We start from the raw sequence: 56,347 nt of genomic DNA, 5'->3' as shown, positions 1-56,347 counted from the left end.
AAATAATATTGTAAAAAAGCACTAACACGCATGCGTGTTAGTGCTTTCGTTATGCATTGCTTAGATGTGGTGACCGTGACCACCTTGCATAACCCAATATGTTCCAATAACAATAACTAAAGTAATGATAATCGCAAAGAGTACTTTTGCAAGTTGAATACGACCATTTTTACCTTCAGTTAAGTGCATGAACATTAAGAGTTGTAAGAACGCTTGGATAAATGCAAAACCAAAAATAATAGTAACTTTGGCGTTAAAAGACAGTGATGTGTAAAGAGTCACGAAAACTGCAAGTAACGTTAAAATGATTGAGGCAATAAAGCCTATCGTATGTTTAACAATTGTATTCATCCGCTATACACCATCCCTATCATATATACGGCAGTAAAGATGAAGATCCAAACAACATCTAAGAAGTGCCAGTATAAACTTACTATAAATAATTTTGGTGCGTTGTATTTATTAAGCCCGCGCATTGCAACTTGGATTAATAAGCAGATAATCCAGAAAATACCTAAAGTTACGTGGGCACCGTGCGTTCCTAATAGAATAAAGAAACTAGACCAGTAGGAAGCAGTTTGTGGTGTTGCACCTTCATGAACGTAGTGCGAGAACTCGAAAATCTCGAATCCAACAAATCCGATCCCTAGTAACACTGTAATAATCATCCAAAGTAATAATAAATTCTTATTTTCTTTACGCATGTAATAAATCGCGATACCGCAAGTATAAGAACTTGCTAAAAGTAAGAAAGTCATGATTAATACAAGTGGTAATTCAAACAAATCAGTTGTAAGCATGCCACCATAACTACCACCATGTTGGAGGGTTAATAGTGTTGCGAAAAGCGTACCAAAAAGTGCAAATTCAGCTGTAAGGAAGATCCAAAAACCGAGTTTATTTATTTCGCCTTCATGTGTACGAGCATCAATAGTATCGACAACCTTATTACTCATGATTTAGAGCCTCCCTTTCTTTTTGACGTGCCTTTCTTAAGCGCGCTTCAGTTTCAGCGACTTCACTTGCAGGAATAATATAACCGTGATCTTCTTGGAAACTTCTCCAAATCATTAATCCGAAAATACCAGCAAGTGATAAAATCGCAGGTAATAATGTTTCGAATACTAAGAAGAAACCACCGATGAAGAACAAGACACCCATCCAGAAACCAATGTGTGTATTATTTGGCATGTGAATGTCACTATAATTATGATTGTCAAGATAGTGTCTACCTTGTCGTTTCATTTCAACAAATGTATCAAGATCGTCCCACTCTGGTGTGATGGCAAAGTTGTATTTAGGTGGAATTGCTGAAGCAGTTGACCACTCTAAACCACGTCCTAAACCATCCCAGTTATCGCCAGTTGCTTCACGTGGTGCTTTAATGTGACTGTAGATGATGTTACCAACGAAAACTAAGAAGCCGATAGACATCAACGCTGCACCAATTGAAGAAATAAAGTTCAACAAGAACCAGTGATCTTCAGGCATATAAGTGTAAAGACGACGTGGCATACCATCAAGACCTAAAATGAATTGTGGTAAGAATGTAACGTTGAAACCAATCATAAAGATCCAGAAGAACCATTTATTAGGTTTCTCAAATAATTTGTATCCCATTGCTTTTGGATACCAGAAAATCATAGCTGCGAAACATGCGAATACAACACCAGCAACAATTGTGTAGTGGAAGTGGGCCACTAAGAAATATGTGTTGTGGTATTGGAAGTCAGCGGATGCCATCGCAAGCATGACACCTGTAACCCCACCAATTGTAAAGTTAGGGATAAATGCTAATGAGAATAGCATAGGTGATTCAAAAGTAATTCGGCCTTTGTACAATGTGAATAACCAGTTAAAGATTTTCACACCTGTAGGAACAGCGATTAACATTGTTGTAATTGAGAAGAATGAGTTAACTAAAGCACCATTACCCATTGTGTAGAAATGGTGAACCCAAACTAAGAAACTCAAGAATGCGATACCAGCTGTTGCCCACACCATACTTTGGTGTCCGAATAAACGTTTACGTGCAAATGTTGGAATAATTTCTGAATAAATACCAAATGCCGGAAGGACAAGGATGTATACCTCAGGGTGCCCCCATACCCAGAAGAAGTTTGCCCATAGCATTGGCATACCGCCATTGGCTACTGTAAAGAATGCAGTGTCAAAGATTCTATCAGCAGTCATTAACGCAAGTGCGATTGTTAATGCAGGGAATGCCAAGATAATAATTAACATAGTAATAAATGTTGTTACAACAAACATTGGCATTTGCATAAATGTCATACTTGGTGTTTTTAGCTTAATAATAGTAACGAAGAAGTTAATACCTGTTGCTAAAGTACCAATACCTGAAATTTGAATCGCGATTAAGTAGTAGTTTACACCTGGTCCAGGACTAAATTCACCCGCAAGTGGTGCGTAGTTTGTCCAACCTGCTGCAGGTGAACCACCGACGATAAATGAAAGGTTGAATAATAGCATACCTGCTACGAACAACCAAAAACTAATGTTGTTAAGTAATGGGAATGCAACGTCACGTGCACCAATTTGTAATGGAATAATGATGTTCATTAAACCGATAACAAGTGGCATTGCCATGAAGATGATCATGATTACACCGTGCGTTGTAAAAATTTCGTTATAATGGTTTGATTCTAAGAATGGGTTATCTGGTACTGTTAATTGAATACGTAATAGGATTGCATCAATACCACCACGTACAAACATTAAAACAGCACAGATTAAGTACATTAAACCAATCTTTTTGTGGTCGACTGACATGAACCATTCCTTATATAAATATCCCCAGAGCTTAAAGTAAGTAATGGCAGCAACAACACCAATAACAAGAAACGGCGCTGCAATTTGAGCCAATGTAATCATCCAGTTACCGTTTACTAAAAGCTCATTCCACGGAAAGTTCAACATTAATGTCCACCTCCACTTTTATGATCTTTATGTGCCTCAGCATTTTTGGCACCTTCATGCATTGATTCCATTTCGTCCATAGTATGCTTTTCATTTTTCATGAATGCACGACTATATGGCTCGTCGTTTTTCAGAATGGCAGCTTTCATACCATGTCGTTCGTAGTTCGCATTTGTAATTTGTGGTTTACGTGCTGGCTTATTCGGTTCACTTAGTACGCCTTTAGTATCATCATAGAAGTTTGGATCTTTTGGTACGTAGTTGAATCGTTTATAAGCATAGAAAATGTATTCTGGATCAGCAGCAGGATCCACAAATGCCATATGTGTGCCACTAAAAGTAAGCTCTTTGTTTTTAGTGATAGGTAAAAGTTGTTTATCAAACGTATCTTGATCAATTTTTTTCTCAGATTGCGCTTCTTTTACCCATTTGTCATATTCACTTTGACTCACAGCTTCTACGTTAAATGTGTGACGAGAGAAGCCTTCACCGTTAAAGTTTGAGTTACGTCCACGATATGTACCTTCTTCGTGAGCTTGGTAAGTCCACTCCATTGTCATGGCAGTCATAGCATATTTTTGACCACCTAATTGAGGAACCCAGAAACTTGTCATTGTGTCCATTGCTTGAAGTTTGAAAGTAATTGGTCGGTTAGTAGGAATTTTAATGTGGTTAACCGTTTCAATTTTTTCATCCGGATAAGCAAAGAACCATTTGTATCCACCACTCACTGCGTAAATGACGATTGGGTCATCTTCAGCTTTAGGTGGCTCCTCATATTCATATAAGGCTCTAACAGTTGGAATCATTAATGCAATTAAAATGATCACAGGGATGATGAACCATACTGTCTCAAGAATAACGTTGTGGTGCATTTTTCCTGATTCGCTTGTGTTTTTGTAACGATACTTAAACGTAAATATCGCGAATAGGATAAGTACCACAGCTACAATGGCAACCATAAAGATGATTGAATAAATAATCAAAAACCTTTGGTCGCTGGCCATTGGCCCTTTTGCGTTTAGAACTTCTACATCAGAACAGCCCGCAAGCAAAAACAATGTTCCGAAAGCTAGAAGCAAAGACTTAAATTTTGACACTTTTTTTGACCTCCTAATACTACAATTGTAGGGCTTATACTAATTTTAAAATAATATATGATATTTACAAGTGCCATTTTGAAAAAACAATAAATGAAAAAACATGAAAGCCTTGATATTCAAGGCATGATAGGGCTTCAGGGCATTATTAAAATTATGTGTACATTTTGTGAAAAGTCTCTATTTCTACTTATTTAATTAAGATTTAATTAAGAAAAAGGTAATGTTTATTTTTTCACAAACTTTTCGAGCTATTTTTTATGGAATTAAAAAAGGGGGATTTGAAGAATAGATGTAGGGAAAGTGCTAATTAAAATTTGTGGAAAAAAGTTTAAAATACGAAGTAGTTGATATGAAAAAAAGAGAAAGATTTATAAATACAGTTTTTAAGTGTCTATTTTATCTCTCTCTTCTTTATGGGAATAGCATAGCGCATCAATATTATTTTTAGTGCATAATAAATTTCACATCAGGAAAAAGTATTGATGATCACTTTTCGTTGTTCGGAACTATGGATACAAATATTATTTTAAGGGTGCATCTACAACTTTGATTACTCTCGAAGAAGTTTCAATGGCACCGTTTGAATCGGCAACTTGGTATTGAAGTTCGTATGTACCTTGTTTAGTTGTATCGATATGACCATTTACTTTAATTTTATCTGTTAAGTCGCCGTCTTCTTTATCAAAAGCGGTCACACCTTCAAGAGGGTTGTATTTTTCGCCCACTTGAATGACCGAGTCTTTTATACCTTTAAAAGAGGGAATCGTGTTTGTTGTAGCCTCTGCATTAAGATGTGGTGTGACAAGTGTCGCTGATACACCGATAGCTGATAATGATTGAAGTAGTTTGTTCATAAGATTTTGGCCCTCCGTTCATTGAACTGTTATGGTATTCACATTAAGTATTATACATTCTTCAGAGAATTTTGCTATCCATCTATGGACCTAATTATCATCAATGAGAATATGTTATATTTTTCTAGAATGGCTGTATCAAAGTGTAAGATTGATTTACTTTTGACATAAGTCAAATGTTTGAGTAAGGAATCAATGCAAATATTAAACAGGAGTGAGGATTTATGTTAATACAAGAAGAAAAAGGAATTATTTTGCAAACTGTACCGATTTTAAAAGAGAGAGGAACAGAAATCACATCAAATTTCTATAATAGAATGTTTAACCAACACCCTGAATTGCGCAATATGTTTAATCAAACGAACCAAAAGAAAGGATTTCAATCGACAGCGCTTGCACAATCTGTCTTAGCAGCAGCGATGAACATTGAGGACTTCACACCGATTTTACCTATTGTTAAAGAAATCGCTTATAAACATTGTGCGTTACAAGTTTTTCCTGAGCATTATCCGATTGTAGGAGAAAATTTATTAGCTGCTATTCAAGAAATAGTTGGACTAGAAGAAGATGATCCAGTTATTCAAACTTGGGCAAAAGCTTATGGCGTGATTGCAGATGCTTTCATCGGAGTAGAAAAAGAAATCTATGAAAACATGGCTTGGGATGGCTTCAAACCTTTTAAAATTACGCATATTGAACAAGTAACACATAATATTAAAGCATTTACAGTGACTTCAGAGACACAAGATTTAAGCCAGTTCGTACCAGGACAATACATCACAGTAGATGTTGAAAGTGAAAGATTACCCTATAGAGCAAAACGTCACTATTCCATTGTAGATGGTGATAAAGACTTCATGACATTTGGGGTAAGACATGAAGTGAGTGATACACATGAGGGTGAAGTTTCGACTGTATTACATGAAGAATTTAAAGAAGGAGATACGATTTTATTATCTGCCCCGGTGGGAGGATTTAAAGTACATCATTCTGAAAAGCCTCAATTGTTTATCGGTTCAGGCGTAGGTGTGACGCCTTTAGTCTCCATGTATCGACAAGTGATTGAATCACAAGGTACAGCACAAATGATTCATGTCGCTGCGACAGAAAATGATGTTGCTTTTAAAGACACATTAGAAGCGTTAACAGCAAAATCGCCCCATGCACACCTTCATATTCATATTAAAGATAAAGAAGGTTATTTAGAAGCAGATGAACTTAAAACATATCTTTCAGATGAAATAGAAGTTTATGTATGTGGGGGAACACCATTTTTACAATCGATTATTAAAACATTAGATGATTTAGGCGTAGATCAAAATCAAGTTCACTTTGAAACATTTGTACCACGTTTAAGTGTTAATGTATAAAAAATAAATAATAAAAAGCGATGAAGAAGGGCTTAGTGGCTTGCTTCTTCATCGCTTTTTTAGAAAGAGCATAAATTAATCGTGAGTTAACGCGATTGAGGTATATTATTTTTTATAAGTATAGCCAAGAGAATTAAAAAGGGTTTTATAATTTTCAATGGCTGTAGATTGGTATAATCTACTTGTCAACTGCACATTTTGTAATGGTTGGTTAACAATATCTTCCATTCTAGAAGCAAATTCTTCTATATTTTGTGGTGTGACCAAATAACCGTTTGCCCCATGATCAATAATTTCTCTAGGTCCATATTTCACATCATATGAAACGACAGGACATCCTGTTTTGATACTTTCCATAATTGTAAGACCAAATCCCTCATGCAGGCTTGTCAGTAAAGAAGCTTTAGAACGTGAAAATACGTCTAATGGATTTGAAGTAAAGCCATTAATTTCGACACTTTTTTCTAAATTTAATTCTTTAATCAAAGCTTCAATCATTTTTAGCTGACCATCTTCATCTTTACCGTAAAGATGGAGTTTATCTTCGTATCCCTTATCTTTAAATAATTTGTAGGCACGAATGAGATGGGGCAATTGTTTCTGTACGCCAAATCTTCCGATAAAAACAAAGTCTTTACGTGCATGTTCAACGCTGTTAGAAACTGTGTGATCAATAGAGTGAGGGATGACTATGAATTTATCATTTGAAATGCCATATTTTGCTTGAATGTCTTCTTTTTGGTGATTTGTAAGGATTAAATATTTGAATACAGCGTTACTATTTTCTAATGCAAATTGATAAGATTTGAGTACGCTTGTATCATCATTTTGTAAATGCGTATTATGGAAAACGAGGATGTTTTTAGTCTTCTTTTTATTGAATAATAAAGGTCTGTCCAATAAACGCGCATCATTGAAAACAATGTCATCGTCTTGGAACTTACTTTCAAAATAATAACGAAATAATGCTTTTTCATTATCAAAAAAGCGATAAGGTCGACCTTCTTGATCAACAAGTTTGATGAGACTTAGCTTAGGTTTTTCATCTGAAGTATAGTATTTGACGCAATATGGGTAGCCTAAACCATCATAAAATGTTTCAACTTGCTTACCGAAAGTCTTAGGATGATAGACAATTTTTTGATGAATATAGCCGTACTGATTATACTTACGTCTTTCAATACGGCGCTTTGAGATATCATCCATAAAATCTTCTAATTCTAAGATGTTTGATTGTGCATAGTATTTTCTGTAAAGGACATAGCGTTCTTGATCATAGTATCGCACAATATCGTTATCTTTCTTAGGTACTTTAGAAGTCAGTCCTTCGATTTCTCTAGCTGTCTCATTTATGATTGGCTTTGATTTAAAACGGCTCCGTCTAACGGCATACAGACGGTAACCAGATAACCAATCATAGATGTTTTCGTGCGTAATAGACGGATCAAGTATGCCATTTTCAATAAACGTTTTTTGGATTTCTGGATATTCAATATTATAGTTTGTCGTCAAAATTACATTATTGATGTTTAATTGCTGTTTGAGTAGATCTATTCTTTGTAACAATGACTTAGTACGACCACCATGTTCTTTTGGTAGAGTAGAAGTAATTGTATAAATCATATTAGGAAATGCCCCTTTAGTTAAAATAATTATATTAATGCCCTTGAAAATATTCTAACTACAATTTGCTTTGATGTATACAGTTCTAGTAAATTGTAATAAATTAATTTGATATTTGAATGATTGACACTTTTAATAGACTATATTTCTATAGTAAATAACTAGTATTTAATCAACTATAAAATGAATTGGATTATTATAACAAAATATAATATGTATTTTAGCATACAAGAAAAAGAGGTTGAGCAACGTGCCCAACCTCTTTATATATATCAATACTTGATTTGTCCAAGCTTATTAAATAAGAAAAAATATACCGCTAACAAACAAATCTTTAGAATTCATCAATTATGATAGTTTATTCTAAGCCACGACGCATTTTTTCAGCAATTAAAGTATTATTTAAAACCATTGTGATTGTCATAGGCCCTACACCACCAGGAACAGGTGTGATTGCACCTGCAATTTCTTTTACTTCGTCATACTCTACATCGCCTTTAAGCTTGCCGTTTTCATCTGGTGTATTTCCGACATCAATCACTACAGCACCAGCTTTAACGTCATCACGTGTCACCATACCAGGACGTCCAACTGCGCTCACAATGACATCAGCTTGTTTTAAATGTTCACTAATATTTTGACTACGTGAATGTAAAACGGTGACAGTTGCATTTTGTTGGATTAATAATTTTGCTACAGGTTGACCCACAATATGACTACGGCCGATAACTACTGCGTTTTTACCTTCTAAATCAATGTCCGCATGTTTCAATAATTCCATCACGCCAAGTGGTGTACATGGGATTAATTTTGCTTCATCTAAATATAAACGACCAATGTTGATAGGGTGGAAACCATCAACATCTTTGGCTGGGTCAATGGCATCTAATACTTTTTGTTCATCCACTTGTTTCGGTAGCGGAACTTGCACTAAAATCCCACTTACGCTGTCGTCTTGATTTAAACGTTCTAACTCTTTCAACACATCCGCTTCAGAAGTATCTTCATTTAAATGAATGACTTCAGAAATCATGCCGATTTTTTCAGCTGCCTTCTTTTTTGAACGGACATAGCTTTGGCTTGCGCCGTCATTTCCAACTAAAATAACAGAAAGCTTAGGCGTATACCCTTGCGCCTTTAATTTTTCTACTTCATCTTGCAAACCTTGTCTATAATCTTTCGCGATTTGTTTCCCATCTAAAATTTTTGCACTCATAAAAATAGCCTCCTCATAATAATTCGAACAATGACGAATGATTTCAATGTAATTATACCAATAATCGAACAAAATACGAAATATAGATTTAAAAAAAGTATTAAAGTTCGATTTTTACGTTGAAAAAAGCATGTGAGCTTGTTATGCTATACCTGTAATATACAACTATTAAGATTAATATTTCAAATCTTTGAAAGGGTGTTCATAGTGAAGGTAGCAGTCATAATGGGGAGTTCTTCTGACTGGGAAATAATGAAAGAAGCATGTGTCATGTTAGATGATTTTGAAATTTCATATGATAAAAAAGTCGTTTCAGCACACCGCACACCACATATGATGGTCGAATTTGCAAGTCAAGCAAGACAAAATGGATATTCAGTCATTATTGCAGGTGCAGGCGGTGCTGCACATTTACCGGGTATGGTCGCTTCCATGACGACATTGCCCGTCATTGGCGTGCCTATCGAATCAAAAAGTTTAAAAGGCTTAGATTCATTACTTTCTATCGTTCAGATGCCTGGAGGAATACCTGTAGCTACAACGGCAATTGGCAAAGCAGGTGCGAAAAATGCAGGGATTTTGGCTGCACGAATGATTGGTATGACAGACGAACAAGTTCAAGCGCGTTTAAACGCTTACGAAGCATCGCTTGTAGAAAAAGTAGAGGTGATGCAAAATGACCTTCGATAAGTTACATTTTGGGCAAACAGTTGGCATTATTGGTGGCGGACAACTTGGAAAGATGATGGCACAATCTGCACAAAAAATGGGGTATCGTGTGGTCGTGTTGGATCCAGATAAAAATTGTCCTTGCCGATATGTTGCACATGAATTTATACATGCTGCCTATGATGATATGTCAGCATTAACACAATTAGGAGAAAAATCAGACGTTATCACTTACGAGTTTGAAAATATTGCGGGCAAACAACTTCAAAAACTTGTAGAAAATTACAACGTTCCTCAAGGTTATCAAGCCATTCAACTTCTTCAAGATCGTTTAACAGAAAAACAAACTTTACAAAATGCAGGCGCAAAGGTCGTTCCTTTTGTTCAAGTCACATCAGCACAAGATTTAAATGTAGCAATACGAACATTAGGATATCCTTTTATGCTTAAAACACGTTTTGGTGGTTATGACGGTAAAGGTCAAATCCTTGTACAATCAGAAGCGCAACTCGAGGAAGCATTCGCTTTAATTGAAAATCAAGAATGTGTCGCAGAACAATTTTTGGATTTAGCACTCGAAGTTTCATTAACTGTAACGATAGGGAAACATGGGCAAAAAGTTTATTTTCCGCTTCAAGAAAATGAACATCGTCATCAAGTATTGTTTAAAACAATTGTACCTGCGCGTTCAAGCAAAGAGGAAGAAGCACGTCAAGAAGTTTCGAAAATTACAGAAGCAGTACATTTCGTAGGTACATTTACAGTTGAATTTTTTATTGATCAACAAAATGAACTATACGTCAATGAGATTGCGCCACGTCCTCACAATTCAGGACATTATTCGATTGAAGCATGTGATTTTTCTCAATTTGATACACATATCCTAGCTGTGACAGGGCAACAATTGCCATCTCAAATCGAGTTATTGAAACCTGCAGTAATGATGAACTTACTAGGAAAAGATTTAGACTTATTAGAAGATCAATTCAGCCAGCATCCAGAGTGGCATGTGCACATTTATGGTAAAACAGTGCGAAAACCTGAACGTAAGATGGGGCATATGACCGTTTTGACAGACAACATTGAAAAAACTGAAAAAGCAATGTTGAAACAATTTGAAGGGAGAGACGAAATCAAATGAGTCTACTATATGAAGGTAAAGCCAAACGTGTATTCGAAACGGAGCAACCTAATGAATTACGTATCGAATATAAAGATGAAGTGACAGCAGGAAATGGCGCTAAAAAAGATGCAATGGTTGGGAAAGGGCGTTTAAACAACCAAATTACAAGTAAGATTTTTGAATATATTAAAAAAGAGGGCGTTGAAAGTCACTTCATTCGCCAATTATCTGAAACGGAGCAATTGGTAAAAGCGGTTAAAATCATCCCGCTAGAAGTCGTAGTCAGAAACATTGCTGCAGGTTCTATTACAAAACGTCTTGGTTTTGAAAAAGGTCATCGTTTTGATTATCCTTTCGTTGAGTTTTTCTATAAAAATGATGACCTTAACGACCCATTGATTACAGATGATCATGTTAAACTCCTTCATATTGCAGATGACGAAACGATTGCTGCACTTAAAAGGGAAGCACTCAAAGTGAATCAAGCACTTGTGAAATTAATGGATGAAATGGGACTTGATCTCGTCGATTTTAAGATTGAATTTGGGCACGACTCATCAGAGAATCTTGTGCTCGCAGATGAAATTTCCCCTGATACATGTCGTATTTGGGATAAAACGACACACGAAAATTTTGACAAAGATGTATATAGAGAAGATACAGGTTCTTTAATCGATACTTATCAAACTTTCTTAAATAAATTGGAGGCACTTTAATCATGAAAACAATCGAATTACACATCACTTTACAACCCCAAGTTTTAGATACACAAGGACAAGCGTTAAACCGCGCAGTACACGATTTAGGATATCCACAAGTTAATGATATTCGTGTAGGAAAAGTGCTTTATATGACAATTGATGAAGCAACGGATGAAGCAGTTCATAATGTTATTACAACATTAAGCGAAAAGTTATTTGCGAATACAGTGATAGAAGAATATAGCTACAAAGTATTGGATGAAAAGGAGAATGCATAAAATGAAGTTTGCTGTCCTAAGATTCCCGGGGTCTAACTGTGACCGTGATATGTATAATGCAGCGATTAAATCAGGTGTAGAAGCTGATTACGTGGATTATCGTGAAACGTCATTGAATGGCTACGATGGTGTTTTGATTCCTGGTGGTTTTTCATTTGGTGACTATTTGCGCTCAGGTGCTGTAGCGAGTGTTGCACCCGTTATTAAAGAAGTTAAAAGACTTGCAGAAGAAGGGAAACCAGTCCTTGGTGTTTGTAACGGTTTTCAAATTTTAACAGAAATTGGACTGCTTCCTGGTGCATTGTTGCATAATGACTCACACTTATTTGTAAGTCGCAACGAACGTTTGAGAATTGTAAATAATCAAACACCGTTTACAAATAACTATGCCGAGGGTGAAGAAGTGGTTTACCCAGTTGCACACGGTGAAGGTCATTATTATTGTACGGAAGAAATTTATCAAGACTTAGTAGAAAATAACCAAATTATTTTGAAATATGTGGACAATCCAAATGGTTCACATGATGATATTGCAGGAATTGTGAATAAAGCAGGAAATGTTTGTGGCATGATGCCTCACCCAGAGCGTGCATTAGAAGCGATTCTTGGTACTGATAGTGGTGTGAAATTATTTGAATCTATGGTAAATAGTTGGAGGGAACAAAATGCCTAAATTTTTAGAGCCGTCTGCAGAAGAAGTTAAATCAGAAAAATTGTATCGTGATATGGGGCTAAGTGATACAGAGTTCGAAAAAGTAACTGAAATTTTAGGACGTACACCTAATTTTACTGAAACAGGTATTTTTTCAGTAATGTGGAGTGAACACTGTTCTTACAAACACTCTAAACCATTTTTAAAACAATTCCCAACTACAGGTGAACATGTATTAATGGGACCTGGTGAGGGCGCTGGTGTTGTGGATATCGGTGATAATCAAGCGGTCGTCTTCAAAGTTGAATCACACAACCACCCATCAGCAATTGAACCGTATCAAGGCGCAGCAACAGGGGTTGGTGGCATTATTCGTGATATCGTATCTATCGGTGCACGTCCAATTAATTTATTGAATAGTTTACGCTTTGGTGAATTGACTGAAAAAACGAACCGCCGATTATTAAGTGGTGTAGTTGCAGGCATAGGTGGCTATGGTAACTGTATTGGAATCCCTACAACTGCAGGTGAGATTGAATTTGACGAACGCTATGACGGTAATCCACTTGTCAATGCGATGTGTGTCGGTGTCATTGATCATGACATGATTCAAAAAGGAACTGCAAAAGGTGTAGGCAACTCTGTCATTTATGTGGGATTAAAAACAGGTCGTGATGGGATTCATGGTGCTACTTTTGCATCAGAAGAGTTAACAGAAGAAAGTGAAAGTAAACGTCCTTCTGTTCAAATCGGTGACCCATTTGTCGGTAAGAAGTTAATGGAAGCGACTTTAGAAGCAATCACATTTGAAGAGCTAGTAGGAATTCAAGATATGGGTGCTGCAGGTCTGACATCTTCATCTTCTGAAATGGCTGCAAAAGGGGGTAGCGGTATTCATTTAGAACTGGATAAAGTCCCTGTACGAGAAAAAGGAATTTCACCATATGAAATGATGCTTTCAGAAACACAAGAGCGTATGTTACTCGTTGTTGAGAAAGGGACTGAACAAAAGTTCTTAGATTTATTTGATTATCACGAGTTAGATAGTGCAGTCATCGGTGAAGTAACAGATACCAATCGCTTTGTCCTCACATATGAAGGTGAAGTTTATGCAGATATCCCTGTTGAACCGCTTGCTGACGAGGCGCCAGTTTATGTATTAGAGGGAGAAAAACTTCAACATGAAGCGCCGGCAAACAATTACGACAATATAGATGTTGAAAATGTATTCGATCAATTACTGACGCATCCTACACTTGCATCAAAACATTACTTGTATGATCAATACGACCAACAAGTAGGTGCGAATACCATTGTGAAGCCTGGATTACAAGCTTCTGTTGTACGTGTGGAAGGTACAAATAAAGCTGTTGCATCAACAATCGATGGTGAAGCGCGTTACGTATTTAATAATGCGTATGAAGGTGGAAAAATGGTCGTTGCAGAAGCATACCGTAACTTAATTGCAGTTGGGGCAAAACCGCTTGCGATGACAGACTGTTTAAATTATGGTTCTCCTGAGAAAAAACATATTTATCAACAGCTTATTGATTCTACAAGAGGAATGGCTGAAGCATGTGAAGCATTAGCGACACCTGTTGTATCTGGTAACGTATCACTTTATAACGAAACGCGTACGTCCTCAATTTTCCCAACACCTGTTGTAGGTATGGTGGGATTAATAGAAGATATGGATTATTTAAAATCATATCAACCATCTGTTGGCGATACACTTTATGTTGTAGGTGAAACGACAGATAGCTTTGGAGGAAGCCAAATTGAGAAACTTTTACATGGCAGTGTTAATCATGAAGAAGCGCATATCGATTTATCTAAAGAGGTTCAAAGAGGCGAAGCAATCCGTTCGGAGATTCGCAGTGGAAAAGTTTCACATACACAAACAGTCGGTAAAGGCGGTTTATTACTTACATTAGCCAAAATGAGTGCACATTACAGCTTAGGTATTGATGCAAAATTTGATTTAACAAATGCACAGTTATTTAGTGAGACACAAGGCCGATATATTGTCGCTGTTAAAAAAGGACAAAGCATTGATATTGAAGATGCCACGCCAATTGGTTCTTTCACTGACACTGACGACTTTAAAGTAGAAGGTAAAGAAAGTGTAATCGAACGTCGTACATCAGAACTTAAAAGAAACTGGGAAGGGGCTATTGAGGCATGTATGACATCCGTGGACTAAATGAAGAATGCGGTGTTTTTGGAATTTGGAATCATCCACATGCGGCACATTTAACATACATGGCTTTACACAGTTTACAACACCGTGGTCAAGAAGGTGCTGGAATTGTATGTTCAAATGGTGAGCAACTTTTTGGGGCGCGTGGTATGGGATTACTTCCCGAAGCGATTTCAGAACAACAACTTAACTCTCTTCAAGGTTATGCGCACGCTATCGGTCATGTACGTTATGCGACAACGGGCGCAAGTGAAATTTCAAATGTCCAACCTTTTTTGTTTAAACATTCAAAAGGAGACTTAGGCTTAGCGCATAATGGAAATTTGACAAATGCGGGTCAAATTCGTAAAGCGATCGAGTCTGAAGGTGGCATATTCCAAACAACAAGTGATTCAGAAGTTTTAGCACACTTACTTATTAAAGGTAAATCGAAAAATATTAAGACAAATCAAAAAGCTGCGTTGAATCAAGTGAAAGGTGCCTTTAGTTGTGTCATTTTAAATGAACAGCAATTGACAGTAACACGAGATAATCGTGGGGTCCGTCCTTTAATGCTTGGTAAAGTGGATGGGGCATATTGTGTAGCAAGTGAAACATGTGCTTTTACTGCAATTGGCGCGGAGTATATTCGTGATATTGAACCTGGAGAATTAATCACATTTTCAAATGAAGATGATGTGGACTACGATATGTATACGCCTGATGTAGATCATAAGATGTGTTCTATGGAATATGTATATTTTGCACGTCCTGATTCAGAATTTCGAAATCATTCTATTTACAATGTCAGAAAAGCTTTAGGGCGAAAGTTAGCTGAAGAAATGGGAGTAGATGCAGACATCGTTATTGGTGTGCCTGACTCTTCTCTTCAAGCTGCAAAAGGTTTTTCTGAATACACAGGAATTCCGAATGAACAAGGATTATTAAAAAATCGATACATTGGCCGTACTTTTATTACACCTGATCAAACCGTCAGAGAGCGTCAAGTCCGAATGAAACATTCTCCGATTCGTGATGTGATTGAAGGGAAACGTGTCGTGGTGATAGATGACTCCATTGTGCGTGGAACGACAAGTAAATACATCGTGAAAGCATTAAAATCAGCGGGAGCTAAAGAAGTGCATATGGGTATTTCTTCCCCCCCATTACAAGACCCATGTTATTACGGGATAGACGTTTCTACACATGCTGAACTGATGGCAGCACAACATAGCGTCGAAGAAATCCGAAAAATGATTGGCGCAGATACATTAACGTATCTATCTGTAGATGGGATGCATGAAGTGTTCAGAGCGCACGGTTCTAAAGGTGAATGTAACGCTTGCTTTACAGGTGAATATCCAATTGAAATTGTAGATCATCAATTACCAGAAGCGAAAGAAATGAAAAGAAGAGGAGTGTAATAAATGGCTGAATCGTATAAAAAAGCTGGGGTGGACATTGAAGCAGGTTATGAAGCGGTCAAACGTATGTCCAGTCATGTTGAAAGAACAATGCGTAAAGAAGTACTCGGCGGATTAGGTGGCTTTGGTGCAACTTTTGATTTATCACAACTGAATATGAAAGCGCCTGTGCTCGTATCAGGTACAGATGGAGTCGGTACAAAATTAAAACTTGCGATTGACTATAATCAACATGACAGCATCGGTATTGATGCAGTAGCCATGTGTGTCAATGACATTTTAACGACTGGTGCAGAGCCATTATACTTCTTAGATTACATTGCTACAAATAAGGTCGTACCTGAAGTCATCGAGCAAATTGTCAAAGGAATTAGTGATGGTTGTGTTGCTACAAATACAGCATTAATCGGTGGCGAAACGGCTGAGATGGGTGAAATGTATCACGAAGGTGAATATGATGTTGCTGGTTTTGCTGTAGGTGCTGTTGAAAAGGAAGATTATATCGATGGTTCAAAAGTTGAAAAAGGAGATGTCATCATTGGGCTTGCATCCAATGGTATTCACTCTAACGGTTATAGTTTAGTACGTCGCTTAATTGCACAATCTGGCATTAATGTCGAAGATGAATTTGAAGCAGGGAAAAGCTACTTAGATGTATTTTTAACACCGACTGCACTATATGTTAAACCTGTACTTGAGGTGAAATCACAAGTACAAATTAAAGCGATGACACATATTACAGGGGGTGGCTTCTATGAAAATATTCCTAGAGCACTTCCACAAGGTAAAACAGCAGTTGTTAATACAGAATCTTTCCCAACACCTAAAATATTTGAATGGTTACAACAAGAAGCACAAGTTGATAGTGATGAAATGTATCACATCTTTAATATGGGCATCGGTTTTACACTTATTGTTCGACCTGAAGATGAAACAAAAGTGCATCAAATTTTAAAAGCAGCGAATGTTCAATCTTACACAATAGGTACAATTACTGAAGAAGATGAAGCCATTCGCTTAACGGAGGCTGCATTGTGATTAAAATTGCGATTTTTGCTTCAGGCTCAGGAACGAATTTCGATAATATTATGACACGCATTCGTGAAGGTGAATTGCAAAATATAGAAGTGACAGCGCTATATACAGATCAACCAGAAGCCGCGTGTATCGCACTGGCGCAACAACATGAAATACCCGTTCATGCTTTTGTACCTAAAACGTATGAAAATAAAGCAGCGTATGAAGCGGATGTGCTTAAGCATTTGAAAGCTGAACAAGCAGAATGGATTGTTTTAGCGGGTTATATGCGACTCATTGGTGAAACGTTATTATCAGCATATGAAGGTCGTATGATTAATATTCATCCTTCATTATTACCGAAATATAAAGGTAAAAACGCAGTCGGACAAGCATTAAATAGTGGTGATGACAAAACAGGTTCAACCGTACATTATGTTGATGCAGGCATGGACACTGGACAAATTATTGAACAACGTACATGCCCGATTTATAAGGATGATACGATATCTACATTAGAACAACGTATTAAAGCATTAGAATATGAATTATATCCAGCCGTTATAAAGAAGATTATTCAATAAGGAGTTAAATTAAACCATGAAAAAAGCAATTTTGAGTGTTTCTGATAAAACAGGTATTGTTAAATTTGCCAAATCATTAGTCGATGCAGGTTATGCATTATATTCAACAGGTGGCACATATCGTGCAATTGATGAAGCAGGAGTGAAAGTGGCATCAGTGTCTGAATTAACACAGTTTGAGGAAATAATGGATGGACGTGTTAAAACACTTCATCCAGCTGTTCATGGCGGTATTCTCGCTGATAGAGATAAACCGGAGCATTTAGAACAATTAAAAGAACAAAATATTGATTTAATTGATATGGTGGTTGTTAATTTATATCCATTTAAAGAGACAGTTAAAAATCCAGATGTGACAGAAATGGACGCAATAGAAAACATCGATATCGGCGGGCCGACAATGTTAAGAGCTGCTGCGAAAAACTTTAAACATGTTACAACGATTGTGGATCCAACTGATTATGACACAGTGATTGAGCGTATTCAAAATGGGACTTTAGATGAAGCTTATAGAAAGTCATTAATGATTAAAGTTTTTAATCATACATTTGAATATGACCAAGCGATTGTTGAATTTTTCAGTGACAATAAAGAAACTTTACGTTATGGTGAAAATCCGCAACAGTCTGCGTCATTTGTTCGTACATCATCAGCTCCGAATACCATTGCAGGTGCAAAACAACTGCATGGTAAGCAATTGAGCTATAACAATATTAAAGATGCTGATGCGGCATTAACACTTGTTAAAAAATTCGATTTACCGACTGCAGTTGCAGTTAAGCATATGAATCCATGTGGTGTAGGTATTGCTTCAGACATTCATCAAGCGTATCAACATGCATATGAAGCAGACAGTCAATCTATTTTTGGTGGTATCGTTGCATTAAACCGTCCAGTTACAAAAGCGCTTGCTGAAGATTTACATTCTATTTTCTTAGAAGTTGTGATTGCGCCAAAATTTGAAAAAGAGGCGCTAGACGTATTGCAACAAAAGAAAAACATTCGATTACTTGAAATTGAAATGTCTGAAGAAAAAGATGAAGTTGAATTTGTCTCTGTTTCAGGTGGCTATCTTGTTCAAGATAAAGATCACTTCGATGTTAAAAGAGAAAACATGACCGTTGTGACAGAAGCGAAACCAACAGAAGAACAATGGAATGCATTATTGTTAGGTTGGCAAGTTGTTAAGTCAGTGAAAAGTAACGCGATTGTATTAGCTAATGACAAACAAACAGTGGGGATTGGTGCGGGACAAATGAATCGTGTCGGTTCTGCTAAAATTGCTATTGAGCGTGCAATCGAAATGAACGATCAAGTCGTATTAGCGTCAGATGGTTTCTTCCCTATGAGTGATACAGTTGAAACTGCTGCAAAAGCAGGTATTAAAGCCATTATACAACCAGGGGGTTCTATTAAAGATCAAGATTCAATCGATATGGCGAATCAATATGGTATCGCTATGGTAACTACAGGCATGCGCCATTTCAAACATTAATGAAATGAAGGAGGAACGCATACTATGCATGTATTGGTCGTTGGTGGTGGCGGTCGTGAACACGCACTTGCACACAAATTAAATCAATCTCAGCTCGTTTCGAAAGTTTTTGCAATTCCAGGAAATGTTGCAATGAATCATGTAGCCGAAGTGCATTCAGAAATTGCTGAAACGGAACACGATCGTATTGTTGAATTTGCAAAAGATCATCAAGTAGAGTGGGTAATCATTGGACCAGAGCAACCTTTAACTGGGGGATTAGCTGACTTATTAAGAGCGGAAAAAATCAAAGTATTTGGCCCTAATCAAGATGCTGCACAAATCGAAGGATCAAAATCTTTTGCTAAGCGTCTTATGGAAAAATATGATATCCCAACAGCAGATTATCGTGAAATTAATGATAAAGAGGAAGCTTTGGCTTACATTGAAACATGTGAATTGCCAGTGGTCTTGAAAAAAGATGGTTTAGCAGCTGGTAAAGGCGTAATTATTGCAGAAACGCGTGAGCAAGCGCAAGAAGCAGTTGATATTTTATATCCTGAAAAAGAAAGCAAAGTGGTTTTTGAACAGTTTTTAGAAGGTGAAGAGTTTTCACTCATGACATTTGTTAATGGTGACTATGCCGTACCTTTTGATACGATTGCGCAAGATCATAAACGTGCTTTCGATCAAGATCAAGGTCCTAATACAGGCGGAATGGGTGCTTATTGCCCAGTTCCACATATCAGTGACCAAGTTTTAAAAGAAGCTAATGAAAAGATTGCTCAGCCTATTGCAAAAGCGATGCAGGCAGAAGGTTATGACTTCTTTGGTCTATTATATATTGGCGCGATTTTAACGAAAGAAGGTCCTAAAGTCATAGAATTTAATGCACGCTTTGGTGATCCCGAAGCACAAGTTTTATTAACACGCTTAGAAAGTGACCTTATGGCACATATCATTGCGTTAGATGAAAAGCAACCTATTGAAATGAAATGGAAAGAAAATGCTGTAGTCGGCGTGATGCTTGCTTCAAAAGGGTACCCAGGTGACTATGATAAAGGTTTAGCTGTTGCAGGGTTTGAAAATGATTTAGACCATTATTTTGTAAGTGGATTAAAATATGAAAATAATCAATATGTGACTTCTGGTGGCCGTGTGATTTTAGCAATCGGTGAAGGCACAACAATTGAATCAGCTCAGGCGCAAGCGTATCAACGTGTAGCTCAAATAGAAAGTGATGCCTTATTTTATCGAAATGATATTGCAAATAAAGCATTGTCATAATTGATAAACTTTACATGAAGAAACGTCATCACTTCAATGATAGAAATTGAAACAGAAATACAACCTCCTCAATTACGTCGTTCGTCAATCGAGGAGGTTGTATTTTCTTATATTAGAAGAAAGGGTATCTATGTGTGATTGAGTATAGCGTCTCATATTGTAGCTCATCCAAAAAAGAGGTTAAGCCATGTTATGCGGCTTAACCTCTTTTTTGCGTAACTATCCGATTCGACAGAGCGCAAAAAAATACTCATATAAAAAAGTGGCATAAGCAGACGATATTGCGCGTAAGCTTTATAACAAACTTTCGTCAATATACGTCTACTCTGCCAAAGGTAAGGCATTGTATGGGAATATGCCTTACATCATCGATGGTTCGTCACTTTATCGCAGTGTTTTTTATGATTAAAGTGACGTGCCGATTTCCTTTGCAGATGGAATTATAAACGGGATTAAAAGGAAATCTGTACGATGCCTTTTCATATCATCGAGATCATGAAAACGCAACAGATGCGTGACTCGTGTTAGCGCGCATCTGTAATTCCAGTTAATGGCATTGTACCTGCTAATATGAAAGACAGCATTACAATACCTAATGTAACGATGATTAAAATGATATCTCTATAGCTGAACGGCACATGATAGTAATATGTGCGGGGCCCATCTTTAAAGCCTTTTTTCTCCATTGCTACCGAAAGGCGATGTGCTTTTCGGATATTTTGACTTAATAAAGGAATGAGTAAATGTTTCAATCGTTTAAAGCCTGAATAATTTTGATTATCGATCATTTGGTAGCGCATCTTTAATGAATTTCTTAATTGGAATAAAGCATCAATCATTAAAGGAATCATACGAAACGCAGCCATAAATGCATATGCAACTTTAGGTTTGACTTTTAGATGTTGCATAAAACTATAAAAAATCATAATGACTTGCGAAGTGAATGCTATAGACAAGCCAAAATAACTGATTGTCATTGTTCGAAAAGAGAGGTGAAGACCTCTGACTAAACTTTCAGTACTTATTTTAACGAAACCAAACGAAAATAAGACGTGCTTCCCATGTCCATAAAAAATCATAAAAAGAGATGAGGTCAGCGCAAAAAATGTCGCAATAAGCGCAAAGGTTAAAACAACTTTCCATTTAGTTCCACTAACAAGCCACATAAATATAAACATAATTGTGGCGAGGTAAATCATAAAATCAAAATTATGAATAAAAATGATGAAAAAGAATAATGCGATGCCTAAAAATAACTTCGTTACAATGTTTACTTGATCCATAAACGTATTGCGTATTTTCCATGATTCTATCATTCACTCACCACCTCGACTTCATGTAATTGATTGTCTCTAACTTCTAAACGTCTTGATGGATAACGTTGAATAATATGTGGGTCATGGGTTACCATTAAAATCGTTTGTCCTTGAGCGACACGTTTTTGAAACAATTCAATAAGTTTAAATGTATTGTGACTATCCAAACCAAATGTAGGCTCATCTAAGAGAATGATATCTGCTTCAGTACTTAAAGCTGTTGCCACGCTTAAACGTCTTTTCTGTCCCATTGAGAGTTCAAAAGGATGTTGCTGTGAGACATGCTCTAAATCAAGAAGTGCGAGCATCTCAGACGTACGAGATTTGGCATTTTTAGAATCCATATGGTGGTAATTAATATAGATTTCATCGTATACACTATTTTGAATAAATTGTAGCTCCGGATTTTGATAAACCAGATACATGTGTTGCGCAGCATCTTTAATTTTAGTGAGTTTTTGGCCATTGAAAGTCATCTTGCCTTTATAACGAATCAACTGCATGATTGATTCTAATAGCGTCGTTTTGCCTGTTCCATTTTTCCCAGTTAAAGTTATCCACTCTCCAGAACGAATGGACAAGTCTTCTACTTCATATAAAGTTTGACGATTTCTTTGGACAGCCCCTTGATGAAACGCCAATTCAAATAATGATGTCTCCTCAGAAAAGGATGCTTTTTGCGGTTCAGGTGCATGCGACCATGCTTTAGGGTGCCATACGCCAAATTCAGTGAGTAGAGATTCATAATTTTTCATAATATCGCTTGGCGTACCCTGTTGAATGATTTCACCTTGATGATTCATTAAAATGACACGATCAACATAGTCCCAAATATGTGCCACTTTATGTTCAACAATTAATACCGTTTGGTCTTGCCATAGCGTTTTCAACAAGGTCCATAAATTTTCAGTAGCTTCTGTATCAAGCATTGCTGTGGGCTCATCTAAAAATAAAGTATCTGCACGTTGTAATAAAGTGCCAGCAATGGCTAACTTCTGTTTCATCCCACCGCTAAGATGATGGATCAATTGTTTAGGATTAATATCAAGGCCCACCTGTTTTAAAGCCCATTGAATTTGTGCATCCATTTCATGACGGGGGACTTGCTGATTTTCTAAAATGAAAGCAAGCTCCTCATTCACTTGTGGCATGCAAAATTGTGAATCAGGATCTTGGAAAATAACGCCTGAATGCTCAGCAATTTCTAATTCATCATATTTCATAGGTAAATCAATTAAGTTCGGTACGATACCACTTAAAACATTGAGTAAAGTACTTTTACCTGAACCTGAAGGACCAAGTAAAAGTACTTTTTCTTTATCTTTTATTTCAATATCGATACCATCAAAAATTTTATAGGGTGCGCTCGGATATTTTAAGCGTAGATTTTTAATTTTTAGCACAATAAAGCCACCTTACAATGTATCGTAATCATCTTTTGATGCAGGTCGAAATAGTTTAGTGACACCAGTCTGATCCAGGGCTTTGACTAAAATATAAGGGAATACACCCGCTAAGACTGCACCACTGATAACACGGAATGAAATGAGTAAAATAAGATTCCAAGTGGCAACTTCATTTAAGTAACCATAATACCAGTCAATCGGTAAACTAATGATTGCTGCTGCCATCCCCGCAAGTACAGCTACCATTAATGCACGAGATTTATATCTGAAAATAGCAAATACAATCTCACAAGCAAGACCTTGTAGCAACGCATAAATAATAGTAGGAATATCAAAACGTCCCATGAGAATCGTTTCCCCAGCACCTGCAGCAAATTCAGCTAAAAGCGCAATCCCCATTTTTGGAATGATAAGATATGCGACAACAGCGGCACTAAACCACATACCATACATAAGTTGATCTAAATGTAACCCTAAAGGTTGAACTGTATTATTCACAATCCACCATAAATTATAAATCACTGCAAAAATGACTGAAACCAATACAGTGACTAGAATATCTGATAATGTTAAGCCTTTCTTCATTTGTATACCTCCCAAAATTAAAAAAATACGCATATCTCTTACACTAGAGACAGACGTATGCTGTGATAATTTATATGGGATACAAGTCATCTTAATTGAAGCATGCGCTTTTCTCCTAAAACAAGGCGTATCCATTATAAATGAAACACTTTCCTACGCTAGTATCATCTAGTTCAGGTTCAAAGGGTTCGAGGCTTATCCTCATCTCAGCTTTCACACCCCTAGTGCGTGCGTATTTAATTGTTAATGTCAATGTACACCTAGCCCATTCAAAAGTCAACACTCTTCAACATTCTTTTTAATGGCGAGGTGGCCGACAATTTCAATATTATGCTTTGAATGATATACCTAATTAGATGTTATATATAAAAGAAGGGATTAGAACATGTTAACGTCCTATCCCTTGTTAAACTTCTATAAATGCACAGCTTTCAAATAAAAAGGTCGCATTATTCAAAAGTTTTTTGAATATCGTCTTTTGTTTTTTCAGCGCCTTCTTTAGCATCTTCTTTTTTATCTTTTAATTCTTGCTCTTTATCTTTTGCTTGTTCAGCAGCTTTTTTAATATCTTTTTCAGACATTTAAAACGCCTCCCTTTCGTTTAAAGCTATAATAATACATAACCCATATTGAAAAACTCTAAACATGATTGTTTCAAACAAGATTTTAAAGGATGTATATCAATGCTGTTTTGGCTGCGATGAGGGGGAGATGAGACATCCAAGGGGTTTGATATTTTAAACTTATGTATCAAAAAGTGCTTTTCGTTTCAAATCATTTGAGTCGTATTGATGAAGCGGTGCTAAAATTTGATCGATATACGAAGGTTAGTTTGTCATTTTAAGCATGAGTGAAATGGTTAAGATAGTGGCTATCTTTTGGTATACTAAACCAATCAAGTATTTTATTTAAGTTTTTAATTGTATATACGTTGATGCATGCTGTACGCAATTGTGGGGAAATCAAGTTAAAATTTTGATGCTACTTAAGTATTGAAAATTCTCATTCTAAAGACTGAATTTGATTAATTTTACAGACAGGTATTCATAGTTCGTATATAATAACTTTGAGGTGAGAGGATGTCTTTGTTTAACAAATACACCGAGGTCATTTATAGCTATATTATCGGTGCACTGTCAATTTTATTAAGTGTGATTATTTTTATAAATATTCCACTCATTCATGAGTTAAAGGATGGTAAGCACCATATTTCTAAGATTGATAATTTATGGGACTTCATTATGGCCTTTTTCAATGAAATTATTCGTGTGATGAGTAAGTATATTGGTGATATCCCGCTAGCAAGTGGCATTGTCATTCTACTTTTTGGTATTTTAATGCTTTTCATAGGTAGAACACTCACGAATACGACACGATTTGATTACGACATATCTATTTTATTTTTACTCATCGGAATCATATTCTTCGTATTAACACTCATTTTTATGTCACAAGTGTATGGATGGATTGCGTTTGTTTTCATCATTCCATTTTTAATTCATATTGGTTATATTGCCTATAAAGATGAGCTGAATCCATTACATCGTAAAGAGCATTATTTATGGATTATTTTTAGTTATGGCATTTGTTATATCATTACACAATTGGCACTTTATACAAGAATTGAAAGTCGTCAAATAGCACCGATTGATGTTTTAAGCATCAATACATTTTTCGTCTTATTATGGTTGATTGGACAAATGGCAATATGGAATTTCTTATTTCTTCGTCGTTCACTACCTGTATCGCAAGAAGAAATAACAGGTGAAGAAAATCCATATTCTAGAAGTAAGAAGTATCAATTTGCGAACCCCTCTAAAATTCATTTCAAGGACTTCCAAGATCGTACAGTTGAATTTACTCATGATATTTCGCATCGTACACGTAGAAGTATTGATATCGAACGCTTACGTGCTAAGCGTGAAACGATTGTAGAAAAATGGTTTAAATGGGCGAGATTGGAAGAAGATGATATCCCTACGTTTCTAAAAAAACGTCCAAAATGGTTAAATAAAGGCTACGTAACAATTGCTTGTGGTGTGATTCTGTTGTTCTTTATTTTATTAGAATTTAACAACCGCAATGCCTTATTTTTATCTGGGGATTGGCAACTTTCACAAACACAATATGTATACGAGTGGATTAGTCTATTTCTTCTTTTAATTGTTGCCATTTTATTTATTTTAACGTCTGTAACGCGAATGTTAAGAGGTAAATATTATTATTTACAATTATTTATGATTAGTATTTTATTTTTTAAATTATTTACAGAGTATATCGTAATTGTCGTACACGGATTGTTATTATCCATTTTCATCACGCCAATTCTAATTTTAATGTTAGTTCCGACGATTATTGCTTTCGTCTTACAATTGAGACAACCAGGTCCTGTACCAAGAAAATCGCAATAAATGAATACAAGCTTGAAGAGACTGGGACATCAATCCCAAAATCAATAGCGCTGAGATGATTTTGCTAGAAAATTGTCTTAGCGCTTTCTTTTTATGATAAAACTTCGTATGATATGCCTGTGTTTCGGTGTGAGGAAAAAGTATTAATACTTAAAAAAAAGAAATCATATGACCTAGTGATATTAAATCAAAAACAAAGCAAACATTTTCATTTTCATCTTGGAAAGTCCACACGACTACTATGATAACAATGTTACTCCTATATTTTTCGTGTTAAGATGGTGGTAATGATAAGAAGGGAAAGGCTGATTATATGAAAACCGCAGTACTAAATAAAGGAAAAGAAGATAAATATCTTAATCAATACCCTTTGATAGAAGAAGAGGACATCTATCGCCAAGATCGACTAGAAGAAGGAGATTTATTTCAATTATTAACATCTAAAAATACTTTTATCGGAGTGGGATACGTTGGACGACAACATAAAGGGTTAGGTTGGATATTATCATATCAAAAAGATGATGAAATTAATCAAGCTTTTTTTGAACAGTTATTTGAACAAGCTCTAGAAACACGACAATACTACTATCAAATTGAAGGAACCAATGCTTTTCGTTTATTCAATGGAGAAGGTGACGGATTAGGTGGTTTAACTATTGATTCTTATGATGGTCACTTATTGATTCAATGGTATTCGAAAGGGATTTATCAATTTCGTGATTCTATTCTCGAGGCTATCAAACAGGTCTTTCCGTTTCGTTCAATTTTTGAAAAAACAAGATTTAAACATCAATCTATTAAAGGCGGATGGGTTGAAGGGGAAAAACCAGAATTTCCAATTGTGATTGAGGAAAATTTCACGTTTTACAATGTGCACCTCGATGATGGCCCGATGACAGGTATATTTTTAGATCAAAAAGAAGCAAGAAAAAAATTAAGAGACTATTATTCAGAAGATAGAAAAGTTTTAAATCTATTTAGTTATACAGGTGCGTTTTCTGTAATTTCTGCAACAGGCGGTGCAAAAACAACAAGTGTAGACTTAGCAAATCGTTCGCGCCCCATGACTGAAGAAAATTTTGGACTCAATGGTATCGATCCGAAATCACAAAATATTTTTGTGATGGATACATTTGATTTTTATAAATATGCAGAAAGACATGGTCTGACATTTGATACAATCGTGATTGATCCACCAAGCTTTGCCCGCAATAAAAAGAAAACTTTTTCTGTTACTAAAAATTACCCGCAATTGATTGAAGGGGCTTTAACACTATTAAATGCGAAGGGTAGTCTTATTTTAAGTACAAATCACAGTGCTTATTCATTAAAAGCGTTTAAAAATATGGTTAAAAAAACGTTAGATCATGAAGGGATTGCTTATCAAATTGATGAGGTGATGGGCTTGCCTAAAGATTTCAAGACACATCCACATTTTAAACCGTCGAAATATCTTAAATTGATTTTTGTGACACTTCAGTAATAATTGCAGTTGAAACGGGGTATAAGAAGGTGATAACGCTTTGAAAGGTGGAGTTGAAATGGGTATTTCCAATAAAATTAGCGAAACATTAGGAAATAAAGTATTAAATATTGAAAACATAAAACGAAAAAATGCATTACCGGTTACCACTTCAGAAATAAATGAAAGACGTCAACGTGCTGAAAACCTTGTGAAGAAAAAAGCTTTTCTTTCATCGAGTGCAACCATCGTTCCAATACCTGGATTCGATTTTGGGGTCGATATGAAATTAATGCGTGACATTATAGAAGATGTCAATAAAATTTATGGTTTAGATCACAAACAAGTGAATAAAATGAGCGACGATATGAAAAATCGTGTCTTGATGGCTGCAGGCATTCAAGGCAGTCAATTCATAGGAAAGAAAGTATCAAGCGGTATTTTAAAAGTAGTTGTGAGAGATGTCGCAAAACGTGCAGCAGCTAAACAAACACGTTGGTTTCCTCTTGTAGGACAAGCGGTATCGGCATCAATTAGTTATTACTTTATGAATAAAGTAGGGAAAGATCACATTCAAAAATGTGAAAACGTTGTTAAGGCATTGTTATAAATTATAAAATTCAGTGACGTTTTTTTGAACCAATCCTGTGAAAAACAAGGGATGAAAGCATTTTCGAATTGAATTTAAATATAGAATTTGGTAATGTTAAGCTATGTAGCAAAGTTAGTAATAATTTAAGCTAGTAAATCTAGAAATTGAAGGAGTAAGATGTAAGATGGAACAACAATCATATGTAATTATTGACGAAACAGGTATTCATGCACGTCCTGCAACAATGCTTGTTCAAACAGCTTCTAAATTTGACTCAGATATTCAATTAGAGTACAACGCTAAAAAAGTCAACTTAAAATCAATCATGGGTGTTATGAGCTTAGGTGTTGGAAAAGACGCAGAAATTACTGTTTATGCTGATGGTAGTGATGAAAAAGAAGCAATCAGCGCGATTACTGAAGTCTTATCAAAAGAAGGGTTAACAAAATAATGTCAAATATAATTAAGGGAATTGCAGCTTCAGACGGTGTTGCTATTGCCAAAGCGTATTTGCTCGTTGAACCTGATTTGAGTTTTAGTCAAGAGACAACAGATCAGCCTGAACAAGAAATCCACAAATTCAACGTTGCGTTGAAAAATTCTAAAATAGAGTTAACAAAAATTCGCAACAATGCGGAAGAACAATTGGGTGCTGACAAAGCGGCCATTTTTGATGCGCATTTATTAGTGCTCGATGATCCAGAATTGATTAATCCTATTGAAGAAAAAATAAAGAATGACAAAGCAAGCGCACCACATGCGTTAACTGAAGTGTCACAAAACTTTATTACAATTTTTGAATCAATGGATAATGAATACATGAAAGAACGTGCTGCAGATATACGTGATGTGTCCAAACGTGTTTTAGCACATCTACTTGGTGTTGAATTACCTAATCCAAGTATTATTGATGAAAGCGTCGTCATTGTGGGCCATGACTTGACACCATCAGATACAGCACAATTAAATAAACAATATGTTCAAGGATTCGTTACAAATATTGGTGGCCGTACTTCACACTCAGCGATTATGAGTCGTTCATTAGAGATTCCAGCTGTTGTAGGGACAAAATCAATTACTGAATCTGTAGAACAAGGTGATATGGTGATTATTGATGGTTTAACTGGAGATGTCATCATTGATCCTACGGAAGATGAATTAAAAGCGTATCAACACAAGCGTGAATCATTCTTTGCTGATCGTGAAGCACTTAAACAATTACGTGATGAACCATCAAAAACAAAAGATGGTCAACATGTCGAACTTGCTGCAAACATTGGAACACCTAATGATTTGCCAGGTGTAAAAGATAATGGTGCAGAAGGTATCGGCTTATATCGTACAGAATTTTTATATATGGGTCGCGATACGATGCCTTCAGAAGATGAGCAATTTGAAGCTTATAAAAAAGTTTTACAAGAAATGAATGGTAAACGTGTGGTTGTCCGTACGTTAGATATCGGTGGAGATAAAGAATTGCCATATCTTAACTTGCCTAAGGAAATGAATCCATTCCTTGGTTATCGTGCAATTCGTCTATGTTTAGATCAACCTGAAATTTTCCGTCCGCAGTTAAGAGCGTTATTACGCGCTTCAACTTATGGGAAATTGAACATTATGTTCCCAATGGTTGCTACTATAAAAGAATTCCGTGATGCAAAAGCGCTTCTTCTTGAAGAAAAAGAAAACTTAAAACAAGAGGGCGTTGAAGTTAGCGATGATATTGAATTAGGTATTATGGTGGAAATTCCATCTACAGCAGCTTTAGCTGATGTTTTTGCTAAAGAAGTTGACTTCTTTAGTATTGGAACAAATGACTTAATTCAATATACGATGGCAGCTGACCGTATGTCAGAACGTGTATCATATCTTTACCAACCTTATAACCCATCAATCTTACGCTTAGTTAAGCAAGTGATTGAAGCATCTCATAAAGAAGGTAAATGGACAGGTATGTGTGGTGAGATGGCTGGAGATGAAACAGCTATACCACTATTAATTGGTTTAGGGCTCGATGAATTTTCAATGAGCGCGACATCCATTTTAAAAGCACGCCGACAAATTAAAAATTTAAGTCAAACCGAGATGACACAATTAGCAGACCGCGCAATTAATTGTGCTACTGTTGATGAAGTTGTAGATTTAGTCAAATCAAAAACAAGTCAGGCTTAGTTCACTTTACTGTAAAACAAAACAGGAGCTTGCACCTCAAAGTGCAGACTCCTGTTTTGTTTTACACAAATTAACGATAACGCTTTACAATATGGCGTCTGTTACATACGAGATGATTCCCACTATTATGAAGTAGGAATCCCCAATTTTTGATTTAATCGATCTAAATCGACTTGGAGCATAGGGACCTGATCAATCAAAATAAAGGGTGTAGAAAATGCGTCCCAGTCGATCATTTCATTTCGATATTGTGCATGTGCAATGTTGCGCTCTTCAAAATTAACGTGATTTTCGTTGAGATAATTTTTAACAAATGCACAAGGTGGGCAGTCATTTTGTGTATAGATAATTACTTCAGCCATGATTGAGCCAACTTTCTTTTCAATATGTTCTTCATCATAAGTTAAAAATGGTCAAAAAGCAAATTTATAGTTTGATTAAAAATGACAAATTTAAGTCTTGTCAATAAATTGTCACGTATTAGATGAACAAAAAGATATTAAAACAATGAAAGATGGGCTTATAATAAAAATCACTTTACTTTTAAAACTAAGGAGGGACTCAAAATGGATGCAGTGGATATTAGCCGGTTTTTGACAGGAATGACACTTGCAGTCCACATTATTTTTGCAACAATAGGCGTCGGTATGCCACTTTTCTTTGCAATTGCTGAATTTATCGGTATTAAAAAGAAAAGTGATCAACATATAGCATTAGCCCAACGGTGGTCGAAAGGTTACACAATTACTGTGGCCGTTGGTGTAGTAACAGGTACAATTATTGGTTTACAGTTATCATTACTATGGCCTACATTTATGCGAATTGGTGGGCATGTCATCGCATTACCTTTATTTATGGAAACTTTTGCCTTTTTCTTTGAAGCCATTTTTCTAAGTATTTATTTATATACTTGGAATCGTTTTAAAAATCAATGGATACATTTTTTAATTAGTATCCCGGTTATTATTGGTGGTATGTTTTCAGCTTTATTTATTACGTCAGTGAACTCTTTTATGAATACACCAGCAGGAATGGTATTTAAAGATGGAAGAATGGTCAATGTTGATCCAATAGAAGCAATGTTTAATGCTTCTTTCTTTGTTCGTTCATTCCATGTTGTTACAACTGCGGTAATGACAATGGCCTTTATTTTAGCAAGTATTGCAGCATTTAAATTACTTAAAAATAAAGTAGAAAAAGATCGCCAATATCATCAAGCAGCACTCAAAATGACGATGATCGCAGGTTTGCTTTTTACGATGCTATCCATGTTAGCAGGCGATTTATCAGCTAAGTTTTTACACCATGAACAACCAGAAAAACTTGCTGCATATGAATGGCACTTTGATACCGAATCCAATGCGGATTTAGTTTTATTTGGTGTGTTAGATGAGTCTACTCAGGAAGTAAAAGGTGCAATCCATATTCCTGGCGCCTTAAGTTTTCTATCCGATAGTCACTTTGATACGAAAGTGAAAGGATTAAACGATTTTCCAAAAGATGAGTTACCACCTTTGATTGTGCATTACTTCTTTGATCTTATGGTGACGTTTGGTATTTTTTGTTTCGTTGTTTCATTCGCATACGTCATTGCGATGTGGGTGAAAAAATTAAATCCACATCATAAGGTGATTCTGTGTGCGACTTTATTGACAGGGCCTGCAGCCATGTTAGCGATTGAATTCGGCTGGTTTTTAACAGAACTCGGTCGACAACCTTGGATAGTCAGAGGATTCTTAAAAGTTCAAGATGCTGCAACAGATGCAAATGGTCTTGTTTTTGTGACTATGCTTTTTGCAATACTCTATTTCGTGCTCTTGTTCTCTGCAACATACGTATTAGTAAGAATGTTTAAAAATAAAGCGGCATACGAAGATGTTGAACGTATCGCAAGAAGTAGAGGTGATTTTTGATGAGTTATGAAATCATTGGTATCACTGTTTTGTGGTTGTTTTTATTCGGCTATATCATTGTAGCATCTATCGATTTCGGTGCTGGTTTCTTTTCACTTCATGCGAAACTTTTTGGACAATCTCATTATATTAATCGTCTGATACAACGCTATCTTAACCCAGTATGGGAAGTTACCAATGTATTCTTTGTCTTTTTCTTTGTCGGCATTGTTGGTTTCTTTCCAGATACAGCTTACTATTATGGCACGGTTTTACTTATACCGGGTTCCATTGCATTGATTCTACTAGCTGCAAGAGGCGCGTTTTATGCATTTGAAAACTACGGTCAAGATAGTAAGTTGTCTTGGTTAATGATATATGGTGTTTCAGGATTATTAATCCCTGCAGCACTATCGACAGCATTAACAATTTCAGAAGGTGGATTCCTTAAGAAGACAGCTTCAGGAAGTATCGATCTCAACTGGACAGAGTTGTTGTTAAGTCCATACGGTTGGGCGGTTGTTTTATTAGCTATCGTTTCAGTGCTATATATATCATCAGGATTTTTAACATTCTATGCGCGTCGTGCTCAAGATTGGAAAGCCTATGCACTGTTACGTAAGTGGTTTCTCATGTGGGGGGCTCCTATGATTTTGATGTCGTTATTTGTATTTTTATCGTTAAGAATGCAAAATAAAGCACACTTTAATGCAGCGGTTTTTGATTACGGCTGGTTATTCATAATCAGTTTCGTATCATTTTTAATTGCTGGGGTGCTCACATACTTCAAAAAGGCGCACGGTATTGCATTCTTATTTGTAATGCTACAAATGGGAACAGCATTTTTCGGTTACGGTCTCAGCAAATTGCCGTATATTCTTTACCCTTATATTCATATAGATGATGCGGTAACGAATGATAGTATGGCACTTGTATTGACTATCGCTTTTATATGCGGTCTGTTGCTTTTAATTCCTTCACTTTACTTTATTTTGAAGTTATTTGTTTTTGATAAAGACTATGTGAGAGGTAATAAAAAAGGCTATTAACGCATTCAAAATAAAAATATGTGATTGTTGATTTTAATCAGTTCATTCATGCATAACACATGAATTTGTAGTAATATAAGGTTATCATTAATTGATGTGCGTATACTATGAGACAATAAAGTATGATTGATGCATGTAAGTCATTAAAGTGGCTCTTTGAAGAAAATGTTGTTTTGGGCATTGTCGCGAGTACCAAAGGGCTATTGAAAATATTTTTAATAGGAGTGAAATGAAAGTCTAAAAGATGTTTTAGATTTTGTTTCACTCCTTTTCCCACGTATGCATTCCGCACATATTTTAGCGTAAAATCAACTTCAGGAGGCCTGTAATGGATAAAGAATATGTAGTCATTGGACTAGGGCGTTTTGGTGGCAGTATTGTTAGAGAATTAAATGCGTTAGACATGGATGTTATGGCGATAGATAAAGACGAAAACCGTGTAGATGAATATAGTGATATTGCAACACATGCTGTCGTGGCAGATACGACGGATGAGGCGGTAATGAAAAGTTTAGGGATTCGTAATTTTGACCATGTCATTGTCGCAATCGGTGAAAACATTCAAGCAAGTACACTGACAACACTTATATTAAAAGAGTTAGGTGTCAAAAAAGTAACAGCAAAGGCACAAAATGATTATCATGCTAAAATTTTGAATAAAATAGGTGCCGATACAGTCGTACACCCTGAAAGAGATATGGGGCGTCGTATTGCACACAATGTTGCAAGTGCGACAGTGTTAGACTACTTAGAACTGTCAGATGAACACTCTATTGTTGAAATTAAGGTAAGTGAAACAATGGCGGGCCAAACATTAATTGAGCTCGACGTGCGTGCTAAATTTGGTATCAATATTATAGCGATAAAGCGTGGAAAAGAGATTATTGTAGCACCAGATCCAGACATTGCATTAGAATTTGATGATATTTTAATCATTATTGGCCATGATAATGACTTAACGCGATTTGAGAAAAAAATGGCACATTAGTCTTAAAATAAAAGGACGAAGTTGGAACATGAATGTCAACTTCGTCCTTTTTGAGTTTAAACGCGCATTAAAGTTGTTGTAGCATTAAATAACAGAGGAGCTTACGAATTTGATTTTTCGCATGCCCCTCTGTTTTATCATATTTATATTATGACTTTAATTATTTTGTTTTATCATTTACTTTCATGATGACTGGTAAAATCATTGGTTTTCTTGCTGTTTTTTCATATAAATAAGGTTGCAATGTTTCAATAATAGAAGATTTAACTTGGTGCCATTGAATATTTTCATTGTTATTCAATTTATTAATCACATCTTGTTTGATTTTTTTCTGTGCATCATAGATTAATTGACCTGACTCACGCATATATACGAAACCGCGTGAAATAATATCAGGGCCTGATAAAAGTTTGTTCGTATTAAAATCAATACTCACAACGACAATAACTAGTCCTTCTTCAGACAAGAGTTTACGGTCTCTAATAACAACATTGCCGATGTCACCAATACCGCTACCATCGACAAGGACTGTGCCTGATGGGATACGACCTGCTTTACGTGCACTATCACGTGTAAGCGCAAGCACATCACCTATATCATGAATAAAAACATTTTCTTCTTTGACACCACAATCAATACCTGTTTGACCATGTGCCATTAGCATACGATATTCACCATGAATAGGTAAGAAGAACTTAGGTCGAATAAGGCGTAACATTAATTGTTGATCACCTTGAGACCCGTGTCCAGAAGTGTGAATATTTGATATTTTACTATGAATCACTTCTGCGCCCGCTTGATAAAGTGCATTGATCGTGCGATTAATACTTTTTGTATTACCTGGAATTGGTGAAGAACTGAAAACAACTGTATCTTCAGGAATAATTTTAATTTGCTTATGCGTACCATTAGCGATTCGAGATAAAGCGGCCATAGGCTCACCTTGAGAACCCGTACACAAAATAAGTAATTCGTGTTTTGGAATACTATTAATTTTACTTGGTTCTACAAAAGTTTCAGGTGGTGCTTTAACATAACCGAGTTCGGTACCGATCTTAATATTGTTTTCCATTGATCGACCAAATGTCACGATTTTTCGATTGTACTTTACAGCAGCTTCAACCGCTTGTTGGACACGGTAAATATTAGATGCAAATGTTGCAAAGATGATACGTCCAGTACAATTACGGAAAATTTTATCAACATTTTGACCGACTTCACGTTCACTTAAAGTGAAGTCGGGAACAAGGGAGTTCGTGGAGTCAGAAAGTAAACAAAGGACCCCTTCATCACCCAGTTTTGCCATTCTACCAATATTGGCAGGGGCACCTACAGGCGTAAAATCAAATTTAAAGTCGCCTGTGTGTACAACTTTACCTTCAGGTGTATCAACAACGACACCATAAGTTTCTGGAATACTGTGTGTTGTAAGGTAGAAACTAATTTTGAAATATTTAGATTCAATCACTGTATCTTCTGTGATTTCGTTTAAATTAGCTTGACGTAACAAATGATGTTCTTCTAATTTATTACGAATAAGACCTAATGCAAGCGGTCCGCTATAAATTGGTACGTTAATCTTTTTAAGCAGGTAGGGCACACCACCGATATGGTCTTCGTGACCATGTGTGATTACTAATCCCACGATTTTATCTTGATTCTGCTCAAGATACGTATAATCTGGTATAACATAATCGATACCAAGTAAACTATCGTCAGGGAATTTGATACCTGCATCAATGATTACGATTTCGTCTCTGTATTCAACGGCATAAGTATTTTTACCGACTTCACCTAAGCCGCCTAACGCATAGACGCCCACTTCATTTTTTTGAAGTTGTTTCATTATTGTGCTTTCTCCACGTTAAAATGATCGGATTGTTTTTCATACTCTAAATGTGCGCCCTCTAATTTAGTTATGAATTCAATATTGTAGTTGCGTTCTTTTAAGTAACGACGAACTTGTTCTTCTGTTTGTGCTTCAACATAAATCGTTTGTGTATTTTCACGTACAATCACTTCATCACGATTATGTTGATAAAATACTTTAAAAATTGACATTAATTCGTTCCTCCTAAATTGGATATCTCTTTATAATAAATCGATTTACATGCCACAGGGTTAAAAATTGAATTTTAAAATAAAAAACATGAACCGAATCATGATTAAACAATGTGTTCAATAACATTCAATTCATCATTTCATTCACTTTAATCTCGCATGTACATCGCTAATTTTGATTTCCGTTCTTGATGAGGTGTATTGTATTTCAAATACAGCCCAGTTGCTTTTATTTTACATGAAGTCATCGAATAAATAAAGCGGAATGTGATAAACTAAAATAGTACCTAAATGAGATAAATAGTATATCTCTTTAAAATGTCCCGAAAAAAGGTGATGAAGATGAAAAGTGTAGCGCAGTTATTAACAGAAGTTAAAGAGGAACGTAATCGAGAGGACAAAAAATTAATTGAGATTCAGTTCGAAGTCAGAAATGAACAAGTCACAATGTTTTTTGAATATGAAGAAGAGCAAGCAACACAAGATAACCACTACTTTATTAGACATCATCATGATCCAGAGTTTTTAGACATGGAAACTTTTGAATTACTTAAAGAGGCGTTGGATGATGAAGGAATTAGACATAAGCAAAGAAGAGATGTGTTTTTATAGTCTCAATGTAGGAAGGATTAACAAACAGTCTAAATAAGGCAATGATGTATATCACTACATATTTAACCTATCTACGGCTCAGGCGATAGCTCATTTAACGAAACCCCAAATCTCACTTAAATTCATCAGAGGTTTGGGGCTTTGCTATTTATAATTAGAATTTACTGAATATCAATTTGACAATATTTAAACTTCGACTGCACCATCTTTTGGCTTAAGTGGATTATCGTGATCAATGCGATCATAAAATAAAACGCCATCTAAATGATCAAGCTCATGCTGCACGACAATGGCGGGATAACCTTTAAGTCTCAAACTGATTTCATTACCATCGATATCATAACCTTTTAATTTGATTCGATAATGACGGTGAACTAAACCGGGCACGTCTTCGTCAACGCTTAGGCATCCTTCACCTGTAGGTAAATAACCATCTTGTACGCTATGGCTTACGATTTTAGGATTGACGATACCCATATCATATGAATTGCCATTTCCATCATCTGGTAAATAAATGGCAAACATACGTTTAGGTACATTGATTTGAGGTGCAGCGAGACCTACACCACTACGTAATTGATATTTTTCAGCAATTTCTGGATCTTGACTATTTCTTAAAAAAGTTTGCATATCTAATAAAGTTTGACGTTCTTCGTCAGTTAATGGGAACTCCACTTCCTTTGATCTTTGGCGAAGTGTTGGATGTCCATCTCTAATAATATCTTTCATTGTTAACATATTTGACACCTTCCTTACTTATTAATATATCAAAAAATGACTTAAAAGTGATAGTCGTTTACTCTTAATTACTCAATAATTATTTGACAAAATTAAAAAGGAAGTTGTGATTTTATTCTATACCATGCTAACATCTCTAAAAATGAAAAAGTGCCACTTTTAAGTATGGTTTAAGACGTATTTTACGGGTACCATATTATTTTAATTTAAATAGACATCCTTTAAAAGTTTACGCCAAGTTTAACATATTAATGCATAACATTGAGTTGTATGCGATGTGTTTTGGTATAATGACAAATGAGTGAGATATGAATCAGCAATTCAAAATCGTTACAATGATAAGCTTTTGTAAAGTAAAGTTATGAATTGACGCAGAAAACGAAGCATCATTTGAATTATGAAGGAAATTTCATTAATATAGCCATTGACAATATAAGGAGGACCATAAATTATGAAATTCAAAAAAACAATGGGTGTAGCAATGGCTGCAACGATATTGCTAGCAGGTTGTAACAACGACAAAGAGTATTTTGAGAATTACAATAATGGACTTGAAAAAATGCAAAAAGCAGAAGCGCCAATTCAAAACATTAATAAAGAAATGAATAAACTCGAAAAAGAGAAAGAAAAAATTTCTAAAGAAGTAAGTGGAAAAGATATTAGCAAAGTCCAAGATAAGGTTAAAGCTTTCTTAGATAATGCAGCACAAAGAGAAAAACAACTTGATAAAGAGTCTAAAGCAATGGCGCAATCAGAGAAAGATTTTCAAAATATCAAAAAAGAATCTAACAAAATTGAAGATAAAGATGACAAAAAAGAATACGACCAGTTAAACAAAGCATTAGAAGAAAAATATAAAAAGCATAAAGATTTTGTGAAAGGCTATCAAAATATTATTAATAAAGAGAAAGACTTATTTGGTTATTTCAAAAATTCTTCTGGCACACAACAAGAAGTGGATAAACGTTCCGAAGCTTTAAATAAAGCACAAAAAGAAATGAAGAAAAAGGTTGATAACTATACAAAAGCAATTCGAAAAGTTCAAACAGAGAAGCAAGATGTCGATGAAATCGCTAACAATTAGAATATAACAGTTCGAGTTCAATAGTATAACAGTTGGCTATACTGTTGTTATATCAAGTGTTACAGAAGTTGCATAAAACTATTTAACAGTTTTTATGTTTTGTGTTACACTAAAGTAAGTTGAATTATATTTATAAACGGGAAAGGTATGGTGAATTGCATGGCTGCTAAGTTAAAAGCCCAATTCGATGCAGAACAAGTATTGAAAGATACTGAGTCGAAATTTGAGATGGTTCAAATCTTAGATGCAGATGGAAATGTAACGAACGAAGATTTACTTCCGGATTTATCGGATGAACAGTTAGTTGAATTAATGAGAAGAATGGTATGGACACGTATTTTAGACCAACGTTCAATTTCATTGAACAGACAAGGTCGCCTTGGTTTCTACGCGCCGACTGCTGGTCAAGAAGCTTCACAATTAGCTTCACAATACGCTTTAGAACAAGAAGACTTTATTCTTCCTGGTTACCGTGATGTACCACAATTAATTTGGCACGGCTTACCATTGACTAAAGCATTTTTATTCTCACGTGGACACTTTGTAGGTAACCAAATGCCTGAAGGAGTGAATGCGTTAAGCCCACAAATCATTATTGGTGCACAATACATCCAAACTGCAGGTGTGGCACTAGGTCTTAAAAAACGAGGTAAAAAAGCCGTAGCTATCACTTATACTGGTGACGGTGGTTCTTCACAAGGTGACTTCTATGAAGGTATTAACTTTGCTTCAGCATACAAAGTACCTGCGATTTTTGTTATTCAAAATAACAACTACGCGATTTCAACACCACGTGATAAACAAACTGCAGCTAAATCATTAGCTCAAAAAGCAATTGCAGTAGGTATCCCTGGTATTCAAGTTGATGGTATGGATGCTTTGGCAGTATACCAAGCAACTAAAGAAGCACGTGAACGCGCAATTAATGGTGAAGGTCCAACATTAATTGAAACAATGACTTACCGTTATGGCCCACATACAATGGCTGGGGATGACCCAACGAAATATAGAACTTCTGATGAAGATTCAGAGTGGGAGAAAAAAGATCCGCTTGTTCGCTTCAGAAAATTCTTAGAAAATAAAGGCTTATGGTCAGAAGACAAAGAAAATGAAGTCATCGAACAAGCTAAAAATGAAATTAAAGCTGCTATTAAAGAAGCAGATAAAACAGAAAAACAAACTGTAACTTCATTAATGGAAATCATGTATGAAGATATGCCTTACAACCTTAAAGAACAATACGAAATCTACAAAGAGAAGGAGTCGAAGTAAGCCATGGCACAAATGACAATGGTTCAAGCGATTAATAATGCGCTAGCAACTGAACTTAAAAATGACGAAAACACTTTGTTATTTGGTGAAGACGTTGGTGTAAACGGCGGGGTATTCCGTGTAACAGAGGGTTTACAAAAAGAATTCGGTGAAGACCGTGTATTCGATACACCTTTAGCTGAATCAGGAATCGGTGGTTTAGCTTTAGGTCTTACAACACAAGGATACCGTCCTATTATGGAAATCCAATTCTTAGGTTTCGTATTTGAAGTATTCGACTCTGTTGCAGGACAAATTGCACGTCATCGTTTCCGTACAGGTAACTCTAAAGCTGCACCAATTACAATTCGTACACCATTTGGTGGGGGCGTACACACACCAGAATTGCATGCTGATAACTTAGAAGGTGTCTTAGCACAATCTCCTGGTTTGAAAGTTGTTATCCCATCAGGCCCATACGATGCAAAAGGATTATTAATCGAAAGTATCCGCAGCAATGATCCAGTTGTTTACCTTGAACATATGAAATTATATCGTTCATTCCGTGAAGAAGTACCAGAAGAAGAATATACTATTGAAATCGGTAAAGCTAACGTTAAACGTGAAGGTACTGATTTAACAATTATCGCTTACGGTGCGATGGTACAAGAATCATTAAAAGCAGCTGAAGAACTTGAAAAAGAAGGTCACTCAGTTGAAGTAATTGACTTACGTACAGTACAACCATTAGATATTGATACTTTAGTTGCATCAACTGAAAAAACAGGTCGTGTGGTTGTTGTTCAAGAAGCTCAAAAACAAGCAGGTGTTGGAGCGAACGTGGTATCAGAATTATCACAACGTGCCATCTTATCATTAGAAGCACCAATTGGTCGCGTAGCTGCACCAGATACGATTTACCCATTCACACAAGCAGAAAATGTTTGGTTACCAAATAAAAATGACATTATTGAGCAAGCAAAAGCAACGCTAGAATTTTAATAGAGAAATTGAGAAGATGTGTTAAACGAGAAAGTCACAGATGCACAAATGGAGAATGAAACGGTCGACCGTTTCTTCTCCTAAATCTGTGTGGATAACTTATTATTAAAAATTGATTTTTAGGAGGAAACAACGTGGCATTTGAATTTAGATTACCCGATATTGGTGAAGGTATCCACGAAGGTGAAATCGTAAAGTGGTTTGTTAAAGCTGGAGATACTATTGAAGAAGATGACGTATTATGTGAAGTACAAAATGATAAATCAGTTGTTGAAATTCCATCACCTGTAAGCGGTACTGTAGAAAAAGTACTCGTTGAAGAAGGAACAGTTGCAGTAGTCGGCGATACAATTGTAATGATTGACGCACCTGATGCTGAAGAAATGGAATTCAAAGGCGGTCATAGTCACGACGGTGGTTCTGATAAAGCAGAAGAAGCACCTCAAGAAGAAGCAAAAGCTGAACCAGCTGCAGCACCTCAAGAAGCTGGTGAAGTCGATGAAAATAGACACGTTAAAGCAATGCCGTCTGTACGTAAATATGCACGCGATAATAATGTCAACATTAAAGCTGTAAATGGTACAGGTAAAAATGGTAGAATTACTAAAGAAGATGTAAATGCATACATTAATGGTGGTGGCCAAGCAGCACCTGAATCACAAAGTGCATCAGCATCTGAAGCACCTCAAGAATCTGCAGCACCAGCAGCATCAACAGTTTCAACTGAAGGTGAATTCCCTGAAACAACTGAAAAAATCCCTGCAATGCGTAAAGCAATTGCTAAAGCAATGGTTAACTCTAAACATACAGCACCTCACGTAACATTAATGGATGAAATTGATGTTCAAGAATTATGGGATCACCGTAAGAAATTTAAAGAAATTGCTGCTGAGCAAGGTACAAAATTAACATTCTTACCATATGTTGTGAAAGCATTAGTTTCTGCATTGAAAAAATACCCAGCACTTAATACTTCATTTAATGAAGAAGCAGGTGAAGTTGTTCATAAACATTATTGGAACATCGGTATTGCAGCAGATACAGAAAGAGGTTTATTAGTGCCTGTTGTTAAAAATGCAGACCGTAAATCAATGTTCGAAATTTCAGATGAAATTAATGAACTTGCTGTAAAAGCTCGTGATGGTAAATTAACTTCTGACGAAATGAAAGGCGCAACATGTACAATCAGTAACATTGGTTCTGCAGGTGGTCAATGGTTCACACCAGTTATCAACCATCCAGAAGTTGCTATTTTAGGTATTGGCCGTATTGCACAAAAACCTATCGTAAAAGATGGTGAAATTGTAGCAGCGCCTGTATTAGCATTATCACTTAGCTTTGACCATAGACAAATCGATGGTGCAACAGGTCAAAATGCTATGAACCACATCAAACGTTTATTAAACAATCCAGAACTATTATTAATGGAGGGGTAAAATATGGTAGTCGGAGATTTTCCAATTGAAACAGATACTATTGTCATTGGGGCAGGTCCTGGTGGTTATGTTGCAGCAATCCGTGCTGCACAATTAGGTCAAAAAGTAACAATCGTTGAGAAAGGTAACTTAGGTGGTGTGTGTTTAAACGTAGGTTGTATTCCTTCTAAAGCGTTATTAAATGTTTCTCACCGCTTTGAGCAAGCTCAACACGGTTCAGACCTTGGTATTACAGCAGAAAATGTTTCTTTAGACTTCGGTAAAGTTCAAACTTTTAAAGGTTCAGTTGTTAACAAATTAACAAGCGGTGTAGAATCTTTATTAAAAGGTAATAAAGTTGAAATCGTTAAAGGTGAAGCTTATTTCGTTGATGCACACAGCTTACGTGTTATGGATGAAAAAAGTGCACAAACTTACAACTTTAAAAATGCTATCGTTGCAACAGGTTCACGTCCAATTCAAATTCCTAATTTTGAATTTGGTGGTCGTGTTCTTGATTCAACAGGCGCATTAAACTTACAAGAAGTACCAGAAAAATTAGTCGTTGTTGGTGGCGGTTATATCGGTTCAGAATTAGGTACTGCTTATGCGAACTTCGGTACTGAAGTAACAATTCTTGAAGGTGCAAAAGAAATCTTAGGCGGTTTCGAAAAACAAATGGTTGCGCCAGTTAAGAAAGAAATGAAAGCTAAAGGTATGAAGATCGAAACTGAAGCTTTAGCTAAATCTGCTGAAGAAACTGAAAATGGCGTTAAAGTGACTTATGAAGTTAAAGGCGAAGAAAAAACAATCGAAGCTGACTACGTATTAGTAACTGTAGGTCGCCGTCCAAATACAGACGAGCTTGGTTTAGAAGAAGCAGGCGTTAAACTTACAGATCGTGGTTTAATTGAAGTCGATAAACAAAGCCGTACTTCTGTTGATAGTATCTATGCAATTGGTGATATTGTTCCAGGATTACCATTAGCACACAAAGCAAGTTATGAAGCAAAAGTTGCTGCTGAAGCGATTGCTGGACAAAATGCAGAAGTAGATTACATTGGTATGCCAGCGGTATGTTTCACTGAGCCTGAATTGGCACAAGTGGGTTATACTGAAGCACAAGCTAAAGAAGAAGGCATCGAATATAAAGCTTCTAAATTCCCTTATCAAGCAAACGGCCGTGCATTATCATTAGATGATACAAACGGATTCGTTAAATTGATTACACTTAAAGAAGATGACACATTAATCGGTGCGCAAGTGGTAGGTACAAGTGCATCAGATGTGATCGCTGAACTAGGTTTAGCAATTGAATCAGGTATGAACGCTGAAGACATCGCTTTAACTGTACATGCCCACCCAACTTTAGGTGAAATGAGCATGGAAGCAGCTGAAAAAGCTTTAGGATTACCAATCCATACAATGTAATAATAGTTATATAGACGAGGGACTGAAACATCACTGTTTCAGTCCCTTTTTTCATTTCTCGAACAATGTTAGAATGAACAACGAGATGTGTGGAATGGATTCCAACTTTAAGGAGGGGCTAGAATGGATTATCATTATCCGATTGATATGGACTGGTCAAAAGATGAAATTATGGATGTCATTACATTTTTTAATGCGATTGAATCCTACTATGAACAACATATTGCAAGAGAAGTTTTAATGGCACGTTATCGTCGTTTTAAAGCAGTTGTTCCTGGTAAAGCGGATGAGAAACGTATTTTTGAGGATTTCAGAAAGCACAGTGGCTATGACAGCTATTTTGTAATGAAACAAGCTAAAGAAAATCCGGATCAAGAAATTTTATCAAACAAGTAAAAAACTATTGTAATTTCGTGAGCGATTTGTTATTTTTATTAAGCATTAAACAAAATGTTTAGTAAAAGTAAACAAGTCGCTTTTTTGAGTGGAGGAACTTTATGGAGATTGGTCAAAAGATTAAAAACTTGAGACGCTTAAAAAATTTAACGCAAGAAGAGCTTGGTGAAAGGACAGATTTATCTAAGGGCTATATTTCTCAAATTGAGAGTAATAAAACTTCTCCAAGCATGGAAACATTCTTAAATATTCTAGAAGTGTTAGGTACTTCTCCAAAAGAATTTTTTGATACGAAATACGTCACAAAAGTACATTATCCAAAAAATGAGCAACTGACTTATGATGAAGATGAAAAAGGGTATTTTTTACAATGGCCAGTAAAACGTTCGAATGAGTTTGATATGGAACCTTTATTACTGACATTGCAACCTTATGCGTCATATAAAGATTTTCAGCCTTCTGTCTCTGACACATTTGTATATTGTTTAGAAGGGAAGGTTACACTAACTTTAGGCGATCATCAATATACTGCTGAACCGGGGGATGCACTTTATTTTAAAGCACATGCCACACACCGTTTATCTAATGCGGGTCATGTTTGTGCAAAGTTGATGATTGTTGCTACATCATCATATTTATAGGAGGGTTTTAGAATTGAGTGAGTTATTATCTTTTAAGAAGATTACTAAAAAGTATGATGAAACGACAATTTTAGATGCAGTCGATTTAGAGATAGAATCTGGTTATTTTTATACTATACTTGGGCCATCAGGATGTGGTAAGACGACGATGCTAAGACTGATTGCCGGGTTTGAATCACCGGACGTGGGAGAAATTGTGTATTTAGGTAAAAATATTAATCAACGGCCTGCAAATCAGCGACAAGTCAATACCGTTTTCCAAGATTATGCTTTATTTCCACATTTAAATGTATATGATAATGTGGCATTTGGTTTGAAATTAAAAAAGCTAAATAAGCAACAAATTGATGAAAAAGTAAAAGAAGCACTTAAATTAGTAAAACTTGAAAGATATATTGAAAGTTCTATACATGCATTAAGTGGTGGACAAAAACAACGTATTGCGATAGCACGTGCAATTGTCAATGAACCAGAGATTTTACTACTCGATGAATCGTTATCTGCATTAGATTTGAAATTGCGTACTGAAATGCAATATGAATTAAGAGCGTTGCAGAAACGACTTGGAATCACTTTCGTATTCGTAACACATGATCAAGAAGAAGCTTTAGCGATGAGCGACTTCATTTTCGTCATGCGTGAAGGAAAAATTGAACAATTTGGAACACCACTTGATATTTATGATGAGCCTGTCAATCGATTTGTGGCAGATTTTATTGGTGAATCGAATATCGTTGAGGGTGTTATGATGGAGGACTATATCGTCAATATCTATGGTCAAAACTTTGATTGTGTAGATAAAGACATCCCATCACAAACGCAAGTCGATGTCGTTATTCGACCAGAAGATATTACAGTTGTTCCTGAAGAAAAAGGGCTTTTTAAAGCGACTGTGACGAGTTCGCTATTTAGAGGTGTACATTACGAAATGATATGTGAAGATCGAAAAGGGTATGAATGGACAATTCAATCGACTAAAAATGCAAATATAGGAGCGCGTGTGGGACTCGACTTTGAGCCAGAAGCGATTCATATCATGGTGCCGGGTGAAACTGAAGAAGAGTTTGATAAACGAATAGAAGGTTATGGAGAATTAAACTATGAAACACATTAATCGTTGGCTCGCTATCCCTTATTTGCTATGGATGGTTTTCTTCATTATCATACCTGTCGTTTTACTCCTTTATTTTTCATTCGTCAATGAAAATGGACACTTTACTTTGATGAATTATCGTCAATTTTTAACAGCACATTATATGATGATGCTCGGTGAATCTATTATTTATGCCTTTATAATTACCTTGATTTGTCTTTTAGTCAGTTATCCGGCTGCGTATTTTATTCAACAATCTAAAAATGCAGCCACTTGGTTGTTAATCATGATTATACCAACATGGATGAATTTACTACTTAAGACATATGCATTTATTGGTATTTTCAGTCATGATGGATTTATCAACAAAATTTTGATGTCCTTTCATCTACCAGCACAGCCTATACTATTTACAGCGCCAGCCTTTATCTTTGTTTCGGCATATATTTATATTCCGTTTATGTTACTTCCAATTTATAACAGTATGAAAGATATCCCTGATCAACTCTTTTTTGCAGCACAAGACTTAGGGGCAAGTCGAGCGACGGTGATTAGAAAAGTTTTATTACCGTTAACGGCTGAAGGTGTAAAAACAGGTATTCAAGTGACTTTTATTCCTGCATTATCTTTATTTATGATTACAAGATTGATTGCCGGTAATAAAGTGATTAATATTGGTACAGCGATTGAAGAACAGTTTTTGGTGATACAAAACTATGGTATGGGCTCAACAATTGCAATATTTTTAGTGCTATTCATGGCATTTGTCATGGTATTAACACGAAGTAAGCAAAAAGGGGGCACATCAAAATGAAATGGTACGGTAAAACTTATTTGTACACTTTATTAGTCGTTTTGTATTTGCCGATATTCTTTTTAATGTTGTATTCATTTAATAGTGCAGGGAATATGACACATTTTGAAGGGTTTACATGGGAACATTATCAAGCTTTATTTCAAAATAAACATCTCTTGCAAGTTGTTTTTAATACGATTGCGGTTGCGTTATTAGCAGCGAGTATTGCAACCATAATTGGTGTTTTTGGAGCATTGTTGTTGTACCAACTTCGGAACCAAACATTAAAAATGTCATTGCTCACTTTAAATAACGTTTTAATGGTTTCTTCTGATGTTGTAATCGGAGCTTCATTTTTAATTATGTTTACAGCGATTGGTCATTTTACTGGATATGGATTAGGTTTTACATCTGTCCTCATTTCACATATTGCCTTTTGTATCCCTATTGTCGTCATTATCGTTTTACCAAAATTATACGAAATGAATGATTCAATCATGAATGCAGCACGTGATTTAGGTGCTACAGAGTTTCAATTATTGAGTAAGGTGCTCATTCCGCATATCATGCCGGGAATTATTGGCGGCTTTTTTATGGCGTTAACTTATTCTCTGGATGATTTTACAGTTAGTTTCTTTGTGACAGGTAACGGCTTTAGTGTTTTATCTGTTGAAATCTATGCGATGGCACGACGTGGTGTGAGTATGGAAATTAATGCAATTTCTACGATTTTATTTGCATTGATTATGGTTGGCTTAATCAGCTATCAGTTGATACAACGCCATAAACAGAAGAAGCAATCCAGTAAAAGAGGTGTGACGATATGAAACAATTGATACAACTCATTGGTGGCGCACTCTTACTGGGTTTAATCAGTTTGGGTGTCGGGTATTGGATTAACCATGATGAAATTGGTGGTAAGCAACAAGAAAAGCTGTACGTCTACAATTGGGGAGAATATATTGATCCTGAAATAATTCAGCAATTTGAACACAAAACAGGGATACAAGTGGTTTATGAAACATTTGATTCTAACGAAGCGATGGAGGCAAAAATTCGCAATGGCGGAACGCATTATGATGTGGCCTTTCCGAGTGATTACACGATAGAAAAAATGAGTAAAGCGCATTTATTGCGTCCACTTGACCATCAAAAAATTCCAAACATGAAGCATCTAGACCCGCATTATATGAATCAGCCTTTTGACCCTAAAAACACTTATTCGATTCCATATTTCTTTGGTACAGTCGGCATCTTATATAATAAAGAAAAATATCCTGATATTGATTTTAATAGTTGGAATGATTTAAAAAATCCACGGTTAAAAAACAATGTATTATTGGTGGATGGCGCCCGAGAAATTATGGGTCTATCCCTCAATAGTTTGGGGTATAGTTTAAATGATACGAATGCGGCACATTTAAAATCGGCAGAACAAAACTTAAAAACGTTTTCTCCTAATATTCGAGGTGTTGTAGGCGATGAAATAAAAATGATGCTTGAGCAACATGAGGCGAATGTTGCCGTCATTTGGAGCGGTTCGGCAGCACCATTGTTTCAAGAAAACGATGACTTTGACTATGTCGTGCCAAAAGAAGGTTCAAATTTATGGTTTGATAATATGGTCATTCCTAAAACTGCACAAAATGTTGAAGGAGCACATCAATTTATTAACTTTTTGTTGGATCCTAAAGTGAGTAAGCAAAATACCGAATGGGTGGGTTATGGTACACCCAATCAAACGGCTAGAAAATTATTGCCAAAAGAAATGAGTCACGATCATCGTGTTTATCCAACACGACAAGAGCAAAAACGTCTTGAAGTATACAAAGATTTAGGGCCAGATGTTTTAAATGAATACAATGAGCGTTTCCTGAATTTCAAAATGGCATTATGATTCTAGTGATTTCAATTGAGTTTAGTTATAATTAAATGAGTAAGATAAATAAGAGGAGTGGAAGCATGACTGGAGAAGCATATACACAAATCAGTCGTCCTGTAAATCGCCTTGCTGAGAAGATTCTTGGCTGGTTGAGTTGGATTTTATTATTAGGTGCTACAGTTGTGGCGATGTTTTTTGGCTTGGTTCTCTTTAGTAACGAGAATTCAATTCAAAGGCTAGAAAATGGGGTTGCCAATAACGCCACTTTGCAAGATTTTTTAGCGAGTAATAATTTAAATGCAACCCAACTTGTGATTATGTTACAGAACGGTGTATGGGCATTTATCGTATATTTAATCGTATGTCTATTGATTTCATTCCTAGCATTGATTTCAATGAATCATCGTATTGTATCAGGACTACTATTTTTGTTAGTAGCGATTATTACATTACCATTATTTTTTATTTTAGTTCCATTATTCTTTTTTATTGTTTCACTAATGATGTTTGGAAGAAAAGAAAAGTATGAACTTGTACCTATGTACCAAGAAATGGGTGGCTATCCATCATATAGAGAGAATACGTATGATGAAGATGAGGGGGATATGCCTCTTACGCAACCGGTACACGTCAATGTGGAGAATGAGGAAACGCATGCTGAAAAAGAGGGGACATCTGATGACGAACCGGTCGTATTATCACGGTCTGCAAAGTATAATCATAAGCCGATTAAGAAAAATGAGAATGAACAATCAGCACATGATATCAATGATGCAGAAGACGACACTCTCATATATGATAGTCGTACAATGTCACACCAAACTGAGGCTGAACAAGATGTGGAAAATGATATAACGGCTTCAGAAGAATATGGTGAGGCTGATACGGTTACATCACCTGAAGCGCTTAAAGCACAACGTAAGCAAGAGAAAGCAGAACGCAAAGCACAACGTAAAGAAGAGAAAAAAGCACGTAAGGCGTATGAAAAAGAACAAAGAAAGCATAGAGTGAGTGCATCGACACAACGTCGCCAAAATTACGATAATCGTTTGAAACTGCAACAAGACAGACCGAAACAGTCTGCTGAAGACAGCCAGCAAGAAGACGAAAAGCAATAAGTTATTCGAATCGCAAAATAAAAAAGGCACTTATTTCAGTGCATGCCTTTAATCATTAAAAGTTAGATTTTAGTATCGCTTTGAGATTAGACATGAACATCGGAATAAGTGCCTTTTAATAATGTAGAAAATAGGTCAAGCTTGCCAATATACTTTGCAACGAATATGATAATAAAAGTCTCAATAAATTGTAGGTTTAGTCTATTTATTCAAATTTTAATATAATTATCTTTAAATCTTATCTATTTTAATATATCATTAATTTTAGGTGTCCGTTTGACGTTGGGTACCAACCCGTGTATGACGTCGAAGATATTGATTTTATTTTTATTAATAGAAGATGAAACTTATGGCTTTATTGTAAAATGATGTAAGTTTGTGTTAGACACCCCAAAAAAATTTAGCACTACAGATAATATTAATTATTATGGGTTTACAAGCTTGAAAAAAGGCAATACAGTCAATAAGGAGGTTTTAATATGTCAGATCAATATGTTTATAATCAACATGAAAATCATGAACGCATCGTCAATAAAAATGATGCAAAAGTACCATTTAAGCGTACAGCAGAGAAAATTTTAACGTGGGTAGGTATTGTTCTACACGCGATTTGGGTCATTTTTATTATTGGTGCAATTGCTATTTTTAAGAATCCAGAATTCCAACAACAAATTGAGATGACCGGTCAAGATGCATCTCAATTGAATAGTATTAATCCAACTTCATTGATTACTTTTCTTGTTCCTTTAGTTATTGCGCTTGTGGCTGTATTCTTGTTTAAAAAGCCTATTTTAGCAGGGATATTACTGATCATAGCTGCTGCAACAGGTGTATTTTTAAGCGCAAGTTTGATTTCAGGGATTTTGTGGTTAATCGCAGGTATTATGTTACTTGTCCGCAAGCCAAAAAGTGGAAACTACATTTATCAAAATCCTAAACACCGTTCACAACAATATCAAGAAAATCCTCAAGATGTTGAAGCACAACGTCACCAGGATAGACAAAATGTTGTACATGAACCACAAGATAGGGAAATTGATCACAACAAAGCGCAACATACAGAAAATAACGGAAATCAGTATCAAAATAATAGAGATGAATCACTAAAAAGATTAGATGATTTAGATCGAGATGATAAGTAATAATAAAAAGACTTGGCTGTGACCAAGTCTTTTTATTATGGCGCGTATGCTTTCCACTAACCGTAAAATTTTAAAAGATGCTTAAATGTATCTTCTAAAAAGGCAATAAATGCTTTATCCGTTTTCAAATGCTCAGATTGAGGAGGGATTGCACGTGCTACAAAAAACTCGCCCTTTTTAACATTTTTAGCGCGTGCGATGCCTTTTTGAACTTCTTCTTTTGATAAATCTTGTATACGAGATTTATCAGGCTGTGTATGATCTAAAGATATTTGGAAGTCGCTAGGCAGATCAAGAAGCGTTTCGAATTTGTTTTCAAATACTTCAACATCTTTAGCTTTATTTTTATCTTCATGCATAAGTCCATACATGACAAACAAGTGATCTTCGAATAAGCCAATCTGAAAATGAGGCATCATTTTATAACCTCGTTTATTTGTTGCTAAAGCGACCCAAGTATCTTTGGGCGGGTTGACTGTACGTCTAGCATGTTTAGCTACATGTGCATAAAAAGTATCGCCAGTTAAAGTTTCAAGATAATCCGTAAAATAATCTCCAAGTGCGTGTAATTGAGGTCGAATTTGTTGTTCTAAAGCTTCCATTCTTGCATCTAGACCTTCTACTTCAAAGACTTTAAAATCTTTGGGTTTAAACGTATATTTTGTCATCATACGCCTCCTTATGTATCCGTGTTGAACTGATTTCATTGTAGCATATACCGAACTGCGAAACATTCATCTTGCCCCATTTTAGTGTATAATGAAATTAATAGGAGTGAGTCGAATGCATTTATATGATTTTGCGAAAAGTTTAGTTTTAGAAGCAGGAAATAATATTAGAAAAAAGATGGGTGACACACTTGCAATTGAAGCTAAGTCGAACCCCAATGATTTAGTAACGAATGTAGATAAAGAGACAGAGCAGTTTATTGTGAGTCAAATCCAAGAGAGCTATCCAAATCATCGCATTATTGGTGAAGAAGGCCACGGTCATGACATTGAAACGACTGAAGGCATTGTCTGGGTGATTGACCCGATTGATGGTACGTTAAACTTTATTCATCAAAGTGAAAACTTTGCAATATCAATAGGTATCTTTAAAGAAGGGAAGCCTTATGCAGGGTTTGTCTATGATGTGATGAGAGATGTACTTTACCATGCCAAATCAGGTAAAGGGGCATTGATGAATGAAGAACCTTTACCTCTTTTAGAGGATACCGTCGTAAGTGAGAGTATTATTGGGATGAATCCGAACTGGCTCACAAAACCTAAATTAAGCACAATGTTAGTACCTATCGTAAGTGACTCAAGAAGTGCACGCGCATATGGCTCAGCAGCACTCGAAATTGTATATGTTGCTACAGGGCAGCTTGCCGCATATATGACACCACGTTTACAACCGTGGGATTATGCTGGAGGCATCATTATATTAGAAGAAGTTGGCGGGATTGCGACAAATTTCTTAGGTGAACCTTTAGCAATGACGTATCCAAATTCTGTTCTCGTAGGAAATAAAAAAGTACACACAGCAATTCGACAGGATTATTTACGTCAGCATGATGAGACACTCATAGCTTTGCATGAAAAGTTGAAAAACAAGTAAAATGGGTATAAACAAAGGGCTGGGACATCAATCTGTCTCAGCCCTTAAATTTATTAAAAGATGCAGTCATTCGTGGTTGTTATAGCCAATCATTTTCACGGTATTTCTTTTTTAAAGAAAAGCCTACACCAAACGTTGCTACCATTAAAATAAATGTGACGATCATCCAAAATACATTGGTTGCAGCGATTGCAAAGCTAAACATCGTTAAAAAGAAAATTGCAAGAATTGATAGCAATAAAAAAATTGATTGAGATTTTTTCATCTTAATCCCACCTAACTCTATTTCTTCATTTCATTTCTATGATATAATAAACGAGTTGTAAAAGAAAGTGGTAATTTACCCGAGAAAGGAATTAAAGTATGACAAAATTTAGAGAAGATGTTCGTAACATTGCGATTATCGCTCACGTAGACCATGGTAAAACGACATTGGTTGATGAACTATTAAAACAATCTGGTATTTTTCGTGAGAATGAGCATGTTGAAGAACGTGCGATGGATTCTAATGACTTAGAAAGAGAACGTGGGATCACAATATTAGCGAAAAATACAGCAGTTAACTATAAAGACACACGTATTAATATTTTAGATACACCTGGGCACGCTGACTTCGGAGGAGAAGTTGAGCGCATTATGAAAATGGTAGACGGTGTTGTTTTAGTTGTAGATGCATATGAGGGGACAATGCCACAAACACGATTTGTTTTGAAAAAGGCATTAGAGCAGAACTTGAAACCTGTTGTTGTTGTGAATAAAATTGATAAACCTTCAGCACGTCCTGAGGGAGTGGTGGATGAAGTTTTAGATTTATTCATTGAACTTGATGCAAATGATGATCAACTTGAGTTTCCTGTTGTCTATGCTTCTGCGATTAATGGTACTGCAAGTCTTGATCCTGAAAAACAAGATGAAAATATGCAAAGCTTATATGAAACGATTTTAGAATACATTCCAGCACCTATAGATAATCGTGACGAGCCTTTACAATTCCAACCTGCATTGCTTGACTATAATGATTATGTAGGTCGTATTGGAATAGGGCGTGTGTTTAGAGGGACTATGCGCGTCGGTGAAAGCGTATCATTATTAAAATTAGATGGTTCAGTTAAAAATTTCCGTGTGACTAAAATATTTGGTTATTTTGGTTTAAAACGAGAAGAAATTCAAGAAGCCTATGCAGGTGATTTGATTGCTGTCTCAGGTATGGAAGACATTAACGTAGGTGAAACAATTACACCACAAGATCATCAAGATGCATTACCTGTATTACGTATTGATGAACCAACACTTGAAATGACTTTTAAAGTGAATAATTCACCATTTGCAGGTAGGGAAGGTCAATTTGTAACGGCACGACAAATTCAAGAACGTTTAGACAACCAACTTGAAACAGACGTATCATTGAAAGTTACCCCAACAGATTCACCAGATGCATGGACAGTTGCAGGACGTGGGGAACTTCACTTATCAATTTTAATCGAAAATATGAGACGTGAAGGTTTTGAATTACAAGTTTCAAAACCACAAGTTATTCTAAAAGATATTGATGGTGTGTTATATGAACCATTTGAACGTGTTCAAGCTGAAGTGCCAGAAGAATATTCAGGTGCAGTGATTGAGTCTTTAGGTCAACGTAAAGGTGAAATGGTGGATATGGTAACGACAGATAATGGATTGACACGTCTAATCTTTAACGTACCTGCGCGTGGATTAATTGGTTATACAACTGAATTCATGTCTATGACACGTGGTTACGGTATCATTAACCATACATTTGATGAATTTAGACCTCGTATTAAAGGTCGTATTGGTGGACGTCGTAACGGTGTGTTAGTTTCTATGGACCAAGGATCTGCAAGTGAATATGCGATTTTAGGTTTAGAAGACCGTGGTATTAACTTTATGGAACCTGGAACAGATGTATACGAAGGGATGATTGTAGGTCAAAACAATAGAGAAAATGATTTGACTGTCAATATTACTAAAGTTAAACATCAAACTAACGTACGTTCTGCGACAAAAGATCAAACAGAAACAATGAAAAAACCTCGTAAGTTATCGTTAGAAGAAGCGTTAGAGTTTATTAACGATGATGAATTGGTAGAGGTAACACCTGAAAACGTTAGATTGAGAAAGAAAATTTTAAATAAAGGCCTACGTGAAAAAGAAGCCAAACGTATTAAACAAATGATGGAATCAGAAGACAATTAATAAAATGCGACAGGTGAAAGTTGCTAATCAGGATGTGTGGATTAGACTGGTTAGATAACATGTAGCATGATACACGAAGCATTTAAGTCAATGTGTATCGTAATGATGTAACTTTCATTTAAAAGAGTGAGACAAAAATCGATTTGATTTTAACGTCTTGCTCTTTTTATTATAGGTGAGAAGTGTCTACAGAAATTCTTTACAATCGTTATTGTGTTTGCATTGTTAACTAAATGTACTTGATTAATTGAAAATAGCGAATTTTTTAAATAAGAGTAAATTTGTTTTAATATAAGCTGTTTATTTTATTTATAATCGGTCTTGTATTAAAATGTGTTCGAACACATTTGAGGAGGAGTTAAAATGGAGCAAAAGTTTGAGCCATTATTCGAGTCACTAAAATTACCTAACGGAAGCACATTAAGAAATCGATTTGTCTTAGCACCGTTAACACATACGTTGTCAAATGATGATGGGACAACGTCTTCTACAGAGTTGGGTTATATTGAACCTCGAGCAAAAGATGTAGGTTTAGCTATTTCAGCTGCAAGCTATATCAATATTGAAGGTAAAGCATTTCCTGGTGAACCATCAGTATCGAAAAAAGAAGATTTACCTGGATTGAAAGAACTAGCGCGTACAATGAAAAAAGGAGGCGCTAAAGCAGTCATCCAAATTCACCACGGGGGCGCTAAAGCTTTGCCAGAATTGGTTCCTAATGGTGATGTAAAAGCACCTAGCGCACTTTCAACAGGTGGTTTTGGTCACAAAGAACCACACGAAGTGCGTGCGATGACTGTTGAAGAAATTCAACAAGCTATTGTTGATTATGGTAAAGCAGCTTCACTAGCTATTGAAGCTGGATTTGATGGCGTTGAAATTCATGGTGCGAATCACTATCTCATCCATCAGTTTGTATCTCCATTTTATAATCGTCGAGAAGATGAGTGGGGCGAGCCTCTTCGTTTTCCTATGGCTGTTGTTAATGAAGTATTACGTGTCGTTAATGAAGAAGCACCAGATGACTTTATTGTAGGTTATCGTTTTTCACCAGAGGAAGCGGAAGACCCAGGAATTTCAATGGAACTCACACAACGTTTAGTGAGTGAGTTAATTGAAAAACCACTTGATTATCTTCACGTTTCACTGATGGATATTCACTCAGTAACACGCGAGGGTAAATATAAAGGTCAAAAACGTATCGACCTATTGCTTGATTGGATTAACAATCGTATGCCACTAATTGGTGTCGGTGCCATCTTTACTGCTGATGATGCGGTAAGTGCATTGAGTACAGGCGTTCCGTTAGTGTGCCTTGGACGTGAGCTATTATTCGATCCAGCATACATTTCGAAAATTAAATCTGGTCAAACAGATGAAATCATTTCATATTTCGATCCAGAACGTGAAGATAAACACCAATTACCTGAGAGATTATGGGAAGCATTTGCTTCAGGTTTTTACCCATATCCTAAAAAAGAAGAAGCATAAACTATAGAAATAAA

General features: G+C 35.9%; 54 protein-coding genes and 1 riboswitch. Of the genes, 37 read left to right on the top strand and 17 right to left on the bottom strand.

Translation table 11 applies throughout. From position 1 onward, the window contains the following. Window positions 1-60: 60 nt before the first annotated feature. From qoxD to KM149_RS08765, 5 genes are all read right to left on the bottom strand, one after another. Complete coding sequence (gene qoxD, locus KM149_RS08785; protein WP_016424723.1) at window positions 61-351, bottom strand: cytochrome aa3 quinol oxidase subunit IV; 291 nt, start codon at window positions 349-351, stop codon at window positions 61-63. Continuing rightward, window positions 348-956 carry a cytochrome aa3 quinol oxidase subunit III gene (qoxC, locus tag KM149_RS08780; RefSeq protein WP_050331390.1) on the bottom strand — a complete coding sequence of 203 codons (609 nt, stop codon included), beginning with the start codon at window positions 954-956 and terminating at the stop codon, window positions 348-350. Before qoxC ends, qoxD begins: the two co-directional genes overlap by 4 nt. Next, window positions 949-2,934 (bottom strand): cytochrome aa3 quinol oxidase subunit I, encoded by a 1,986-nt coding sequence (gene qoxB, locus KM149_RS08775; RefSeq protein WP_182281321.1) that lies wholly within the window; start codon window positions 2,932-2,934, stop codon window positions 949-951. Before qoxB ends, qoxC begins: the two co-directional genes overlap by 8 nt. Before the next feature lie 2 nt (window positions 2,935-2,936). Next, complete coding sequence (qoxA, locus tag KM149_RS08770; protein WP_050331388.1) at window positions 2,937-4,037, bottom strand: cytochrome aa3 quinol oxidase subunit II; 1,101 nt, start codon at window positions 4,035-4,037, stop codon at window positions 2,937-2,939. A gap of 524 nt (window positions 4,038-4,561) precedes the next feature. Continuing rightward, on the bottom strand, window positions 4,562-4,894 hold the full coding sequence (locus tag KM149_RS08765) for an immunoglobulin-like domain-containing protein (RefSeq protein WP_214970237.1): 333 nt from the start codon (window positions 4,892-4,894) through the stop codon (window positions 4,562-4,564). A gap of 224 nt (window positions 4,895-5,118) precedes the next feature. On the opposite strand from KM149_RS08765, the gene KM149_RS08760 reads away from it, so the two are divergent. Further along, on the top strand, window positions 5,119-6,264 hold the full coding sequence (locus KM149_RS08760) for a globin domain-containing protein (RefSeq protein WP_241415311.1): 1,146 nt from the start codon (window positions 5,119-5,121) through the stop codon (window positions 6,262-6,264). A gap of 105 nt (window positions 6,265-6,369) precedes the next feature. Here the strand turns inward: KM149_RS08760 and KM149_RS08755 are convergent, their stop codons facing one another. Together KM149_RS08755 and folD are read right to left on the bottom strand one after the other, a co-directional pair. Then, entirely contained in the window at window positions 6,370-7,887 is a 1,518-nt protein-coding gene (locus KM149_RS08755) for a glycosyltransferase (RefSeq protein ID WP_241415310.1), read from the bottom strand. Between the two features lie 358 nt (window positions 7,888-8,245). After that, window positions 8,246-9,103, bottom strand: a complete 858-nt coding sequence (gene folD, locus KM149_RS08750) for a bifunctional methylenetetrahydrofolate dehydrogenase/methenyltetrahydrofolate cyclohydrolase FolD (protein WP_060830113.1) — start codon at window positions 9,101-9,103, stop codon at window positions 8,246-8,248. A gap of 207 nt (window positions 9,104-9,310) precedes the next feature. On the opposite strand from folD, the gene purE reads away from it, so the two are divergent. The 11 genes from purE to purD are packed head-to-tail and all read left to right on the top strand — an operon-like array spanning window position 9,311 to window position 20,491. After that, complete coding sequence (purE, locus tag KM149_RS08745) at window positions 9,311-9,793, top strand: 5-(carboxyamino)imidazole ribonucleotide mutase (RefSeq protein WP_050331384.1); 483 nt, start codon at window positions 9,311-9,313, stop codon at window positions 9,791-9,793. Next, on the top strand, window positions 9,780-10,913 hold the full coding sequence (gene purK / locus KM149_RS08740) for a 5-(carboxyamino)imidazole ribonucleotide synthase (RefSeq protein ID WP_060830112.1): 1,134 nt from the start codon (window positions 9,780-9,782) through the stop codon (window positions 10,911-10,913). The genes purE and purK overlap by 14 nt, the downstream gene beginning before the upstream one ends. Continuing rightward, window positions 10,910-11,611: a phosphoribosylaminoimidazolesuccinocarboxamide synthase gene (purC, locus tag KM149_RS08735; protein ID WP_060830111.1), complete on the top strand. Its 702-nt coding sequence runs from the start codon at window positions 10,910-10,912 to the stop codon at window positions 11,609-11,611. The genes purK and purC overlap by 4 nt, the downstream gene beginning before the upstream one ends. Before the next feature lie 2 nt (window positions 11,612-11,613). Continuing rightward, window positions 11,614-11,874 (top strand): phosphoribosylformylglycinamidine synthase subunit PurS, encoded by a 261-nt coding sequence (purS, locus tag KM149_RS08730; protein WP_016424734.1) that lies wholly within the window; start codon window positions 11,614-11,616, stop codon window positions 11,872-11,874. A gap of 1 nt (window position 11,875) precedes the next feature. Then, window positions 11,876-12,547, top strand: coding sequence for a phosphoribosylformylglycinamidine synthase I (gene purQ, locus KM149_RS08725; protein WP_050331381.1), 672 nt, complete (start codon window positions 11,876-11,878; stop codon window positions 12,545-12,547). Beyond that, the gene (gene purL / locus KM149_RS08720; protein WP_214970246.1) at window positions 12,540-14,729 is read left to right on the top strand and encodes a phosphoribosylformylglycinamidine synthase subunit PurL; all 2,190 of its coding nucleotides are present in this window, start codon (window positions 12,540-12,542) and stop codon (window positions 14,727-14,729) included. The genes purQ and purL overlap by 8 nt, the downstream gene beginning before the upstream one ends. Beyond that, a complete protein-coding gene (purF, locus tag KM149_RS08715; protein WP_060830109.1) occupies window positions 14,708-16,129 on the top strand; it encodes an amidophosphoribosyltransferase in 1,422 nt (473 codons plus the stop codon). The genes purL and purF overlap by 22 nt, the downstream gene beginning before the upstream one ends. 3 nt (window positions 16,130-16,132) lie before the next feature. After that, window positions 16,133-17,167, top strand: a complete 1,035-nt coding sequence (gene purM, locus KM149_RS08710) for a phosphoribosylformylglycinamidine cyclo-ligase (protein ID WP_214970248.1) — start codon at window positions 16,133-16,135, stop codon at window positions 17,165-17,167. Further along, window positions 17,164-17,730, top strand: coding sequence for a phosphoribosylglycinamide formyltransferase (gene purN, locus KM149_RS08705; protein ID WP_103356434.1), 567 nt, complete (start codon window positions 17,164-17,166; stop codon window positions 17,728-17,730). Before purM ends, purN begins: the two co-directional genes overlap by 4 nt. 16 nt (window positions 17,731-17,746) lie before the next feature. After that, the gene (purH, locus tag KM149_RS08700) at window positions 17,747-19,225 is read left to right on the top strand and encodes a bifunctional phosphoribosylaminoimidazolecarboxamide formyltransferase/IMP cyclohydrolase (RefSeq protein WP_241415309.1); all 1,479 of its coding nucleotides are present in this window, start codon (window positions 17,747-17,749) and stop codon (window positions 19,223-19,225) included. Window positions 19,226-19,249: 24 nt separating this feature from the next. Further along, the gene (purD, locus tag KM149_RS08695) at window positions 19,250-20,491 is read left to right on the top strand and encodes a phosphoribosylamine--glycine ligase (protein WP_241415308.1); all 1,242 of its coding nucleotides are present in this window, start codon (window positions 19,250-19,252) and stop codon (window positions 20,489-20,491) included. 524 nt (window positions 20,492-21,015) lie between these two features. On the opposite strand, the gene KM149_RS08690 is transcribed toward purD, so the two are convergent. From KM149_RS08690 to graF, 4 genes are all read right to left on the bottom strand, one after another. Further along, entirely contained in the window at window positions 21,016-21,807 is a 792-nt protein-coding gene (locus tag KM149_RS08690; protein WP_050345824.1) for an energy-coupling factor transporter transmembrane component T family protein, read from the bottom strand. Further along, window positions 21,804-23,210, bottom strand: coding sequence for an ABC transporter ATP-binding protein (locus tag KM149_RS08685; RefSeq protein ID WP_165545680.1), 1,407 nt, complete (start codon window positions 23,208-23,210; stop codon window positions 21,804-21,806). Before KM149_RS08685 ends, KM149_RS08690 begins: the two co-directional genes overlap by 4 nt. A gap of 12 nt (window positions 23,211-23,222) precedes the next feature. Next, the gene (locus tag KM149_RS08680) at window positions 23,223-23,798 is read right to left on the bottom strand and encodes an ECF transporter S component (RefSeq protein WP_016424744.1); all 576 of its coding nucleotides are present in this window, start codon (window positions 23,796-23,798) and stop codon (window positions 23,223-23,225) included. A gap of 133 nt (window positions 23,799-23,931) precedes the next feature. Continuing rightward, window positions 23,932-24,031: riboswitch (TPP riboswitch) on the bottom strand. Between the two features lie 216 nt (window positions 24,032-24,247). Next, entirely contained in the window at window positions 24,248-24,379 is a 132-nt protein-coding gene (gene graF / locus KM149_RS08675; protein WP_016424745.1) for a glycopeptide resistance-associated protein GraF, read from the bottom strand. Between the two features lie 498 nt (window positions 24,380-24,877). On the opposite strand from graF, the gene auxA reads away from it, so the two are divergent. From auxA to ptsP, 5 genes are all read left to right on the top strand, one after another. After that, window positions 24,878-26,209, top strand: a complete 1,332-nt coding sequence (gene auxA / locus KM149_RS08670; RefSeq protein ID WP_165545679.1) for a lipoteichoic acid stability factor AuxA — start codon at window positions 24,878-24,880, stop codon at window positions 26,207-26,209. Between the two features lie 313 nt (window positions 26,210-26,522). Next, complete coding sequence (locus KM149_RS08665; RefSeq protein ID WP_241415307.1) at window positions 26,523-27,692, top strand: class I SAM-dependent rRNA methyltransferase; 1,170 nt, start codon at window positions 26,523-26,525, stop codon at window positions 27,690-27,692. A 58-nt stretch (window positions 27,693-27,750) separates the two neighbouring features. Further along, window positions 27,751-28,281 (top strand): DUF697 domain-containing protein, encoded by a 531-nt coding sequence (locus KM149_RS08660; RefSeq protein WP_103356430.1) that lies wholly within the window; start codon window positions 27,751-27,753, stop codon window positions 28,279-28,281. A 166-nt stretch (window positions 28,282-28,447) separates the two neighbouring features. Beyond that, the gene (locus KM149_RS08655) at window positions 28,448-28,714 is read left to right on the top strand and encodes a phosphocarrier protein HPr (protein ID WP_241415306.1); all 267 of its coding nucleotides are present in this window, start codon (window positions 28,448-28,450) and stop codon (window positions 28,712-28,714) included. After that, window positions 28,714-30,435 (top strand): phosphoenolpyruvate--protein phosphotransferase, encoded by a 1,722-nt coding sequence (gene ptsP / locus KM149_RS08650; RefSeq protein WP_165545676.1) that lies wholly within the window; start codon window positions 28,714-28,716, stop codon window positions 30,433-30,435. The genes KM149_RS08655 and ptsP overlap by 1 nt, the downstream gene beginning before the upstream one ends. A 125-nt stretch (window positions 30,436-30,560) precedes the next feature. Here ptsP and KM149_RS08645 read toward each other — a convergent pair whose 3' ends face one another. Beyond that, window positions 30,561-30,797 (bottom strand): glutaredoxin family protein, encoded by a 237-nt coding sequence (locus tag KM149_RS08645; protein WP_241415305.1) that lies wholly within the window; start codon window positions 30,795-30,797, stop codon window positions 30,561-30,563. A 204-nt stretch (window positions 30,798-31,001) separates the two neighbouring features. Between KM149_RS08645 and KM149_RS08640 the strand changes: the two genes are divergently transcribed. The 3 genes from KM149_RS08640 (at window position 31,002) to KM149_RS08630 (ending at window position 34,364) form a co-directional block, all read left to right on the top strand. Continuing rightward, entirely contained in the window at window positions 31,002-32,348 is a 1,347-nt protein-coding gene (locus tag KM149_RS08640; RefSeq protein WP_241415304.1) for a cytochrome ubiquinol oxidase subunit I, read from the top strand. Next, window positions 32,348-33,376: a cytochrome d ubiquinol oxidase subunit II gene (locus KM149_RS08635; protein WP_165545675.1), complete on the top strand. Its 1,029-nt coding sequence runs from the start codon at window positions 32,348-32,350 to the stop codon at window positions 33,374-33,376. Before KM149_RS08640 ends, KM149_RS08635 begins: the two co-directional genes overlap by 1 nt. Window positions 33,377-33,704: 328 nt before the next feature. Further along, entirely contained in the window at window positions 33,705-34,364 is a 660-nt protein-coding gene (locus KM149_RS08630) for a potassium channel family protein (protein WP_050331361.1), read from the top strand. 160 nt (window positions 34,365-34,524) lie between these two features. Here the strand turns inward: KM149_RS08630 and rnjA are convergent, their stop codons facing one another. After that, entirely contained in the window at window positions 34,525-36,210 is a 1,686-nt protein-coding gene (gene rnjA / locus KM149_RS08625; protein ID WP_050331360.1) for a ribonuclease J1, read from the bottom strand. Next, complete coding sequence (locus tag KM149_RS08620) at window positions 36,210-36,425, bottom strand: DNA-dependent RNA polymerase subunit epsilon (RefSeq protein WP_016424756.1); 216 nt, start codon at window positions 36,423-36,425, stop codon at window positions 36,210-36,212. The genes rnjA and KM149_RS08620 overlap by 1 nt, the downstream gene beginning before the upstream one ends. A gap of 342 nt (window positions 36,426-36,767) precedes the next feature. Here KM149_RS08620 and KM149_RS08615 point away from each other — a divergent pair, with 342 nt between their 5' ends. Then, complete coding sequence (locus tag KM149_RS08615; protein ID WP_050331359.1) at window positions 36,768-37,037, top strand: hypothetical protein; 270 nt, start codon at window positions 36,768-36,770, stop codon at window positions 37,035-37,037. A 186-nt stretch (window positions 37,038-37,223) separates the two neighbouring features. Here the strand turns inward: KM149_RS08615 and def are convergent, their stop codons facing one another. Next, window positions 37,224-37,775, bottom strand: a complete 552-nt coding sequence (gene def / locus KM149_RS08610) for a peptide deformylase (protein ID WP_050345814.1) — start codon at window positions 37,773-37,775, stop codon at window positions 37,224-37,226. Between the two features lie 451 nt (window positions 37,776-38,226). Between def and KM149_RS08605 the strand changes: the two genes are divergently transcribed. The 13 genes from KM149_RS08605 to KM149_RS08545 all read left to right on the top strand — a co-directional run bounded on the left by KM149_RS08605 (window position 38,227) and on the right by KM149_RS08545 (window position 51,026). Continuing rightward, entirely contained in the window at window positions 38,227-38,859 is a 633-nt protein-coding gene (locus KM149_RS08605; protein ID WP_241415303.1) for a YkyA family protein, read from the top strand. A 159-nt stretch (window positions 38,860-39,018) separates the two neighbouring features. After that, window positions 39,019-40,131 (top strand): pyruvate dehydrogenase (acetyl-transferring) E1 component subunit alpha, encoded by a 1,113-nt coding sequence (gene pdhA / locus KM149_RS08600; protein WP_050331357.1) that lies wholly within the window; start codon window positions 39,019-39,021, stop codon window positions 40,129-40,131. 3 nt (window positions 40,132-40,134) lie between these two features. Further along, window positions 40,135-41,112 (top strand): alpha-ketoacid dehydrogenase subunit beta, encoded by a 978-nt coding sequence (locus KM149_RS08595; RefSeq protein WP_165545672.1) that lies wholly within the window; start codon window positions 40,135-40,137, stop codon window positions 41,110-41,112. Between the two features lie 134 nt (window positions 41,113-41,246). Beyond that, window positions 41,247-42,548: a dihydrolipoamide acetyltransferase family protein gene (locus tag KM149_RS08590; protein WP_016424762.1), complete on the top strand. Its 1,302-nt coding sequence runs from the start codon at window positions 41,247-41,249 to the stop codon at window positions 42,546-42,548. 3 nt (window positions 42,549-42,551) lie between these two features. After that, the gene (lpdA, locus tag KM149_RS08585) at window positions 42,552-43,958 is read left to right on the top strand and encodes a dihydrolipoyl dehydrogenase (protein ID WP_050331355.1); all 1,407 of its coding nucleotides are present in this window, start codon (window positions 42,552-42,554) and stop codon (window positions 43,956-43,958) included. A gap of 123 nt (window positions 43,959-44,081) precedes the next feature. Continuing rightward, window positions 44,082-44,354 carry a UPF0223 family protein gene (locus tag KM149_RS08580; RefSeq protein WP_050345812.1) on the top strand — a complete coding sequence of 91 codons (273 nt, stop codon included), beginning with the start codon at window positions 44,082-44,084 and terminating at the stop codon, window positions 44,352-44,354. 101 nt (window positions 44,355-44,455) lie between these two features. After that, a complete protein-coding gene (locus KM149_RS08575; RefSeq protein WP_165545671.1) occupies window positions 44,456-44,995 on the top strand; it encodes a helix-turn-helix domain-containing protein in 540 nt (179 codons plus the stop codon). 13 nt (window positions 44,996-45,008) lie between these two features. Next, a complete protein-coding gene (locus KM149_RS08570; protein ID WP_103356423.1) occupies window positions 45,009-46,109 on the top strand; it encodes an ABC transporter ATP-binding protein in 1,101 nt (366 codons plus the stop codon). Then, the gene (locus KM149_RS08565; RefSeq protein WP_060830092.1) at window positions 46,096-46,902 is read left to right on the top strand and encodes an ABC transporter permease; all 807 of its coding nucleotides are present in this window, start codon (window positions 46,096-46,098) and stop codon (window positions 46,900-46,902) included. Before KM149_RS08570 ends, KM149_RS08565 begins: the two co-directional genes overlap by 14 nt. Continuing rightward, window positions 46,899-47,711, top strand: coding sequence for an ABC transporter permease (locus KM149_RS08560; protein WP_050345810.1), 813 nt, complete (start codon window positions 46,899-46,901; stop codon window positions 47,709-47,711). The genes KM149_RS08565 and KM149_RS08560 overlap by 4 nt, the downstream gene beginning before the upstream one ends. Then, on the top strand, window positions 47,708-48,781 hold the full coding sequence (locus KM149_RS08555; RefSeq protein ID WP_165545669.1) for an ABC transporter substrate-binding protein: 1,074 nt from the start codon (window positions 47,708-47,710) through the stop codon (window positions 48,779-48,781). Before KM149_RS08560 ends, KM149_RS08555 begins: the two co-directional genes overlap by 4 nt. A gap of 65 nt (window positions 48,782-48,846) precedes the next feature. Then, on the top strand, window positions 48,847-49,884 hold the full coding sequence (gene auxB / locus KM149_RS08550; protein ID WP_241415302.1) for a lipoteichoic acid stability factor AuxB: 1,038 nt from the start codon (window positions 48,847-48,849) through the stop codon (window positions 49,882-49,884). 479 nt (window positions 49,885-50,363) lie between these two features. After that, on the top strand, window positions 50,364-51,026 hold the full coding sequence (locus tag KM149_RS08545; protein ID WP_182280517.1) for a DUF4064 domain-containing protein: 663 nt from the start codon (window positions 50,364-50,366) through the stop codon (window positions 51,024-51,026). A gap of 56 nt (window positions 51,027-51,082) precedes the next feature. On the opposite strand, the gene KM149_RS08540 is transcribed toward KM149_RS08545, so the two are convergent. Further along, window positions 51,083-51,694 carry a YktB family protein gene (locus KM149_RS08540; RefSeq protein ID WP_050331346.1) on the bottom strand — a complete coding sequence of 204 codons (612 nt, stop codon included), beginning with the start codon at window positions 51,692-51,694 and terminating at the stop codon, window positions 51,083-51,085. A 115-nt stretch (window positions 51,695-51,809) separates the two neighbouring features. Here KM149_RS08540 and KM149_RS08535 point away from each other — a divergent pair, with 115 nt between their 5' ends. Beyond that, a complete protein-coding gene (locus KM149_RS08535) occupies window positions 51,810-52,628 on the top strand; it encodes an inositol monophosphatase family protein (RefSeq protein WP_182280516.1) in 819 nt (272 codons plus the stop codon). Window positions 52,629-52,707: 79 nt separating this feature from the next. On the opposite strand, the gene KM149_RS08530 is transcribed toward KM149_RS08535, so the two are convergent. Then, on the bottom strand, window positions 52,708-52,899 hold the full coding sequence (locus tag KM149_RS08530) for a DUF5325 family protein (protein WP_228480309.1): 192 nt from the start codon (window positions 52,897-52,899) through the stop codon (window positions 52,708-52,710). 92 nt (window positions 52,900-52,991) lie between these two features. Between KM149_RS08530 and typA the strand changes: the two genes are divergently transcribed. Both typA and KM149_RS08520 read left to right on the top strand, forming a co-directional pair. Then, window positions 52,992-54,842 (top strand): translational GTPase TypA, encoded by a 1,851-nt coding sequence (gene typA, locus KM149_RS08525; protein ID WP_165545665.1) that lies wholly within the window; start codon window positions 52,992-52,994, stop codon window positions 54,840-54,842. Window positions 54,843-55,205: 363 nt separating this feature from the next. Continuing rightward, window positions 55,206-56,333, top strand: a complete 1,128-nt coding sequence (locus KM149_RS08520) for an NADH-dependent flavin oxidoreductase (RefSeq protein WP_050345804.1) — start codon at window positions 55,206-55,208, stop codon at window positions 56,331-56,333. Window positions 56,334-56,347: the final 14 nt, after the last annotated feature.

Source organism: Staphylococcus coagulans (genome assembly GCF_022557135.1).
GTDB lineage: Bacteria > Bacillota > Bacilli > Staphylococcales > Staphylococcaceae > Staphylococcus > Staphylococcus coagulans.
The sequence above is the reverse complement of the archived record's forward strand: the minus strand, read 5'-3'. Positions and strand labels throughout refer to the sequence as shown.

Bases quoted from the DNA above. Each gene is read 5' to 3' on its own strand.
- qoxD (WP_016424723.1), bottom strand. From the start codon at position 351: ATGAATACAATTGTTAAACATACGATAGGCTTTATTGCCTCAATCATT.
- qoxC (WP_050331390.1), bottom strand. From the start codon at position 956: ATGAGTAATAAGGTTGTCGATACTATTGATGCTCGTACACATGAAGGC.
- KM149_RS08765 (WP_214970237.1), bottom strand. From the start codon at position 4,894: ATGAACAAACTACTTCAATCATTATCAGCTATCGGTGTATCAGCGACA.
- KM149_RS08760 (WP_241415311.1), top strand. From the start codon at position 5,119: ATGTTAATACAAGAAGAAAAAGGAATTATTTTGCAAACTGTACCGATT.
- KM149_RS08755 (WP_241415310.1), bottom strand. From the start codon at position 7,887: ATGATTTATACAATTACTTCTACTCTACCAAAAGAACATGGTGGTCGT.
- folD (WP_060830113.1), bottom strand. From the start codon at position 9,103: ATGAGTGCAAAAATTTTAGATGGGAAACAAATCGCGAAAGATTATAGA.
- purK (WP_060830112.1), top strand. From the start codon at position 9,780: ATGACCTTCGATAAGTTACATTTTGGGCAAACAGTTGGCATTATTGGT.
- purC (WP_060830111.1), top strand. From the start codon at position 10,910: ATGAGTCTACTATATGAAGGTAAAGCCAAACGTGTATTCGAAACGGAG.
- purS (WP_016424734.1), top strand. From the start codon at position 11,614: ATGAAAACAATCGAATTACACATCACTTTACAACCCCAAGTTTTAGAT.
- purQ (WP_050331381.1), top strand. From the start codon at position 11,876: ATGAAGTTTGCTGTCCTAAGATTCCCGGGGTCTAACTGTGACCGTGAT.
- purL (WP_214970246.1), top strand. From the start codon at position 12,540: ATGCCTAAATTTTTAGAGCCGTCTGCAGAAGAAGTTAAATCAGAAAAA.
- purF (WP_060830109.1), top strand. From the start codon at position 14,708: ATGTATGACATCCGTGGACTAAATGAAGAATGCGGTGTTTTTGGAATT.
- purM (WP_214970248.1), top strand. From the start codon at position 16,133: ATGGCTGAATCGTATAAAAAAGCTGGGGTGGACATTGAAGCAGGTTAT.
- purH (WP_241415309.1), top strand. From the start codon at position 17,747: ATGAAAAAAGCAATTTTGAGTGTTTCTGATAAAACAGGTATTGTTAAA.
- purD (WP_241415308.1), top strand. From the start codon at position 19,250: ATGCATGTATTGGTCGTTGGTGGTGGCGGTCGTGAACACGCACTTGCA.
- KM149_RS08690 (WP_050345824.1), bottom strand. From the start codon at position 21,807: ATGATAGAATCATGGAAAATACGCAATACGTTTATGGATCAAGTAAAC.
- KM149_RS08680 (WP_016424744.1), bottom strand. From the start codon at position 23,798: ATGAAGAAAGGCTTAACATTATCAGATATTCTAGTCACTGTATTGGTT.
- graF (WP_016424745.1), bottom strand. From the start codon at position 24,379: ATGTCTGAAAAAGATATTAAAAAAGCTGCTGAACAAGCAAAAGATAAA.
- auxA (WP_165545679.1), top strand. From the start codon at position 24,878: ATGTCTTTGTTTAACAAATACACCGAGGTCATTTATAGCTATATTATC.
- KM149_RS08665 (WP_241415307.1), top strand. From the start codon at position 26,523: ATGAAAACCGCAGTACTAAATAAAGGAAAAGAAGATAAATATCTTAAT.
- KM149_RS08660 (WP_103356430.1), top strand. From the start codon at position 27,751: ATGGGTATTTCCAATAAAATTAGCGAAACATTAGGAAATAAAGTATTA.
- KM149_RS08655 (WP_241415306.1), top strand. From the start codon at position 28,448: ATGGAACAACAATCATATGTAATTATTGACGAAACAGGTATTCATGCA.
- ptsP (WP_165545676.1), top strand. From the start codon at position 28,714: ATGTCAAATATAATTAAGGGAATTGCAGCTTCAGACGGTGTTGCTATT.
- KM149_RS08645 (WP_241415305.1), bottom strand. From the start codon at position 30,797: ATGGCTGAAGTAATTATCTATACACAAAATGACTGCCCACCTTGTGCA.
- KM149_RS08640 (WP_241415304.1), top strand. From the start codon at position 31,002: ATGGATGCAGTGGATATTAGCCGGTTTTTGACAGGAATGACACTTGCA.
- KM149_RS08635 (WP_165545675.1), top strand. From the start codon at position 32,348: ATGAGTTATGAAATCATTGGTATCACTGTTTTGTGGTTGTTTTTATTC.
- KM149_RS08630 (WP_050331361.1), top strand. From the start codon at position 33,705: ATGGATAAAGAATATGTAGTCATTGGACTAGGGCGTTTTGGTGGCAGT.
- rnjA (WP_050331360.1), bottom strand. From the start codon at position 36,210: ATGAAACAACTTCAAAAAAATGAAGTGGGCGTCTATGCGTTAGGCGGC.
- KM149_RS08620 (WP_016424756.1), bottom strand. From the start codon at position 36,425: ATGTCAATTTTTAAAGTATTTTATCAACATAATCGTGATGAAGTGATT.
- KM149_RS08615 (WP_050331359.1), top strand. From the start codon at position 36,768: ATGAAAAGTGTAGCGCAGTTATTAACAGAAGTTAAAGAGGAACGTAAT.
- def (WP_050345814.1), bottom strand. From the start codon at position 37,775: ATGTTAACAATGAAAGATATTATTAGAGATGGACATCCAACACTTCGC.
- KM149_RS08605 (WP_241415303.1), top strand. From the start codon at position 38,227: ATGAAATTCAAAAAAACAATGGGTGTAGCAATGGCTGCAACGATATTG.
- pdhA (WP_050331357.1), top strand. From the start codon at position 39,019: ATGGCTGCTAAGTTAAAAGCCCAATTCGATGCAGAACAAGTATTGAAA.
- KM149_RS08595 (WP_165545672.1), top strand. From the start codon at position 40,135: ATGGCACAAATGACAATGGTTCAAGCGATTAATAATGCGCTAGCAACT.
- lpdA (WP_050331355.1), top strand. From the start codon at position 42,552: ATGGTAGTCGGAGATTTTCCAATTGAAACAGATACTATTGTCATTGGG.
- KM149_RS08580 (WP_050345812.1), top strand. From the start codon at position 44,082: ATGGATTATCATTATCCGATTGATATGGACTGGTCAAAAGATGAAATT.
- KM149_RS08575 (WP_165545671.1), top strand. From the start codon at position 44,456: ATGGAGATTGGTCAAAAGATTAAAAACTTGAGACGCTTAAAAAATTTA.
- KM149_RS08565 (WP_060830092.1), top strand. From the start codon at position 46,096: ATGAAACACATTAATCGTTGGCTCGCTATCCCTTATTTGCTATGGATG.
- KM149_RS08560 (WP_050345810.1), top strand. From the start codon at position 46,899: ATGAAATGGTACGGTAAAACTTATTTGTACACTTTATTAGTCGTTTTG.
- KM149_RS08555 (WP_165545669.1), top strand. From the start codon at position 47,708: ATGAAACAATTGATACAACTCATTGGTGGCGCACTCTTACTGGGTTTA.
- auxB (WP_241415302.1), top strand. From the start codon at position 48,847: ATGACTGGAGAAGCATATACACAAATCAGTCGTCCTGTAAATCGCCTT.
- KM149_RS08545 (WP_182280517.1), top strand. From the start codon at position 50,364: ATGTCAGATCAATATGTTTATAATCAACATGAAAATCATGAACGCATC.
- KM149_RS08540 (WP_050331346.1), bottom strand. From the start codon at position 51,694: ATGACAAAATATACGTTTAAACCCAAAGATTTTAAAGTCTTTGAAGTA.
- KM149_RS08535 (WP_182280516.1), top strand. From the start codon at position 51,810: ATGCATTTATATGATTTTGCGAAAAGTTTAGTTTTAGAAGCAGGAAAT.
- typA (WP_165545665.1), top strand. From the start codon at position 52,992: ATGACAAAATTTAGAGAAGATGTTCGTAACATTGCGATTATCGCTCAC.
- KM149_RS08520 (WP_050345804.1), top strand. From the start codon at position 55,206: ATGGAGCAAAAGTTTGAGCCATTATTCGAGTCACTAAAATTACCTAAC.